The sequence below is a fragment of the Shewanella sp. 10N.286.52.C2 genome, from assembly GCF_002874545.1.
In the GTDB taxonomy this organism is placed as follows: Bacteria; Pseudomonadota; Gammaproteobacteria; order Enterobacterales; family Shewanellaceae; genus Shewanella.
Genome location: NZ_MCTV01000005.1, coordinates 1 through 57,671, shown reverse-complemented (window position 1 = coordinate 57,671; position 57,671 = coordinate 1). Strand labels below are relative to the sequence as shown.

The following is a 57,671-nucleotide window of genomic DNA, read 5'->3' as shown; positions in this document are numbered from 1 at the left end:
ACTTACTTATTAGTTGCCTCATTAACCACCAAGCGCGATTAAACCTAACTTGCAGTGCTTCAACTGCCCCTAAACCAATAAAGAAGTAAGCAACATAGGGGCTTAACTCGGTGATGGTCATTAAAAATCCAGCGACTAAAAATGCCACAGATTTTAAGTAACGCTTTGGACTGGTATTAATGACAACTGACTCATCGAAGGTTTCTTCAAAATGAGATCGATCTAAAATATATTCAACACTATAGCTATAAGCTGTTGTTTTTGTTTCGCTGGTAGACATGTATCGCTCATTGACAACATTAATTGAGATAATTATAAGGTTGAAGTGATCGATTTCACTAATTTTTCCTGTAAATCGGTTTGTTCTTCTTCTGAAAGCTGTGCACCGTATTGGTTGGAAAGGGTAAACACGTTATCAGCTCGCTCACCGACTGTGCTGATGGCTGCAGAATGAATTGTAAGCTCTAGTGCTCTGAATGCACTGGCTATTTGCCCCATAAACTCATGGGTTTCTAGCGCTAAAATATGCACTAAGGTGCGGTTAGCTTTTTTAGAGTGAATAAATTCAATGGTGGGTTTGTTATCAAAACTTTGGGTGTGTCTTAAAGGGCGCTTTTTCGGCGGCATTACATTATTGTCTATCACTTGACGTAGCTTGCTGGTGACTTGTTTGCGGCGCTGAGCACTGAAAATCGGTTTACCGTCAAAGTCGAGTACTTTAAAAGCTTCAACCACGTAACCGTCTTTAGTTTGTGAAATCTGTGCTTGCTTCACTGATATCTTCAAGGTTGATAGGGTATTAAACAGAGAAATAAACAAGCCTGCTCTGTCTTTGGTATACACAAAAACATCACTACAGCCTTTGACATTACTATCATCAACAATAATTAACGATTCAGAATCTGCTTGAGCTTGTTGCTGATGCGAAAGTATTCCTAGGGTGTATTTTGCTATTTCACTGGATTCTGCATTACCGAAAAAGGATAACGGCAGGTTTTTCCATAGTTTTTGAATAGCAGCAGATTGAGCCTGTATTTGGTGTTCATCTGTTAATTGTGAATCGGCATTGATGATATTAAGGGCTTCTTGTTTGTGCTCCCTAACCACGCTGCGCAGTTGCAATACATTTTCAAGACCATTCCTGAGGGCTTTACGGGTGGCAAAGTAGAGGTCGGTTAATAAACTGGCTTTCCAATCATTCCATAGATCATCATTGGTGGCTTGAATATCGGCCACCGTTAAACAATATAAAGCATCAAGTTTAGTGAGGCTGCCCACGGATTTTGCAAAAGCAGTAATGACATCAGGATCTTGAATATCCATACGCTGGGAGGTGATGGACATTAATAGATGTTGTTCCACTAACCAGCTAATTAATTGCTGCTGTGAGTTTTTTAAACCATGGAATTTGGCAAATAATTTGGCATCTACTGCGCCGAGTTCACTGTGATCACCACCACGTCCTTTAGCAAGATCATGAAATAGTGCGGCAAATAAAATGGTTTCTTTGGCTTGGAACCGAGCATAGATATCAGCGGCCAATTTGTGATCGTGACTAATGTCATCATGGGTTAGTGCATATAAGTTTTTTAGCAGTTTATGAGTGTGTTCATCCACAGTATAAGCATGAAATAAATCAAACTGCATCTGGCCAACCACTTCACGCCATTGGGGTAAATATGAGGTAAGGATGCCATGTTGATGCATTAAGGTAATTGCCAGCCCCATGCCTTGTGGGTGCTTGAATAGTTTGACAAACAGTTCACGGCAGACATGAAAGTCTTGTAAATCACCCATTAAACGACGACGTACTTGCCTGATCAACCTTAAGGTCTCAGGGGTAATGCCTTTTACTTGTTGATAGTATTCGGCAATATAATAAAACATCCACATGATCTGCGGTCTATCAATAAACACATCTTGATTTTTTGCATTTATTTGGCCATTTAAGATCTCAAAATTTTCATTGATATCGATACAATTATTGTGTTTCAGTGGCGATATCTCGCGTTGGAAATAAGCCATCAACATCAGGTTTAATTCACGAATACGCTTCATTGCTCTAAACAATTGGCGCATCATTTTTTCAATGGTGATATTACCGCTGTCACCAAATCCCAGTAGGCGAGCGACTTCAGCTTGATGTTGCAATAAAAGTCTATTTTCAGAGCGGTTTGACGCTTGATGCAATGAGAATCGCACTCGCCAAATAAAGTTTTGGCACTCCATTAGTTCTGCGTATTCATCAGCAGTTAAAAAATTAAGACGACGAAGATCTTTAAGATCGTCAATGGAGAAATGTTTGCGAGCTATCCAAGTAATCGTTTGAATATCACGCATGCCGCCAGGGCTATTTTTTAAATTGGGCTCAATATTAAAGGCGGTGCCTTGGGCTTTATGATGCCTGACTTGTTGCTCATTAAACTTGGCTTCAAAAAAGGCTGCGCTACTCCAAATACTTTCGCCATAGAGTTTGCTGATAACTTGGTGTTGATGGTTTTCATGGCCACAAATATTGCGAATTTCAAGTAAAGTGGTGGCGATGGTGACATCTTCTTTACAGGCGACAAAAGTATCATCTAGGCGCCTTACTGCATGGCCTAAATCTAAACCCAAGTCCCATAATTGAGTCAGAAAATCACTGAGTTCATTGGCATCATCGGTGGATAAGTTGTGGTCATGAATAATACAAATATCGATATCAGAAAAAGGGTGTAGAGTTTGCCTGCCGTAGCCACCGACAGCATTGAGAGAGATTTCTTTTGTATCAAAAGTAAACTTTTGCCAAATATGACTGAGAAGTTTATCAAAAAATTGAGCGCGAAATGTCAGGATCTCGGTAATTGGGCTACAACTAATCTGTTGCTCTAGCCAAATATCAAAATCAGTAATGGCTTGTTTTAGCTCTACAATACTCATATTTGGCTGTAAAATCGGATAGACTGGCTGCAAAAACATATCACTCCCTTTTAGATTCGCTCTCAAATAGGGTATGCGATTTAGTTTGCCAACTCAAACTATCCACTAAATTGATTAGTAATAAGTTAATTCTTTTAACTAGTTAAATAAGAATAAATCACTTAAATTGAGCTTATAAATGCAAAGTAAACGAAGTCGTTTAGATCAGTTTTTAGCTAAAAAATTACAGCTACCTAAAAAGGCGGTAAGGCTAATTTTACTGGCTGGGCGGGTCAATGTTGATGGTGAGACTTGTAAAGAGATGGACCATCAAATTAATGAGTTTACCGCTATTATGCTTGATGGTGACTTTATTCAGAACCAGCAAAAACAATACTATATGTTACACAAGCCTGTGGGTGTGGTGAGCGCGACAAAAGATGATATTCATCCCACGGCCTTGTCGCTATTAACTGGCGTCAATATTGAAATGATGCATATTGCTGGTAGGCTTGATTTAAATTCTACTGGCTTACTGTTAATTACCAATGACAGCCAATGGTCGCAAGCTTTGATGTCGCCTGAAACCAAAGTAAACAAACAGTATTTGGTGACGTTAGAAAATCCCATTGATGACTCATATATCAGCGCTTTTAATCAAGGGATGTATTTTGGTTTTGAAGATATCACCACTTTACCGGCGCAACTTGAAATCATCTCAGAGTATCAAGCACGGGTGACGTTACAAGAGGGTAAGTACCATCAAATTAAGCGTATGTTTGGCCGATTCAGGAATCCGGTGATTGGTTTACATCGTGAGTCGGTGGGCAATATTAACTTGGATAAGCAATTGTTAGTCGGGGAGTTTCGCTCGCTCACTCAAACTGAAATCAATCTTAAGTAAATCTTATAAAACCTTAAAAAAACTTAAATTAATTCTATAAGGTTGGGCTTGATCAAGTTTTGCTTGTTACAACTATGTTAGATTAAGCCTAATATTAACAAGGTTATTACTAGGTAATTGCATGGATTTCAAAGCGCTTAAGAAAATCAGCGAATTAGACGTGTTCTGTTTGTTGGTCTTTAAAACTATTTATGAAACAGGCTTTGCTAACCTTGCAGCGAAAGAATTAAACGTTTCAGCTCCTAAAATAAGCCGTTGTTTAACGGCGTTACGGTTAACCTTTGATGATGAGTTATTTTATCGACGTCAACAAGGGTTAAGACCTACCGCGCTAGCAGAGCACCTTTATCAGCCCATATGTAGTTTTTGCGAGTCAGCCTCAAATATTGAACGCATCGTACATGAAGGTAACTGTACTAATTCATCAACCGTGCTCAATATTGCGGTAACTCCCATCATTATGACTTCACTTTCAATGGCGCTTGGCAGCGACGACATAATGGATAAGTTAGGTAAAGTCAGAATGCATATATGGAATGAGCATTCTGAAGAGTTGATCCACCAAGGTGACATTGATTTAGGGATTAACCTTGGCCCAGCCAGCGCCAGCGATTTATTATCTGAAAGCCTCGGTCACAGTGATTCCACTTCGATTGTGGCTAGAAAGAATCATCCTATTTGGGGCTATGATGCTATAAGTTTAGATGACATAGCTAACTATCCTTTTTTGCTGCTCGATACCAAGGGGTTTAATGATAAATTAGATTTCTTCCAAATTTACTGCCGTCAATCAGGGATTGAGCCGCTTAATATTAGTCGAGTTAGTTCCATTGAAGAGTGGTTTTGTCACTTGTTGACCATGCGAAGTTTCAGCTTTATGGCCACATCAGAAGCTGCAGTGTTAAATCACTTTGATGAATTACGTATCGAAACTTTACCTGAGACAGAAAGAGAAAAATTACTTGGCCATGGCGCCGCGCCGCAATACCACCTTATTGAAAGAACCTCCTCATACCGCCGCTATTGTGATGACAGCAGAAAGATTATTATTAATTCAGTGCTTAAGTTAATCGCTGCCTAAATCGCTTATGTGCTATTTAGCCATTTCCCCATTTCCCTGTGCAGGGGGATCTGCCGCTGAATATCATTTTAATGGGCTAGAGAAGCGCTATGGCTGTCGAGTCATTCACCTTGAACTGTGCATTTTTTATGCTTATTTCCACCATTCTTTTAGCGCAAATCTGTTTCGTTAATAACAATCATTATCAGTATAAAACTCAATAACCTATACAAATTTCATATATCGAAATTGCCAACTTCGATTTGTAAAATTGCAAGATCTAAATCTTTAAATTTCAGTCACATATATGAAACCTTTTTGATACATCTAAAGGGGTATCTTTTATATTAAAGTTACTGCAAAGCAGAATTTAATACCTATAAAGGGGATCTGATAATGAGAACATATAAAAAATCGATTCTAGCGGCGGCGTTAATCGCTGCTATCGGACTAACAGGTTGTAGTGATGGAGATGATGGTAAAGATGGCGCCCCTGGAGAACCCGGCGCGCCAGGAGAACCAGGTGCACCAGCGGGAAATGTTGTTGATACAGTAGCATCTGCTGCTGATTTTGTGTTGAGCTTAGCCCCTGCAGATATCGTGGTAGTAGGAAGTGATGATTTTGCTATCAAATTTACGGTAACAGGCAAAACAGCTAAAGGCGAAGATGTGCCCTTTAGTGGCTTAGACAAAGTAGCGCTTTATGTGATGAATCAAGCGGCCAATACCACTGATACTGGCGCGCCACTATTGTGGGAAAGCCATACCCTAACCAATGAATTTGGTTCAAGTATGTATTGTACGCCAACAGGTATGGCAGAAGCCCGCGGCGGCGCAGAAGTTGAAGCTTGTACCTTAGTTGAAGATGAAGCAAACCCAGGCACTTACACAGGTACTTGGGAACATGAAGGCAATGCACCGGTTGTACTTGCAGATGGTGATGCCAATAACTTACATCGCGTTATGGTGCGTAGCTATGATGTTGTAGACAGCACAGGTGAAGGCATTGCAGATAAATTGCTTTCTACTCCGGTTGACTTTATTCCTGCAACGGGTGAGCTAGCGGTATCTGAAAAAGATTCAGTGTCTAACGCCTCTTGTATTAAGTGTCATACTCAAATGGATGGGTATGAAGCTACCGATATCCGCATAGCTAACATTGGTGCCCACCATAATTATCAAAAAGTTGAAAATTGTGTAGCCTGTCATAACCCAGCTTATGCTGGCGGTGAAGACGATCCAGAAAAAGGCTTTAACGCTAATTGGAATGCAATGATTCACACATTACACGCTGGTCATCATATTGACGATCTAGAAGGTGAAGCTGCAGATATGTTTGGCGAAATTGGCTTCCCATCAGAAATCAATCAATGTACCGCATGTCATGATAACGGTATGCAATGGAATGATAATGTCTACGCAGAAGCATGTGTGTCATGTCATACAGATGTAGATTTAGCCACTGGTGAAAACCACAGAGGTATCGTACCTGAAAGTGATGCAGCCTGTTCTGGTTGTCATGGCGCAGGTAGCTTAAGCCCAATGCAAGCACATAATGTTGCAGCGAGAGCGATTGCCACTGATTCAATTGAAATTGCTTTAAATAGTGTGAGTTACACTGAAAGCGCAACAGTTGACATGGATGAAATGGTGATTACATTTGATGTCACTATTGATGGTGTTGCCGTTGAAGATGGTTTCGAGTTCACTAACTTTACTAAATACGATGAAATGAAAACCGGCTGGATAGACACTGATGGTACTTACTACGGTAGTGCTTCGGTTAATCTAAATGGTGTTGTTGCATCCGCTGGTCAGTTAATGGTGACTCAATTAGGTGAGTTTAATCTAGACGGAAAGAGTATTTCTGTAACGCCACGCTTCTCAGTATGTGCCGATTCAGAAGGCATGCTTATTGAGTGTTTAGATTCAAGCGGCGAAGCGCAATATGATGTTGGTTATGTAGCAGTCACTATGGCGCCAGCTTACTGGAATCTCGCCAATGCTGATGGTAGCGGCGCAACGATATCTCGCTTTAGCGACCCTACACGGGTAACCGCTGATGAAGCTAAATGTAATACTTGTCATACTTCATTAGGTATCGCTAAGCATTACGGTAACGAACGTTTCGACCAATGTGTAGGTTGTCATAACGACACTTGGGGTGGCTCTTATCATGTGGCTGTTGAATATAAAACAGATGCAGTTGACGAAAATGGCGACCCAGTATTTGAAACAATTGAAGGCTTAACCTATAGCAACCGTGACTTATTCACTGTCGCTCACCGTTTCCATTCAGGTCTTTGGGATGATAACCGTGGCTTCCCTGCAATACACTTAAATTCTGATATGGAAACACAAGGTTACCCAGCAGTGGCTACCGAATGTGCAGCTTGTCATAAAGATGATGTGAGTTTATTCGCAGCAGATGGTGGTCTTACTTCAGGTAAACGCGCAATTGCAGTAGATGCTGGTGCAACAATGTTCATTAGCCCAACCGCTGAAGCATGTCGTACTTGTCACGCTCACTCAAGTGCCTCAGCAATGGCTCACTTCAAGAGTAATGGTGCGATAGTTGAGGGCGATCCAGCTTCAACTGCTAATCTGCCGGTTGAATCTTGTGCAACTTGTCATGCTGAAGGTAAGACTTACGGTATTGATATAATGCATGCTGGAGGGGCACACTAGTTAGCAATAATAGATGTTTCATCAGCTATGAGATCCCCTGCTTCTCATAGCAAATAAACCACTGGGAGCCTTCGGGCTCCCTTTTTTTATCCTCAGTGTTTGCATTAACCCTTTTATTGATCCCAATGGCGTTATTATTCATTTTTGTGAGTCAGTGCAATTTTTAAACGTTCTAGCGTGTTTTAGTTTACTTATAAGCAGGCTTTAATGCTGATTTATTGTGAGTTAGATCGGTAGTTGGCAATATTTGTGAGCTGGCAAGTCTTCAAGTGTTCACTTGAGAGGTTAATGCCACTTTTTTATTTAACAAGCTGAAAAGCAACACTAATTAATCGCATTGTTTAGTGTGCTTATTCCTCAGATCCCTTGGTTGCTAGTTTGATTGCCTCCTGCGGTTACATTATTATGCGCGGCGCTAAGATTAACCAAAGTTAATCTAGTGTGACGACACTATCGTCACTACTTACTTAATTGATTACTTCCTGTAGGGGAACTCAATGTCGACACCGCAGACAAATTCATACGCAAACCCAGCGCCACTTGGTTTAATGGGCTTCGGTATGACCACCATTTTGCTTAATATTCATAATGCTGGTTTTTTTCCAATTGATTCAATGATCCTTGCTATGGGTATTTTTTACGGCGGCATTGGCCAAGTGATTGTCGGCATCATGTGCTTTAAACGTGGCGATACCTTTGGCACTACAGCATTTACTTCTTATGGGCTATTTTGGTTAACCTTAGTTGGTCTACTTGTCATGCCTAAAATGGGTTTTGCGGCAAGTCCTGCAAGCTTTATGGGTTGGTACCTAGCGCTTTGGGGCATGTTTACTGGCTTTATGTTTATTGGCTCTATGCGTTACCCATTAGCCAAGCAAATTGTCTTTGGCTTGCTAACTATTTTATTCTTCCTATTAGCTGCGCGAGATTTTACCGGCAGCGAGCTAATTGGCACCATTGCTGGCTTTGAAGGTATTTTATGTGGCTTAAGCGCCATTTACTTTGCCATGGCGCAAGTGCTGAATGCTGAATATGGCCGGGTGATTTTGCCTGTTGGAAAAGTCAGATTTGCAGCAAGTAAAGCTGAAACCACTGCAGCACCAGCGTCGTTAAAAGCAGCGTAATACTAAATTAGCGCCATAAAAAAGCTGACAATGCTATGAATAGCCTTGTCAGCTTTTTTGTTTAAATTTACTTTAGCTCTGTTGCAGTTTAAACAACCACTTACCGTAAAGATAAACCCCTACTGCCGAAATCGTCCCACAGCGGCGATGATGTACCAAGCTTTGCCGATACTGTGGCTGTTATACGCCATATATATGCCATAGTTTTTTAGCATCGTTGTTAGCTACTGTGCTGGCAAGCCAGCGTAATTTATTTTAGCTCTGTTGCAGTTTAAACAACCACTTACCGTAAAGATAAATCCCTACTGCCGAAATCGTCCCACAGCGGCGATGATGTCCCCGGCTTTGCCGATACTGTGGCTGTTATACTCCATAGTTTTTTAGCATCGTTGTTAGCTACTGTGCTGGCAAGCCAGTGTAATTTATTTTAGCTCTGTTGCAGTTTAAACAACCACTTACCGTAAAGATAAATCCCTACTGGCGAAATCGTCCCACAGCGGCGATGATGTCCCCAGCTTTGCCGATACTGTGGCTGTTATACGCCATAGTTTTTTAGCATCGTTGTTAGCTACTGTGCTGGCAAGCCAGTGTAATTTACTTTAGCTCTGTTGCAGTTTAAACAACCACTTACCGTAAAGATAAATTCCTACTGCCGAAATTGTTCCCACCGCAGCGATAATATACCAAGCATTGCCGATACTGTGGGTGTTATACGCCATAGTTTTTTAGCATCGTTGTTAGCTACTGTGCTGGCAAGCCAGTGTAATTTACTTTAGCTCTGTTGCAGTTTAAACAACCACTTACCGTAAAGATAAATTCCTACTGCCGAAATTGTTCCCACCGCAGCGATAATATACCAAGCGTTGCCGATACTGTGGGTGTTATACAGCAGCGTTGTTAGCTGCTGTGCAGGCTCACCGGTATAAGTCACTAAGGTTGAAAATGCTTCGCCTTGGGGGATTGCATCAACATCTGTTTGACTCATGCCACGCTCTGCAAGAAGCTGCAGTGAGAAAATCTCTTTTGAGGCATACATCTCATACAGTTTAGGCCCAAAGTAGCCTTCCAGAGTCCAGCCTATCCCTTGAGGTAACATCACAAAGCCTAAGTACATGGCTTTTTTACCTTCAGGGGCAATATTGCCCATAAACTCATTTTTCTTCGGGCTAATCATCATTTCGCCGAATGAGAACATTGCAATAGCCAGTACAATCATCCATGCAGCATTGGTTGCGCCAATGAGCACGAATGCCAAAATACTCAGTAAACAACCACCTAACATGGCAGTGGTAATACGATACTTAGCGGTAAGTGCAGCAACCAAGAAACAACTGGTCATGATCATACCAGCATTGAGGTTGAGCATGCCTTCAGGCATCACCTTAGTACCAGTATTATCAAGGCCTAACCAAAACTGGAAAAAGCCGTTAGAGGTGCCTTCAGGGCCAAATAGAGAGGTGACAATCACGCTGGTATCAACCCATTCAGCAATATGAATAGGTAATACATCAAATAAGGCATTAAATAAGAACCAGAAACCAGCAAATACCAACATGTAATAGATAACAACGGGCTTTTTAAGCTCATGAAGCGCATCACGCCATAATGCTTCTTGTTTAATTTCGCCTGATTTGACTTTGCGGGCCCGCTCAAGTCGCTCTTCTTTACCTGGTTCTTTATAAGCTAGTAAAAATAGGAAGTTAAAAGAGATGATGGCAGCACAAGCGTAAAACACATTATCCCATGATAACTGACGCATATGTACAGCCACTAAAGGCCCAAGGAAGCCACCAATATTGACCACTTGATAGAATATGCCCCACGCCATTGAGGTGTTTTGCCGTCCGGTTGAAAGCACTAAGGTGCCTTGAATACCGGGTTTAAAGATCCCTGTCCCTGCGGCCAATAATATTGCACCAATCAAGAAGCCATAAAAGCTTGGAAACATAGCCATCACCAAGTAACCCATGATCTTGATTACTGTTGAGGCAAAGATGGTTTCTTTGTAGCCTACGCGATCAGATATGCCGCCAGTAAATACTGGAATGAAGGTTTGCATAAATGCCCAAATGGCAATAATGACACCGTAATCACTAAGGCTAATACCCAGCCCGCCTTCCGAGGTTGGTGTTTTAGCATATAAACCGGCACTGGCTTTTACCCCATAGTAGGCAATACGTTCCACCAGCTCCATGCCGCCGACAATCCAAAATATATAACTTAAGCTGGCAATAGATGCCCACATGCCCAGCTGTTTCACTTCTCTTAGGTCGTTGCCTGAGTGTGAACTTTCACTCATAAATCACCCTTATGATTATTATTATTAACAATAGGTCGGCAGACACTTTACCTAAATTAACCAAATTTACCAAAGTTACTGAGCAGGAATGTGATAATTGCGTTTCGGAGGGGGATTTTTTATACAAAAAAGCGAGCTAATCGCTCGCTTTAATTAATCTGATGTCACTTAAAGGACTTAGCCACAGCACTTTTTATATTTCTTACCGCTACCACAAGTACAAGGGTCATTACGGTTAATTTTGGCTTCTGCGGTGACTGCCGTTGGCTTGTTTAAAATACCCAGAAGTTCAAATATATCTTCAGCGACGTCACTGTTAACAGTAATAGTTGCGACTAGTTTGCTCTCTGCAACTAATGCTTCAACTTCAAGCTTACGCTTATCAGTTTGAACTGATAACTGTAAAGGAAGCGCTGCAGTGCCAGGTTTAGCTTGGCGTTTGGTGTTGTAACCACTTTCGCCATAGGCAGGTTTTGGCGTTTGACGGCCTTTGAAAAAGAATTTATCTGACATGTGTTGTGCCTGCCTATCGTTTTAAATGTAGAGTATTTGAACCAAGGTGGTAAACCAAGGCATTTGAAGCTAACTTAAGGTTGATAAGTGATTATAAGCTAAAGCTTCAAGACTCTTAAAATGGATGAAAAATATCTAGAGGCGAAGCTTATACAGTATCTAAGCCATTTTGACCATTTTTTTAGGTATTATTTGCCTGAATAAGCCGCCTGTGGCGTTGTAATTAACTTAATGGAGATAAGTTTTTACAATCTATTGTAACTGCTCAACAATCATACTTTTCATCGCTTGGGTTAATTTTAGCCATTAAAAAAGGCTATCAAATACCTTGATAGCCTTTTTAGTTTGGGTTTATTTAGCGAGATGGCAAATAAACCAAGCTTTGTTACTTAGCCTTCTAGCTTAGCAAGTTCTGCTTTTTGCTCTGCAAGCTTATCCATATCACGTTGATATTCAGCTTGCTTAGCGCGTTCTTTTTCAATCACGGCGGCAGGGGCTTTAGCCACAAAGCCTTGGTTAGATAACTTGCCTTCAATGCGCTTGAACTCGCCAGCTGCTTTTTCAAGTAGCTTGTCGATACGGGCTACTTCTTTAGCCACATCAATCAACCCTGCCATTGGGATTAATAGCTCCATGTCACCGACAAGTTGGGTAGTCGACATTGGGGCAGTTTCACCATCAGCAAGAATTGTCATAGACTCAAGCTTAGCTAGTGTCTTGAAGAAAGTTTGATTAGCCTCTAAACGTGCCTTATCTTGCTCACTCACGCCGCGAAGTAGGGCGTTAAGTGGCTTAGATGGGGCAATGTTTAGTTCAGCGCGAATGTTACGCACAGCAGTAATGACTTGCTTAACCCACTCAAGATCTTCCATTGCCTGCGCGTCTACCTTAGTTGCGTCATACTCAGGGAATTGCGCAATCATTAAGGTATCACCTTCAACACCTGCTAGCGGCTTAACGCGCTGCCAGATAGTTTCAGTGAGGTAAGGCATCATTGGGTGCATTAGGCGCTGCATTTGCTCAAGTACATTAACCAGCGTATGACGTGTGCCACGCAGTTGTGCATCGGTGCCGTTTTGCATTACCGGCTTAGTGAGCTCTAGGTACCAGTCACAGAATTGGTTCCAGGTGAACTCATAAATAGTATTAGCCGCTAAGTCGAAACGGTAATTGGCCATGTGCTCATCGTAGGTTTTAACGGTTTCGTTAAACAGACCGATAATCCAGCGATCAGCTAGCGACAATTCCATTGCTCCTGGCTTGCCATCAACCAAGATTTGGCCGCAATCTAATGCTTCGCCGATAGCATCGTCTGCTGCATCTTCAGTTTGCACTTCAGTGTTCATCAACACGTAACGTGATGCGTTCCAGATCTTGTTACAGAAGCTGCGGTAACCATCAAGGCGTTTCATGTCCCAGTTAATGTCACGACCGGTTGATGCCATTGAAGCTAAAGTAAAGCGCAGTGCATCGGTGCCATGTGCTTCAATACCTTCACTGAATTCTTTACGAGTGCTTTTTTCAATTTTAGCGGCCATTTTGGGCTGCATCATATTGCCGGTACGTTTTTCAACAAGTGATTCAAGATCGATACCGTCAATCATGTCTAAAGGATCTAATACGTTACCTTTAGATTTGGACATCTTATTACCGGCTTCATCACGGATAAGTCCAGTGACATATACCGTTTTGAAAGGCACTTGCGGCTTGCCGTTTTCATCTTTGATGAAATGCATGGTCATCATGATCATGCGCGCCACCCAGAAGAAGATAATATCAAAACCAGTGACCAACACGTCAGTTGGGTGGAAAGCTTTCAATTCTTCAGTATTTTTTGGCCAGCCAAGTGTTGAGAATGTCCATAACGCTGAGCTGAACCAGGTATCTAATACATCGTTATCTTGACGTAAAACAACCGAGTCATCTAGCTTATGTTTAGTGCGAACTTCAGTTTCGTCACGACCCACATAGACTTTGCCACTTTCGTCATACCAAGCTGGGATACGATGTCCCCACCAAAGTTGACGTGAGATACACCAATCTTGAATGTCGCGCATCCAAGAGTTGTACATGTTCTCGTATTGCTGTGGCACAAACTTGATGTCGCCGTTATCAACCGCTTCCATGGCTGTTTTAGCCATAGGCGCAACTGACACATACCATTGGTCGGTAAGTAGTGGCTCAATAACCACGCCAGAGCGGTCGCCGTATGGCACTTTTAATCCGTGAGGATCAATTTTGCCTAATAAACCTAAGGTGTCGAACTCTTCAACAATGGCTTTACGTGCAGCAAAGCGCTCAAGACCGGCATAACGCTCAGGTAAGCTGTTATCTAATTCGGTGTTTGCGGTGCCATCAGTATTTACCACTTCTGCAGCGCTACGAATGTCAGCATTGATGGTTAAGATGTTGAACATAGGTAGGGCGTGACGCTTACCGACTTCATAATCGTTAAAGTCATGAGCTGGAGTGATTTTCACACAGCCGGTACCAAACTCCATGTCAACATAGTCATCTGCCACAACAGGAATACGACGGTTAACGATTGGCAGAAGAATGAACTTACCAATAAGTGATTGATAACGCTCATCATCTGGATGAACCGCAACGGCGCTGTCACCTAACATGGTTTCAGGACGTGTGGTGGCAACTTCTAAGTAGTCTTTACCGTCGGCTGTCAATGCGCCATCAGCTAACGGGTAGCGGAAATGCCACATGCTACCTTGCTTTTCTTTGTTTTCTACTTCGAGATCTGAAATAGCAGTGTGCAGTTTTGGATCCCAGTTGACTAAGCGTTTACCACGATAAATCAACTCGTCATCATATAAGCGTACAAATACTTCTTGTACGGCTTCAGACATACCTTCGTCCATTGTGAAACGTTCACGATCCCAATCAACAGAAGCGCCTAAACGACGTAGCTGTTTGGTGATGGTGCCACCTGATTCATTTTTCCAATCCCAGATGCGCTCGATAAAGTTATCACGGCCTAGGTCGTGACGACCTAAACCTTCTTCTGCAAAGACTTTACGCTCAACCAGCATTTGGGTTGCAATGCCTGCGTGATCGGTACCCACTTGCCAAAGGGTGTTTTTGCCCTTCATGCGCTGGTAGCGAGTCAACGTATCCATGATGGTGTCTTGGAATGCATGACCCATGTGCAAACTACCCGTCACATTTGGTGGCGGGATCATGATGCAATAGTTACCTTTTGACTCATCGCCATGTGGTTTGAAGTAGCCTTGCTCTTCCCAATTTTGGTATAGAGATTGCTCAATTGACTGCGGATTATATGTTTTTTCCATGGGATTTTTGTTTTCTCAATCTAAATTAATAGTTGGTATTGTTAACGAATCAACTGACTTAAACGCCAGTGAACTCAGTGGTAGTAAGCTCAATGCCCAATTGCTTGTATTCACGGTAGCGAATACGGGCAATCTGTTTAAGCGCATCATCATTAGCAACAAAATCGATAATATGCGGAAAGTTAACCGCAAATGCTGGCACTTGGTCTGCAAGGTTTATCAGTAATTGGCGACTTTTATTGGCGCCTAATTTATCAAAACCAATCTCGACAGGTGAACCTGTTATCGGTCCTTCCCCTTTCAAATTGTGGGGAACAAATGCTGTTGGCTCAAATTGCCATAATAATTCATCAATGGCATAGGCTTGTTGCTTATTCTGACAGTGAATATAAACAAGCTGCTGCTGGCGATAATGCCGTTCTGCAATCTGACATGCTGCAAGGTATACGCTTTCAAGCGCACTGGCTTGGGTATTGATTGCTGGCATTAAGTAAAACAGAGTCTTTGACATTATTTTAAATTTTGATGAAGTAAAGGCGAATTTTACACTAAAAGCATCGATTGGGGCTAGGGTGCAGGAGAGTTAATTTTGCTTAATTGAATAGAAATCTGCTGAAATTTTAGCAATCCTTGTGTTCGCATTTATTTGTCAGGCTTATCGGTTTGCTTGCTACTCAAAGGGAGCTGTTTTTGCGGTTTTAAAATATGTAAACCTTCGAACAAGAGGGATAAAAAAGGCGAAGTAACTACTTCGCCTTTTATTAGGTTACTGCCTGTTATTTACAGTAAACTATTAGCAACAAACTAGTTGCAACAAAAGTCAATTACTCGCCTTGCTCAACTCCTGCGCGGTTCAATAAGAACTGGCTTAATATTGGTACTGGACGACCTGTAGAGCCTTTATTAGCGCCACTGTTCCAAGCTGTACCGGCAACATCAAGATGTGCCCAGTTATATTTTTTAGCAAAGCGCGCTAAGAAACAAGCTGCAGTGATTGACCCTGCTGGACGACCACCTAGGTTAGTCATATCAGCAAACGGGCTTTCAAGCATTTCTTGATACTCATCCCAAATCGGCATGCGCCATGCGCGATCACCTGATTGCTCACCGGCATTGAGTATTTCATGGGCAAGTGGATTATGAGATGAGAATAAACCTGAAGCATGTTTGCCCAGAGCAATGACACAAGCACCAGTTAATGTGGCAGTATCAATCACTAATTCTGGGTCAAAACGCTCAACATAAGTCAGCACGTCACATAATACTAAGCGGCCTTCGGCATCAGTATTAAGCACTTCAACAGTTTGACCTGACATAGTGGTTAAGATGTCACCAGGGCGATAAGCATTACCCGCAACCATGTTTTCACAACCTGCAAGAATACCGATAACGTTAATTGGCAGCTTCATTTCACATAAGGCTTTCATGGCGCCAATAACACCGGCAGCGCCACCCATGTCGTATTTCATCTCATCCATGGCCTCGCCCGGCTTTAATGAAATACCACCAGAATCGAAGGTAAGGCCTTTACCAACAAGGACGATTGGCTTTTGAGTCTCATCAACTGCGCCCTTATATTCCATTACTGTCATGATAGATTCATTGGCACTAGCACGCCCTACAGCAAGGTATGAATGCATACCGAGTTTTGCCATTTGCTCTTCGCCCACAGTTGAAACCGTAAGGCTGTCATGAACTTCAGCAATTTGACGTGCTTGAGAGGCTAAGTATGCAGGGTTACAAATGTTTGGCGGCATGTTGGCAACATCACGGCATAAGTGCATACCTGATGATACTGCCATTCCATGGTCGATAGCGCGTTCACCAAGAGTTAACTCGCGACGAGTCGGGACATTGAATACCATTTTACGTAACGGACGACGGGTTTCGCCTTTACGGGTTTTCAGAGCATCAAAGCTATATAAACTGTTATAAGTGGTTTCAACTGCTTGGCGTACTTTCCAATAAGTATCGCGGCCTTTAACGTGTAATTCAGTTAAGAAGCAAACTGCTTCCATTGAACCCGTTTCATTTAAGGTATTGATAGTCTTTGTGATAATTTGTTTGTATTGGCGCTCATCAAGTTCACGCTCTTTGCCACAACCGACTAACAAAACACGCTCACTGAGCACATTGGGAACATGATGCAATAATAACATCTGTCCAGGTTTGCCTTCTAAATCACCGCGTCGAAGCAAGTTACTGATGTAACCTTCACTGATTTTATCCAACTGCTCTGCGATACCTGACAAACGACGTGGTTCGTATACACCGACAACGATACAAGCTGAACGTTGTTTCTCGGGGCTGCCGCTCTTTACGCTAAACTCCATGAGCACTCCTAGATTATTAAAGACAAATTTTTATATTTATTAGATAATGTTTTAATTCGGCCTGTTAGGCCATATTTACAAACCTTTAAGGAAATAAATCCTTGGTAATTTTCTGCTATATCAGCTAAATGAATTACACTTAAAGAAGCTCACGCGCTGGTCAGAAAACTATCAATAACTGCTAAAAGCAGACATTTAATAGTGAAGTTACTCTGATACCAGCAAAAAGACAAGTTTTAGACTGTGGATCCTACCTGTGATTGTATTTAGATACTTGATCGTTGAAGTTTTAAAAGCCCAATTTGCGATACTTTTGGTGCTGTTAACTATTTTTATTAGCCAGCAATTTGTGCGAGTACTGGGAGATGCCTCTGATGGTGATTTCCCTGCGTCTTTAGTGCTGACGTTATTGGGGCTAAATTTACCGCAATTAACCGTTTTGGTGTTGCCGCTGAGCTTTTTCTTAGGGATATTGCTCGCCCATGGGCGAATGTATGCCGAAAATGAAATGGTGGTGCTTCATGGCGTCGGGATCAGTGAGTGGTATGTCACCCGTGTGACCTTGCTTTTGGCGGTAGCAAATTTAGTGTTTACTGGTATTTTATCGGTTTATGTAGGTCCATGGGCGGAAGAAAGACAAAATCAAGTGCTAGAACAGGCACAGTCAGAAGCCGGTTTAGCAGCAATTACCCAAGGCCGCTTTCAAGCTAGCCCTAATGGCCGAGCTGTGTTGTTTGTTGAAAAAATCACTAAATCTAACGAATTACAAAAAGTGTTTGTGGCTCAGTTACCTGATCCTGAAGACGAAAAAGGCTTAACTAATATTGTGGTTTCAGAAAATGGCCGCGTAGTGGAAGATAAGTTTGGTAGCCAGCAATTACAACTTGATAATGGTACCCGTTATCAAGGTAGCCCGAATAATCTTGACTATCAAATGATTGAGTTTGGTGGTTATAAGATGGAAATTAAAGAGCAAGAAGTGGATGAACGTCGTCGTAAGCTTTCAGCTTTACCGGTTGATCAGTTACTTGCTACGCCAGGCCCTGAAGCAGCAGCAGAATTCCATTGGCGTTTAGCGCTGCCTTTAGCGATTCCACTCATGACCTTAATTGCAGTGCCACTGGCTCGGGTGAATGTAAGGCAAGGTAAGTTTGCCAAAATGTTCCCAGCGATTTTACTTTATTTAGGCTATTTCGGCTTAATGGTTGCCGGCCGTAAAGCGCTTGAGGATGAAGTCATCCCACAAGTATTAGGCATGTGGTGGATCCATGGCTCAGCATTTATTATCGGTATACTCTTACTGGGTAAAGAGCGTCCAAGTGGTGCTAAGTTACTGCAATTACTTAAACGTAAGAAGGTGGCAGTATGAAGATACTCGATCTCTATATTGCCCGAGTGATTATTGGCACATCGGCGTTATGTTTACTTATTTTAACTGGCTTGTCGGGCATCATTAAGTGGGTTGATCAGCTACGTGTAGTTGGCCGCGGTGCTTACACTATGTTTGATGCGATTATCTATGTTATTTACTTAATCCCCCGTGATATTGAGTTGTTTTTCCCCATTGCAGTATTACTTGGGGCGCTGATTGGTATGGGAATGTTGGCATCGAACTCTGAATTAGTAGTAATGCAGGCGTCCGGTATGTCTCGGTTGCAAATTACGATTTCAGCGATGAAAACTGCCATTCCATTGATGATCATTGTAATGGCCTTAGGCGAGTGGGGTGCACCTGTTGCAGAAAGAACGGCCAAAGAGCTACAAGCAACCAAAGTTTCTGGTGGTAGCCTGATCAAATCTCATCGAGGCGTGTGGGCAAGAGACGGTGACTTATTTGTCAATATTGGTGAAGTTGAAACCATAAACACCTTAAATAAAGTGACCTTTTATAAGTTTAATGATCAGTTAGAGTTAACCACCATGACTCAGGCTCAAAGCGCTAAATTTTCTAATGATGTATGGCGCTTATTTGATGTTAAAAATACCATAGTTACTGATAACAAGATTAGCTTCGAATACCAAGAAGAGCGAATTTGGAACTCTACCTTAACCCCTGATAAATTAAGTGTGGTGTCAGTAAAACCTGAAGCGTTAAGCATTCAAGGTCTAGTGGGTTATTTAGATTACCTTGAAGCTAATCAGCAAGATCCGAGTCGTTATGAGCTGGCTTTGTGGCGTAAAATTATGCAGCCAATTACTGTAGCAGTGATGATTTTAGTGGCACTGTCATTTGTATTTGGCCCCTTAAGAACCGTGACAATGGGCGCAAGAGTCTTGCTTGGCGTGGTCGCTGGCTTTAGCTTTTATATTTGTAGTGAGATATTTGGCCCTATGAGTATTGTTTATGGCTTACCCGCCTATATAGGTGCAGGTATGCCACCACTACTCTTTAGTATTGGCGCGTTATATTTCATCAGAAAATAGCCTTTGCCTGATAGGGCGCTTGCTTCTGGCAAGTCTGGAATAATAAATATCCCAATGACGTTAGTTGTTGGGATTTTTTTATATTTACTTGACCACATCAACCAGGGTTTTATTGCTGTACTCTACCTCTACCTCTACCTCTACCTCTACCTCTACCTCTAGTTCTGCTTTTAGTTTGAGCCTTAGCCCAAATCGCTGCGCCATGTTAGCGGCTTGATGTTCTACAGCACCAATAAAAAACGCCGTAACCCATAGGATTACGGCGTGTTCTTTGATGGTACTAGTTTATGGCACTAGTTTATGGCACTAGTTTATGGCACTAGTTTATGGCACTAGTTTATGGCACTAGTTTATGGCATTAGTTTGTGCCGCTAGTTTAAGCGCCGCGCCAATTGCGCATTTGGTTCGCTTCAACCGACAGTACTACGACTTCTGATTGGGTCATTTTATCTTGTAGGGCCTGTTTATCAGGATTGATAAGAATAAATAAGTTACCAATACCAGCCAGTGACCACACCACGCGGGCAAGCGCAGTAACAAAACTTAAGTTTTGTCCATTAGGGTGCTGCACTTTTAAGCGCCATGCTCTCATCCCTAATGTTTGACCGCCGCGGCTCCAAAATAAGGCATAAAAAGCGACGACACAAAGTACGACCCATAACTGATAAATACCTTTATACAGTGGGGTTTGATGCAGTGCATCTGCAATGTGCTCGTAACCATCCATTGAAATAACGCCGCTGCTGGTAAGGCCGACAAACAGGCCAAAACCAATGGCACCGGCAACCATATATACGGCTACAGCCAATAATGAGTCATATATTATGGCGCCACAGCGGCGGATAAAGCTGGCTCTAGGGAAATTAGCGTGGTCTGAATTTATCATGTAAATCCTTTTATTGTTGTTGTCACTAATAATTGGTGATGCCACTAATACAAATGCGCTTAACTCTTAACTCTTAGCGGTTAGTTTTTGACTGTTAGCTTTGCTCGTCATCATCACGAACAAATTTGATGCTACTAAAACCGAAACGGGCAAACTCGGTTTTACGGTAATCTTTTTCTGCTTTAGCCCCTTTTTTAGAGGTCATTGCAATTTGCTGTTCCATAGCCAAGAAGTTGGTTAAATCAATACCTTCAGCTTCAGCCGCAGCTTCGTATAGGTCATGATGTATATCGTAACTGAATGCGATTGTTTTGGTTTTACCTTTAAAGGTATAAATGACTTGGCGAGCCATGGAAACTCCTGAGTTTGGCGGCTTAACATTAGCTTGCTAAGCAACACATACGACTAAGATAAGCTGGCGGTTAAGCATTGATACTTGATTACGCAGCTTTTGAGATTGATACCCCTGAGCAATTTATTTACAGGGGTAAAAATTTGAGGGCTATTATAGCTAAATGCAGCGTTTCAAGATAGCTTTGTCATAATGCAATCAATAAGGATAAAAGATGCACAAAATATCAAGTCTCAAATTGCTGATGGTTAGCTTACTATTGGTAACCTCTAGTGCTGCTATGGCAGGAAAAGAGGCCTTTAAAGCTGGAACTGTGATAAAAGGCTATGGCGAAATCGCGACAATTGACAGCCAACTGGCCTTGCCAAAAGGCATGCAATTTAATATCGCTTTTGATATGAGCAAAGCGGCTAAGGTTGGTGAGGTTAATCGCAGTTTAAATACCCTTGCTAGATTTATTAATATGCATGAGGCTGCAGGGGTTAAATCTAAAGATATTAATTTAGCTATGGTCGTACATGGCAGCGCCGTTGGGGACTTAGCTGATGATGGCTATTATCGCCAGCAACACGGCTTAGCTGCGCCCATCGAAAATGCCAATAAAGCTTTGGTACAGCAATTAACTGAATATGGGGTGAAGGTCTATATTTGTGGTCAAAGCGCAGCGTATTACAACCTTAGTAATCAAGCATTATTGCCTGGAGTTGAAATGGCATTATCAGCAATGACGGCCCATGCTATTTTGGCGGAGCAAGGCTATAGTCTTAACCCATTCTAAAGCCGTTTCTAAAACCTTTTCTAAAACCTTTTCTAAAACCTTTTCTAAAATGTTTGGCTAAACATCATCTTAAAATTCTTTAAGAAACCCAACCAGAAACAAAAAAAAGCGCCGACATTAAGTTAGCGCTTTTCGTTACAGCAGTTAATTAGCGAGTTAAGCCAGCGACTCTACTAATAAACATAACTCTGATAACTGGTTGTTTGGGTATACCAAATAGGTTTTATGATGTTTGATAAGACTGGTTTTTTTATTACCTTGGCTAACCAATAGCCCTTTATTGAGCGCTTGCTCGGCAAAATATTGCTCATCACCACGCACATAGATAGCTAAAGGCTTAATGAGTCTATCTACATCAAAATAGTGCGACAGCTGATGTTCACAAATCACCATACTCGATTGACCATTACCCGCCAGTTTGAGCTTTTTGGCACCTGAGTCTGAAAACGCAGTATCAGTAATAACAAACCATTCGTTGCTATCTAAATGCTCGATAAGCGCATCGATTGCGCCTTTTTCAGATAAGGTGGTGGTGAGCACTTGTTGGTATTGAGTTGCGATACGTTGCAGTAGCTGCGGTAACATGGCGCCAGCGCCTTGGCTGCGAGCCATACGGATCCAGCTATTGAGATCATCTGCAACCATTTTAGGAAAGCGCTTATCCCGTAATGACTCCACCATCCATGCACACAGAAAATGACTTTCTTGGGCTGGGGTTCGCTTGGCTTTTTGCTTTAATGCAGACTCTTGCAAGGCTTTAATCCCTGCTTCAGCTAGGGCCAAAATCGCTTGGTTGTATGTTGGTGCTTGTGTTGTATTTTGCATAAATAACTCCGCCGCAGAAAAATGGGAAGTGCGGCGAGGCTATTGTAGCAAAGGCGAGTTATTGCTGCTGCAAATTATTGCCCTTGCAGTAATTTAGCCGCGGTTAAGATAAGCTCAGGTGCGGGGCGCACTTTATAATTTGGATTTATGTATTGAAAGTGTACCAAGCCGGTTTTATCTGCCAGATAAACTGCAGGCACTGGTAAGACTAAGCGCTGCTCACCTGCAGGTGTGGTCCAAAGAGTATTTTCAACACTGAGCTTGGCGCGGTACATACTAGTGACTTTTTCACTGGTATAAAAGGCAATACCAAAGGCTTGGGATGCGGTCATATTTTCATCTGATAGCAATAGGTAATCCAGTTTATTGTCATTCATTGAGGCTTTAAGTTTAGCGGGTGAGTCAGGTGAAATCCCCACTAACTGAAAACCCATTTCAATTAATTTAGGCTCAATAGCTTTAAGTTGGCCCATTTGAACATTACAAAATGGGCACCAACCGCCACGATAGAAAAAGAAGATAGTGGGCTTAGCTGCGGTTAATGCTAGTAGGTTAACCTTATTGCCGGCAACATCTTTAAGGTCAAGGTTCGGGATTTGTTGTCCATTCATTAATGGCATGACGTGGTATTCATCGCTAGCAATAGGTTTAGCCATTGAAGGTAAGCTAAATAAGGCCATTGCGACGACTAATATAAGTTTTTTTAACATGCTGAAATCCATATTCAATTAAAGTGATGATCTTAGTGAGCGCCCTAATTGGCACTTCTTATCGCCGAGTTATACTGGTTATAATATTCGCTGTTACGGCGACAATGATTAGACCTGATCACCACAGTTTTTATTTCATCGAACTTACTTAAAGCGAATAATGAGTTACTTATTGGTTTTTAGGCATAAAAAAAGGCGCTAATAGCGCCTTAATATTGAAATAATAAAGGGATGATTACTTCAGTTTTTTGTACTTAACGGTACTGGTTGATTTACCTACCGTTACGCGGCGACCTTGCATGTTACGCTCACCGACAACTTGCTCACCCGCGCTATCAGCACGTTGTTGTTTCTTCGCAAAGCTACGACGCTTTTGAATTTGCTTTAACAGTAATTCACGGCTGCCAACTTCATAACCTGGCGCAGTAATTCGGCGAATTGGTTGACCGATTAATTTTTCAATATCATGTAAGGTGCGCTCTTCTTCGCGGCTCACAAATGAAATTGCGGTACCTGATTTACCTGCACGTCCGGTGCGGCCGATACGGTGCACATAATCTTCAGCAAGAAATGGTAAGTCATAGTTAACAACATAGCCTAAATCTTGAATATCCAATCCACGAGCGGCAACTTCGGTTGCAACTAGCACACGTACTTTACCTTCAACAAATTCACGTAATGCACGGCGTCGACTGCCCTGGGCTTTTTCGCCATGAACCACAGCTGACGGAATACCATCAAGGTTAAGTTCTTTCACTAGCTTATCTGCAGCATCACGGGTTGCAGTGAAGACTAACACCTGTTGCCAGTTTTTAGTGCCAATCAATTCAGATAGTAATTCACGCTTACGGCGCTGCTCAACGGGATAAACCACTTGGCTTACGGTATCTGCGGTGGTGTTTTGTTTGTCAGCAGTAATGACCACTGGCTTTTCAAGCATTTCGTTAGCAAGCTTCTTAACTGAGGTTGAGAAGGTGGCTGAGAATAATAAGTTTTGACGCTGCTTATTCACGGCTTGAAGAATTTTTTGAATGTCGGTGCTAAAGCCCATATCCAGCATACGGTCAGCTTCATCAAGGACTAAAAACTCAACATTTGAAAGGCTTAAGTTACATGCGTTTAAATGCTCAAGTAAACGCCCTGGGGTTGCTACAATAATGTCAGCACCACGTTTAAGCTTTTGCGCTTGGCTAGTCAGCTTTACGCCGCCATAAATGGTCAGTACTTCCATGTTGATGTTCTTGCTGTAATCAGCAATATTGTCAGCAACCTGAGCAGCTAGCTCGCGCGTCGGGGTTAAGATTAACGCGCGGGTATTTGAATGCTGTAACTCACGTGGGTTTTCAACCATTTTTTGCAGCATAGGTAATGCAAATGCGGCTGTTTTACCAGTACCGGTTTGGGCGCTGGCAAGTACATCTTGGCCACGACGAATTGCTGGAATAGCTTGTTGTTGAACGGGTGTCATAGTTTTATACCCGCAATCAGCGATCGCACTTAATATTTCTGGGGCGAAGCTAAAAGATTCAAATTTCATTGGTATCTTGTTCCTATCATTATCACGTCATTCAACAGTTCAGTGGCTAGTTAACTAAAAATATTAGTTTTCAACCTGCCTGAGTATAGTTCATCGTGCTAGTACCAAAACGACTTAGCATGTCATTTTAACATGGGTTTTAAAGTTCGCTAATGGATCAGCGGCGGCGGAGTATAACAAAGTTTTTTGATTAATTCTTAACTAAGTTTTGTGGTCAGTTTTTAGGGCATGATTATGGCGACGTTATGGCAATTAGAAACGGGCTCTGAAAACAAAAATGCCCAATTTAAATGGCTTAAAATTGGGCAAGTATGGGGATAATGACTGAGTTATATTAAAGCTCAGTCGTTACCTCAGTTAACCATGCAAGGTCATCACCTGTGAGCATAGTTGATAAGGTGGTAAACACTTTTTGATGGTAGCGATTTAACCAATCAATTTCAGCTTGAGTGAGTAAGGATTTATCAATTAAACGCTTATCAATAGGGATTAGTGTTAAGGCATCAAACTCCAGCATTTCACGCTCAGCATTAACTAGGCTTGGTGATGGGAGCACAGCCACTAGGTTTTCAATGCGAATACCAAATTCATTAGCGCGGTAATACCCCGGCTCATTGGATAACACCATACCTGGCAATAATGGCACGCCATTCACGTTTTTACCAATGCGCTGCGGGCCTTCATGAACACTTAAAAAATGTCCTACGCCATGGCCTGTGCCATGGTCATAATCAAAACCATGTTGCCACAAGTACTGACGAGCAAAGCCATCTAACTGCTGGCCTGATGTGCCTTTAGGGAATTTGGCTTGATCAAGGGCAATATGACCTTTTAATACTAAGGTGACCATTTTTTGTTGCTCAGCGCTGACGTCACCAATGGCTATAGTACGGGTGACATCTGTGGTGCCATCAAGGTATTGCGCCCCAGAATCTACCAAGTAAATGCTGTTCATGGTCATTTGACTTGGCGTGGCGTCATTATGATTGTAATGACACATAGCGGCGTTAGCACCGGTGGCTGAAATGGTATCAAAGCTTGGCTCACGATACAGTGGGTCAATTAATCTGAATGATTCCAGTTTATCGGCAAGCTGGGCTTCATCATAAAGACGGTTGGCGGCAACTTCCATATCAAGCCAAGCAAGAAAACGGCTTACTGCTGCACCATCACGGATATGACATGCTCGCATACCACTAAGCTCGGCGGCATTCTTTTGTGCTTTTGGCAGCGCGACAGGATCTGAGCCCGCAACTAATATGGCGCCCGCTTGCTCTGCGGTTAGCTGGGTCCAAGCATTGCTGGTATTAGGGTCTGCCAGCAGTTTTACACCGTTAAGTTGCTTAAGCGCTTCAGCTAATAATGATTCATCTTTAAATTCAACGCCAGCGCCCACATGCTCAGCAAAGCCTTGGGGCAGTTTGTTGCTATCAGCAAATAAGGTCATATCACCGTTGGCACTCAGTAACGCGCAGCCTAAGGTGACGGGTAATCTTGGCACATCGTTGCCACGAATATTAAGTAACCAACAGAATGAGTCTAAAGCGGCAATTAATGCCATATCGGCGCCTTGCTTGGCAATGATGTCACCAATTTGTTGACGTTTATCAAGGCTATTACGGCCTGCGCCCTCATGGCTAAATAAGGTAATGGGCTCTGTTGGTAGCATTGGGCGTTGCTGCCAATGGATATCAATTGGGTTTTCAGCAACTGACACTAAGCTAATATCAGCTTTTGTTAATTGATGCTGTGCTTGTTGATACCAAGCTAAGGTATGTAATCGGCTATCTATGCCAACACGTTTACCTTGAGCTAACTTATCAATCAGCCATTGAATTTGCGGCGTATCCGTTAGGCTTTCATAACTAAACAACTGCGCATCAACTTGCAGTGCCACTTGCACTGTGTAACGACCGTCAACAAAAATAGCGGCCGTGTCTTTTAAAATAATAGCCATGCCCGCCGAGCCGGTAAAACCAGTAGCCCAATGCAGCCTTTCATTGCGCTCAGGGACATATTCACCGAGGTATTCATCTGCTCGGGGAATAATAAAAGCATCGAGATTTTGTTGCGACATGGTTTGGCGAATGGCGTCAAGGCGCTGAGTGATCGTATCTGGCATGGTTGCTCCATTGGAGGTGGCTGATTGATTCAGTCTTATTAAGGTAAAGCGATTATCGCAACGGCGGTTTATTTTCAAACAAAGCGCTGACGATAGTCATCATCTGCAGGGTAACCGCAGCGAGTGTAATGTTGAAATACAATTGATAATTTATATTGTATACATTTTGTGGTTGAAGTTTACACTATGCGGATTATCGGATCACTAATAGAATAAAATTTGCTTATCTAGCATTAATTATCGGAGCGTACTATGACAGTCGGAGTCGGAACCCAAACCCCACAACAAGCATTAGCGAGTTTGTCAGATATGACCCATGATGTGGCTGCTATTGGGGTAGGAGAGTTTGAACAGCGAATTAGCCAAGCACAGCAATTAATGCAGCAACAAGGCATTGAAGCCATCTACATTAATGCTGGCACTAACCTGTACTATTTTACCGGTACTCGCTGGTATGCTAGCGAGCGTATGGTTGGGGCGATTATTCCTGCCTGCGGTGAGCTTGAATATATTGCCCCTGCATTTGAGCTTGATACCTTACAAGGTTATATGGCCGTCAAGGGCAAGGTGAATACCTGGCAAGAAGATGAAAGCCCTTTTCAGTTATTTGCCGACATGCTAGCAAATAAAGGCATTAATGCTGGCAAGGTGGGCATTGATGAAGCCAGCGCTTTCTTTATTTTTGATGGTATTCGCAGCGCCAATGATCAACTCAATTATGTGAATGCCAAAAGCATCACTGCCGGTTGTAGAATGATTAAATCGCCAGCGGAGCTGGCCTTGTTGCAACGAGCTAAGGACATGACCTTAGCGGTTCATATTGCTGCCGCCAGTATCTTACGTGAAGGCATTAGCACCAAAGAAGTGGAAGATTTTATCCATCAAGCCCACATCAAGGTTGGCGCGCCAGCAGGTTCATATTTTTGCATTGTATTGTTTGGCGAAGATACCGCTTACCCCCATGGGGTTAAGTCGCCTAAAACACTGGATTTAAACGACACGGTATTGATTGATACCGGTTGTCAGCTAGGCAGCTATAACTCAGATATTACCCGCACTTATGTATTTGGTGAGCCAAGTGAGCGCCAACGTGAATTATGGAATTTAGAGCAACAAGCGCAACTGGCGGCGTTTGCTGCTGCGACTATTGGCGCAACGTGTGCAAGTGTTGATAAAGCGGCTCGAGAAGTAATCGTTAATGCAGGTTTTGGCCCAGGTTATGATGTGCCAGGCTTACCCCATCGCACCGGACACGGAATTGGCTTAGATATTCATGAATGGCCCTATTTAGTGCTAAACGATCACACCCAGCTAGCAGCAGGAATGTGCTTTAGTAACGAGCCGATGTTATGTGTACCAGGTGAGTTTGGCGTTAGACACGAAGATCATTTTTATATGACTGAATCTGGCGCTGTGTGGTTCACCCAGCCGGCTAAATCAATTGATGATCCATTTGGGCTAAGCTAGATATCGACATCACTATTTAGTGAGTTGCGATAAACAATATAGATGAACCAATAAAAAATCCCTTGTAGCTTGGCTATAAGGGATTTTTATTTTCTGGCGCTTAAACCTTAAACCTAGAGGCTTAAACTTAGTCGCTAAAACTTAGTTGTCTAAACTTAGCCACTTAAATTGTGATCTTTAGTCAGAGTAGATTTTTAGCTGATTTCATTCTTAGTTTATTGCTAATAGCTCAACTTCAAAAATGAGTACTGAACCGCCTTGGATTTTACCTGCCGAGCGATTGCCATAAGCTAAGCTGCTAGGAACAAAAAAGCGGAACTTATCGCCCACTGACATTAATTGCACCCCTTCAGTCCAGCCAGGAATAACCCGATTTAGTGGGAAGTCGATACTTTCACCACGTTCAACCGAACTATCAAATACCGTACCGTCGATAAGTGTGCCGTGATAATGAACGGTCACTGTGTCAGTCGCTTTTGGATGCTCAGTTGCATCACCTTTATGCATTATTTCATATTGTAGCCCTGACAAGGTGGTAACGACATCTGGATTTTTTTCATTTTCTAATAAGAAAGCATTGCCTTTAATGATGTTCTCTTTCGAGGCTTTTTCATTGTTTGATTGCGTGTAAAAGTAAAAGATGATCCCTGCGATCACACAAACGGACAAAATGATTTTCATAACTTCTTCTTATGGTTGCTAGCAATAAATGAATGGTACTCACCCAAGTGCAGTGGGTAAAGTGCAGCGGCGTTTTTTTAACGGCTAAATCATGATTTTTAACCCAAAGAGCTTAGTTAGCGGTTTAGAAACATACCACATAAGTTTTAGCACAGTTAAAGCCCTTGATATTGCAGGTAAGCCAAGCCCGCCAAAGCCAATATATTGATAACTATGCTGCAGAGGTAAATCCACTTAAAAGGTGTTTTCTGGGTTTTGTGCCTAAATGTTTGTTGAGCCAAAAGCCCTGCAGGCCAGCCACTAAGTAACGCAAAAAGGTGTAAAGTGCGCTCTTGTGTTCGCCATGTTTGTTTTGCTGCTGCGCGTTTATCAAGCCATGTAATCAAAAAGCTTAACAGGTTTATCGCGGCAACATAAATTGCCAAAAATGGCCAAATGCTATAACTAAAGAGTGCCATCAAGCATAAGCTGATTAGTGCAAATATTTTCATCAGTGTCATGAATCCTTTTATTCCAAAGTATCAACTTTCATTTTAAATATCAGCTTAACAGCTAGTTTTTAACCCAGTCATTTTTTTGAAACCAGCTTACGCCAAAGTGACTCTAGCGGACCTTGGCTAAAATAGCGCAAATAAAGCGGCGCTAACAGCAATTGCAGCCCACTTAAGCCAAGTGCAATTAAGATATAGTCAACTCTATCAAGGCTGGCGTTAAGCTCAGGCATAAGATAACGAAATAGGCTGACACCTATGATGGATTGTAAAATATAACAACTAAAAGCCAGCTTTCCCACAGCTTGAAAAGGCGCGAGCACTTGAGTGGAATTTTGACAGACTATTACTATAAGGTGTAAGTAAATCAACGCCATAGGAATCGCGCTTAGCATCATCACTATTGCTGAAAATTCAACTGAAATAGCGCTTGAACTGAAGCTTAACAGGCTATCTAGGCTTGATAATATAATGGCCGCAATAGCGCACTTGATTAAGGTTGTCCGCTCTAATCCATGTTCAAATGCCCCTTGTTGATAAAGTGCCATTCCCCACATCATTAGCCCCCCTAAAAACCACATTAAGGTTAACGGTATAATCAGTAACATGTAACCGACTTGGTTAAGTTGTAATAACACTATGTCACTATAATTTGCAGACCATGCTTGCAGCTGCTGAAGGTGGAATTCAGAGCCGCGATAATAATACTCTGGCTCTACTAACAAGCTCAGCAAGGCCATAACGAGCAGCGAGCCAACAATAAATTGATTAGCCCGTTTTTTTAACTGGGTGATATCGCCGTTGAGGTAATTCAGGGCTAAAAATGCACTAAAGGCATAACTGAGTAATATATCGCCGCCCCAAATAAAAATGCCATGGAGTAAACCAAATACTGCAAGCCATATTATGCGCCGTTTTAATAATGGGTAGGCCACTAAACTAGCCGCCTCGTAGCGCTTATATTGAATATATAATCCAGCGCCAAATAGGATAGATAGCAGCGAAATAAAGCGCCCTTCAAGGAAGAAATTACTAAAGACTTCTAAAATGATGTCTGATTGAATTTGAGGGTAATGCTGCGCATAGCCATAAAAGCTATTGTTCATAAAAAAAATGTTCATGAACAAAATACCAATAATGGCGATGCCTCTGAGGGCATCCATATTGGCATTGCGATTACCGTGACTTTCATTAATGGTTAATGACGCTGGTGGTGGCTGTTGAAGTGTATCTGAGGTTAATGCATTAGGGCGATTAATATGAGTTGAAGGATCCATTTCGAGTTCATATCTTTGTTGATTAATTATTGTAATAAAAGACTAACAGCCTGCGGTTAAAATTGATACAGACTGTTAGCTGAGACTACTTAGCGGGTTTTTCTGAAATCCATAATTTGATACTGCCACGAACAACCACTTTGCCTTCAGTATCATAGGCATTAACCGGTACTAACATATCGCCCACTTGCCATTGCTCAGGGGTGACTTCGGCGACACATAAAATATCTGTGCCCGCTTTGGCGGTGTAATCAACCGACATGCCTTTTGGGATCCAGCGTAAATGCTTTGGAATAGACGCTTCTGCCATCACGCCCATGGCCATCTCTAAACCATTACAAATAGCAATAACGTGCACGGTTTTTATGTGGTTGTGTACCGCGCGACGTTTTTTAACTAAAACAGCACAGTGGTTCACTCTTAATGCGGTCACGAGAGGGCGCACGGTAGCAAAGTAGGGCGCTGTTCTTGATACCATCATTGAGAATATTTTATTACCGAAAGGGTATTTAGTGACTTTGTGATACAAGGCTAATACGTGATTGGGTTTATCGTGACTCATAGCAGTCCTTTAATGATTCTAAACGTAGGATTAATGTTGTTTTCAGCCATCTGGTTTTATTTTTATCTGGTCAGATGAGTTTTTGGGGCTTGAGTTTAACATCCTTGTAACGGCTTGCACATAAGCGAATGATATTGATAAAAGATATATTCCTTCACTGAGCTTAGTGCAGGTATAATTTGTTTTATATGCTGTTACTGCTAACCAAGTCACATGACTTTCAGTTTATAAACGTCCAACATAAGATGTTTATCGGCTGGCTTTAAGATAAGGTTTTATCAGGTATTTAAGCTTGTATTTCTCACCTCTAAGGTGTGTTCATTTTATTAATAAGGATTGGTTTTGCATCATTTATTAAATTACTTCAAAGGCATGGCGATGGGCGCAGCCGATGTTGTACCTGGCGTTTCTGGCGGCACAATTGCTTTTATTACGGGCATTTTAGACCCGTTATTAGATGCGATTCGTAAAATTAATCCTTCACTTTTTGGCATTATTAAGCAGCAAGGTTTTAAAGCGGCTTTCATGCACATTAATGGCCCTTTTTTGGTTTGTGTGTTTGGCGGGATCCTAACCAGTATCTTCACGCTGGCAAAACTCATTTCTTGGTTGTTAACTAATCATCCGATACCGGTATGGTCGTTCTTTTTCGGGCTGATTTTATTTTCTGTTGTTCATATGCTTAAGCAAGTGAAAGGAATTAACTTGCTCCAAGTGGCATTATTTATCTTAGGTGTCGCCTTTGCTTGGGCTATCACAGTGCTTAATCCCATTGAGCTTGAAGTGAGTTATTTTACCTTCTTTATATCTGGCTGCATTGCCATTTGCGCGATGATTTTACCGGGTATTTCAGGTAGTTTTATTCTGTTGCTATTAGGTATGTATCCAGCCGTATTAGCTGCAGCCAAAGGCTTTGATATTTTAATGCTGGCTTGTTTTGCCTGTGGTTGTGTTGTGGGCTTACTGAGCTTTAGTCATGTGCTTTCAGCCATGTTGCGTAAGTTTCATGACCATACATTGATGTTTTTAACCGGACTCATGCTTGGCACTTTAGGCAAAATTTGGCCATGGAAAGAAGTCCTCACTTGGCGTGAAAATTCCAGTGGTGAGCTGGTGGCACTCACTGAACAAAACTTATCGCCAATGCAATTTGAGCAAATGACGGGCGAGCCTGCTCAATTAGTGGCTGCGGTAATTTGTTTAATAGTGGGTATTAGCCTAGTTTGGGGCCTAGAGAAATTCGGTCAACAGCATTCGTCTTAAAGCGCGGTTTTTAATTTAACCGAAAATATGATGAGAAGGGCTAAGCAGCAATTGTTTAGCCTTTTTTATGGGATTGAACAATGGGTTGATGTTTGCTTTGACATTCTTGACCCTGATTTGAACCTACTGAAAATTAACTGCAAAAGAGTGATTGCTTATATCCAACTCAGGGCTACTATCAATAAAAAGATGATCTAACTAATTACATGGCACGTAAACAAATGTAAGCCACAAGGAGTTGTATAGTGAATAAAGAAATCTTTAAACCTGAGAGAATTCAGATAGGTATCAGTAGTTGCCTGTTAGGGCAAAAAGTAAGATTTGATGGCGGCCATAAAAACTCAAATTATTGCAATAAAGATCTCGCGCCATTTTTTGATTACATCAGCGTATGCCCTGAAATGGCCATAGGTATGGGCGCGCCACGCAAAAGTATTCGCCAAGAAATTGATGGTGATAAAATTTTTGTTAAAAGTGCAGATGGTAGTATCGATGTTACCGACAAACTTGCTGAGTTTAGTGAAAAGCGGGTTAAGGAACTCAACTTTATTGGTGGCTATATTCTCTGCGCTAAATCGCCAACCTGCGGTATGGAGCGGGTGATTGAGTATAAATACGGTACCAATAATGGCACTAAATCTGGTGTGGGAGTTTATGCCAGAAAATTAATGGAGACCTATCCCCATTTACCCGTGGAAGAAGAAGGTCGGCTACATGATCCTTTGATAAAAGAGAACTTTATTACCCGCGTCTATGCTTACCATGAGTGGCATTGCTTGCAAGCTGAAGGCTGGACTAAGCACAAACTCATGCAGTTTCATGCCCGTTATAAATACCTATTAATGGCTCACAGCCCACAATGGTATCGTGATTTAGGGCCAATCTTAGCGCAGATTGATGATCTTGAGGCCACAGCACAAACCTATTTTGAAGGCTTTATGACGGCGTTAAAGATCAAAGCGACGCGAAAAAACCATACCAGTACCTTGCAGCACATTCAGGGCTATTTCAAAAAACATCTGTCTAAAGATCAAAAAGAAGAGCTTACCGAATCGATAATGAAATACCGCGAAGGACTATTACCCTTATTGGTGCCAATAACCTTAATTAACCATTATTTACGCGAACACCCAACCCCTTATATTGAAGGGCAGGTGTATTTAAATCCGCATCCAGAAGAACTCAGGTTACGCTACGCTTACTAAGTTGTAATAAACGTGGTCGTATTAACCCTGCGGTTGGCGTAAACCAGATAAGACTTTAGCTAAGAGGTTGTATTAATGAATAGCTTAATTTGGTTTAGGCAAGACTTGCGTCTTGCTGATAACCATAGTGTTGTTGAAGCTTTTGAGCTGGCTCGTCAAACAAATGGTCAAGTTAAAGCGATTTTTATTGCCAGTACTGAGCAGTGGAAAAGTCATGATGTCGCGCCGATTCAAGTGGATTTTATTGAGCGCCATGTCAACCTTTTAGCCCAAAGTCTAGCTGCATTAGGGGTTGAGTTGGAGGTGATAACCTTACCTTGGTTCGACGATGTTATGGACTGGATGCCGCAATACCTAATCGATAATCAAATAGATCAGGTATTTGCCACCCAGGAACCCGAGTTTAATGAACGTAAACGCGATCAACAGCTTATTGATATTGGTGTACCTATCCAGTTTATCGCTCAAGATTGCATTGTTGCTGCAGGGGAGGTCACTAATCTTGCAGGCAAGATGTACAAGGTGTTTACCCCTTTTTCTAAAACCTGGCGTGAGATAGTGTCATCTAGGCGAATTGCCCCTGTGGCAGTGCCAGCGGCTATGGGGCCTGCGCTTAAGGCTCCAAAGACAATTGCATTTGATTACCTCAAAGTCTCTAGTCAGCATTGGCTTGCAGGCGAGGCTGCCGCTAAAGGCATTTTAGACCGTTTCTGCGCTAATAATTTACAGGATTATTTACCAGAAAGAGACTTTCCTGCCTTAGACAGTACCAGCCGTTTATCGCCTTATTTAGCCATCGGGGTGATTAGTGCTAACCAATGTCTCGCCTCAGTATTGAACCGTTTTCCAGATGCATTAGTGGATGATACTAGTCCTGCTAAAACCTGGGTGAATGAGTTGGCTTGGCGTGAGTTTTATCGGCACCTGTTAGTGGCATTTCCTGATTTGTCTAAAGGCAAAAACTTTAATGAAAATGGCAGCAAAGTAAATTGGCGTAATCATCCCCAAGAGTTCAAAGCTTGGTGTGACGGCGTAACCGGCTTTCCCATTGTTGATGCCGCAATGAGGCAGTTAAATCAAACCGGTTGGATGCATAATCGTTTGCGCATGGTGGTGGCGAGCTTTTTAACTAAGCATTTGTTGGTGGATTGGCGTTGGGGCGAGCGCTATTTTCGACAGCACCTTATCGATGGTGACTTGGCTGCCAACAATGGCGGTTGGCAATGGTCTGCTGGTACGGGCTGTGACGCCCAGCCTTATTTTCGGGTTTTTAATCCGATGAATCAAAGTAGTAAATTTGACCCCGATGCCAGTTTTATCAAGCATTATATTCCAGAGTTGGCCGCGACAAGTTTAAAGCAAATTCACCAACCTAGCTTCACAAACGGTGATGACTTGTTTGCAGTGCCGACAATGTCAGATTATCCGACTCCCATTGTCGAGCACAGTATGGCACGCAAAAGGGCGATTGAAGTGCTTAGTTCGCTAAAGCGATAACTCGCTCAATGAAGACCGCTGTTGGTTTTTATTTTGCAAACGAGTAAATTTAACCCCGTTAAACTTTTCAAGTTGGGTCCTGTTTCAAACAGGACTCGCTGAAATTTGTCATATCACTCCCAGATAATATCCCTTCATAAGTCACTGTTTTATAATATTCATTTACACCATCTCAATGCACTGATTAAATGTTAGAGCAATTTCGACTGTTAATCGTTTCTTAAGCTAAATTTAAATCAGGTAAGTTTGTTGGTCATCGAGAGCAATCTTTTTTGCGTGGGATCACAATTTTAAATCGGTTTTTAACATCGATGACTTTAAAGATTGCTGCTTGCTGCAGAACAACATATCATAAACATACATTTAAAATGCATGTTAAGTGCGTCCACAAAAAGGCTTGATTACTATGCTCAATATTGACGACCCAGCAGAAACGGAAAAAACCGCTGCTATTTGGCGTTTAGCTTTTAGGCCTTTTTTCTTGGGTGGCGCAGTGATTGCCATGCTGTATATTCCATTATGGTTAATGGGCTGGTTTACCCCGCAATATAGTCTGTTTAATAGTAACTTTTGGGCGAACGTATTACCTTTATGGTGGCACCCCCATGAAATGTTATTTGGTTTTATTTTAGCTATTGTCTGTGGTTTTTTACTCACGGCAGTGCAAACTTGGACCAATCAACCTAGCCTTAAAGGCATCCCTCTGGCGATTACTTTTATCAGTTGGCTACTTGCTAGGTTACTGCTGTTATTGCCGATGGATATCCCGTTAATTTTACCGGCATTTTTTGATAGTGTCTTTTTAGGCATTGCTGCATTTACCATGTGGCGATGCGTTTATCGGGTAAAGCAATGGCAGAACATTGGTTTTTCAATCATGCTCATGGTAGCGCTGATTGTTAATCTTGTGAGTTATTACGCATTAAACGAACGCAATTTTATTTTAGCTAATCAAATTTGGCAGGGAATGATATTTTGGCTGGCGCTACTGATTACCATAGTTGGTGGACGGGTTATTCCGTTTTTTACCGCCATGCGTTTAAAGGCTACTAAAGCTCAGCCAATTTTTGTTGTAGAAAAGGGCTTGCTGATATTAATGGTACTTTTGGCTGTTCAAGCTATATTTAAGTTATTCCCAGTTGCTGTTGAGCAAGTGTTGTTATTGCTAGCAGGTACGCTGCATTTAGTTCGATTTAGCCGTTGGTTACCCCACAAAACCCTGTCTGAGCCGATGTTGTGGTCATTACATGTGTCTTATTTGTCACTGCCACTATCGCTACTGGGGTTAGGTTGGTTTATCAATGATGACTATGCTTATCGAAGCATGTTGCACTTATTTGCTATTGGTTGTGTTGCATCTTTATGTTTAGCCATGATTTCAAGAGTGTCACTGGGCCACACCAGTAGAAATATTTATCAAGGGCCAAGTATGGCACTGGCGTTTGCCTGTTTACCCATAGCTGCAATATTTCGTGCCATTATGCCTTTGCTTTTACCCGCTCAAACCCAGATGTGGTTGTGGTTAGCTGGTGGTTTTTGGTTTATGGCATTTGGGTTATTTGTGCTGCATTACAGCCCAATACTTACTCGACCTCGTATTGATGGCAGGCCTGGCTAAGCTGGGTCAGCTAAAAGTGAAGTCACCGTTTTAAGCAATTTAAGTCGTTAAAACTATAGAATTTATACTAGTCAGTTATGTCAGTTTGTAATATTAAGGAAGCACAGTGAACAAACGTTTATCCCTAGTTGCCCGAGATTTAGTCGTTAAATCAAAGGCAGTAAAAGCAGTATCGGTATTATTAAGCCTGAGTTTTTTTGGCTGCGCGGTGGCGTCACAAGCCAAGGATATTTTTGAAACTAAATTTCCTGAACATTATGAGTCATGGGCGGCAACTGAAGAGCAGTCTGAACGTGAAGATATGTTAGCCCAGTATCCAGCTAACATCATCTTATGGGCTGGTTCATCATTTGCCAAAGAATATCACAGCCCAAGGGGGCATCAATTTGCTGTCGCTGATGTTACCCAAACATTACGTACTGGTGTGCCACCAAAAGAAGGCGAGAAAGGCACCTCTGCCAGTTGTTGGACCTGTAAAACCCCTGATGCACCAAGACTAATTAATGAGTTAGGCTTTGAAGGTTATTCAGCAAAAAACTTTACCGATTTAGGTACTGAAATTAAAAGCGTGGTTTATTGTAGTGATTGCCATGAAAACGGTTCTGAAAAATTAGCCCTACCAAGGCCTCATGCTCAGAATGCGATGAATAAAGTGGGTCTGCCATTTGCGGAACAATCAGTTTCTATGCAGGGTGCACAAGTTTGTGGCCAGTGCCACGTGACTTATTATTTCCAGCCTGAAAAAAGTAACGTAGTAAACATGCCTTGGATCTTCGGTAGTACAGCTGATGATATTGAGAAGTACTATGATACCCGCCGTTTTTTCGAGTGGATTCACCCTATTTCTAAAACGCCAATACTCAAAGCGCGTCATCCAGAATTTGAGCATTGGAGCCGAAGTAAGCATGCTGAACATAACGTAACCTGTATTACTTGTCATATGCCTGCGGAAGAAAATGAACAAGGTGAGACATTTACCAGCCATAAGGTTGATAAAGCATTACCGTATTTTGATCAAACCTGTAAAGGCTGTCATCAAAGTAAAGATGACATCACCGCAAAGCTTAACAGTGATAAACAAGAAATTGATGCCATGGCACGTAAGGTTGAGGGCCTATTGGTTAAGGCGCATTACGAAGCTAAAGCCGCTTGGGATGCTGGTGCAAATTGGCATCAAATGAATGAAGGCATCATGGGGATTCGTCACGGACAGTGGCGCTGGGATTTTGCCATGGCTTCACATGGTTTATATGCCCATAACCCAGATGAAGGTCGTGAGTTATTAACTAAAGCTATTGAGCAAGCAACCGCTGCGCGTGAGTCTATTGCGGGAGTCCTTAGATTGCTTAAGGTTACCGAGGTGCAATACCCTGACATTAGCAGTAAAGAATCTGCTCATGCTGCGGTTGGAATTGATGAAGTTAAGTTAAGCGAAGAGAAGCAAAAATTCATCAAAGAAGAAGTTGAGAAAAACTGGGACCCAATTGCTGCAAGAGGTTACCAGTGAGCTAAATTTATTAGCTTAAAATAGCGATAGAGACTGATATCGCCAAAGCTGATTATTGTGTTTATTAAAGGCGCTTAGTGAAAACTAAGCGCCTTTTTTATTGTGATCTGCAGCGACTATCGTTGCGTATTAATCATTAACAATCCGATTAAGTAGCATTATTTACTTATTGAAAATCAATGATTATTTAAGTTATTTATCGGTTAAACATAGGACAAAACGTGCAACTAAGCTTACTATTAATCTTGCAGTCGCAATATGACAGCTCGATTTGATTACCAAAGTTTGCAAGGTTTAGCTAAGCGTCACCTAGATTGCTATTAGTTAATCAGCTAATCGTTATTTGAGGTGGTAAAGGAGACATAATGCCAAGTACTGCCAATACCGTGAGTCATTTAACTGAGCCAGCCAGCAGTAATGATCTTGCCAGACCACAAATCATTGATGACTTTATTAGCATGTACCAGCAGCTAAATAAAGACAGCTTACACTTGCTTAATCAGGTGTATAGCGATGAGATTATCTTTCAAGATCCATTACACAAAGTTGAAGGTATTGAAAACCTTAGCCTGTACTTTGCTAACCTATATGCCAACGTTGACCATATTGAATTTGATATTAAAGAGGTGAGCTGTAGCCATCAGCAGGCCGCCGTTTTCTGGGCAATGCACTATCGTCACTCTAAATTAAACAACGGCCAACTCATCACTGTTGAAGGAATGAGCCAGCTTAAATTTAGCGATAAAATTACAGCCCATCGCGATTATTTTGATCTTGGCAGTATGCTGTATGAACAACTCCCGTTAGTAGGTCGGTTGATTAAGTTCATCAAAAACAAGGCGTCAGCATAATGGAACAAGCTAACTCTCATCAGGGAAACCTTCATCAATCAGTAGCAAGACCTGCAGTGTTAATCACCGGGGCCAGTTCTGGTATCGGTTTAGCACTAGCGATGCTTTATGTTGAAAAAGGCTACATGGTATTTGCTTGTGGCCGTAATGAGCAGCGTTTAAATGCCATAAGTGGCGTTGTGCCGCTTGCTTTTGATATTAACGATAAAGCGCAAATTCAAACCGCAGCGCAAACATTATCAGATAAATTAGCCGCATCTAACGCGAAATTACAGCTGGTTATTCTTAATGCGGGTAGTTGTGAATACATTGAAAATCCGCTGCGTTTTGATGGCGCTTTATTTGAGCGAGTGATTCAAACTAATGTCATCTCGATGGGTTATTGTTTAGAGCATTTTTTACCGCTAGTGGCCATTAACGGCAGAGTGGCATTAATGAGCTCAAGTGCGACATACCTGCCTTTCCCAAAAGCGGAAGCTTATGGCGCCTCAAAAGCGGCGGTAAATTACCTCGCTAGCAGTCTTCGCCTTGATTTAAAAGCATTTGGTATTGGAGTCAGTGTTATTTGCCCAGGCTTTGTTAAAACGCCTTTGACCGATAAAAATGACTTTGCTATGCCCATGCAAATTACTGCTGAAAAAGCGGCAATAACAATATTTACAGAATTAAAAAAAGCTAAGGATGAAATTCATTTTCCGAAGCGATTTACCTTATTGCTTAAGGGCTTATCATGTTTACCATCGGCACTGATTAATAAAATTTTAGCGCCGAAAATAAGTTAAGCCTGCTTGAAAAATTAACAATAATTGAAATGCCATTAACTGTAGTCATAGCAAAAATAATAATAATGAGTTGAAGGAATAATATGAAAAAAATAGCAATTGTGGGTTCGGGTATATCAGGGCTGACCTGTGGGCATTTGCTCAGTGAACTTCATCAAGTTAGCGTATTTGAAGCTAATGATTATATAGGCGGCCATACCGCGACCATTGATGTTGAAGTAGGCGGTAAGCCCTATGCTATCGACAGTGGCTTTATTGTATTTAATGATAGAACTTATCCACGATTTCAAAAGCTAATGGCAAAAATAGACGTTGAATCATTACCCACTGAAATGAGCTTTAGTGTACGTAATGTGCAAACGGGATTGGAATACAATGGCCACACCTTGTGGAGCATGTTTGCCCAAAGACGTAATTTATTAAAACCTGATTTTTATAAGTTTTTAGCAGAGATAGTACGGTTTAATAATCAATGTAAGGCCATTTTTGAAGCTAAGAATTACCCGAGTAATAGCTTAGGGGAATTTTTAGATGCTGAAGGTTTCTCTGACTTTTTCAGCGAACATTATATCTTGCCAATGGGCGCTGCAATTTGGTCTGCCAGTATCAATGATATGCGCAAATTCTCATTGCGATTTTTTATTCAATTTTTCCATAACCATGGCTTACTTAATATTAGTGACCGCCCACAATGGTACGTATTAAAAGGTGGCTCTCGAAGCTATATTCCTGCGCTTATTGCTCCTTTCAAACAGCGATTGTTTTTAAACTCTGCAGTGACCTCCATTGAACGCAGCGACGATGGGGTTAACTTACGTATTAATGATGGCGAAGTTCAACGCTTTGATGAAGTCATTCTAGCTTGCCATAGCGACCAAGCGTTGGCGATGCTTACCGATGCAACTGAGGATGAAAAACAAGTACTTGGGGCGATGGCATATCAAAATAATGAAGTAGTTTTGCATACAGATACTAATCTACTGCCAAAACGCAAAGCGGCATGGGCCAGTTGGAATTACCGCCTAGAAGGCAAGGATGCAGCTGAAATTGCTGACAGACCTGCCAGCGTGACTTATAACATGAACATTTTGCAGCGCTTACCCAAAGATGCGCCGACGTTTTGTGTGACTTTAAATCAAACAGATTTAATTGATGAGTCTAAAATTCTCAGAAAATTCAATTATGCCCATCCAGTGTTTAATGAGTCGAGTATGAAAGCCCAAGGCGAACGTAAACGTATTTGCGGCGTTAACCATACTCATTTTGCTGGCGCCTATTGGTATAACGGTTTTCATGAAGATGGTGTCCACAGTGCACTTGATGTGTGCAATGATTTTGGCATTAGCCTATGAGTGAATTCACCAGTGGAATATACAGTGGCGATATTATTCACCGGCGCTTTACGCCGAAGCTGCACAGCTTCAGTTATCAGATTGCCTTACTGGCAATAGACTTAGATGAAGTGGCGCAGCTATCTAAGGTTAGCCGTTTATTTAGCGCAGTTGAGCGCTCAGTACTACGATTTAATCCTGATGATTATTTAAATGCCCTTGAAAGCCAGTTTAATTGCTCCCCTGTTGATGCAGCATTGATAGATAAAATGAGCCCGCCGCAAGCGCTGAAACAGCGGGTGTTATGGACGATAGCAAAGCTTGGGGCTCAGACGCAGTGTGACAGAGTCGTGTTTGCTGGCCAAGTGAGGCATTTTGGTTTTTATTTTAGCCCGGTTAACTTCTATTTTTGCTATCAAGGTGACGAAGCGGTTTATATGCTGGCGGAGGTAAGTAATACGCCATGGGATCAGCGCCATTGTTACTTAGTCAATCTCACTAAAACCACCACCACAGATAAAGTGTTTCATGTTTCGCCATTTATGGATCTTGAGATGCATTATTTTTGGAAGGTCATCGCGCCAAGCAAGCGCTTAAATGTGACCATACAAAACAGGGATGATGCCGACAATAAGCTGTTCGATGCCAGTTTGTTGCTCAATAAAAAGGATTTTACCGCCAAAAATATTCGCAGTATGTTGCTCAGTTTTCCGCTAATGACATTGAAAATTATGTTTGGAATTTATTGGCAAGCGCTGAAGTTATTTATTAAACGGATCCCTTTTATCTCTCATCCACAAACTTAAATTAAACCAAATCATGAAATGATGCGTATTGGTTTAGTAATGTTCAACTCATAACAAATAATTTTTGCCTAGCGAGAGTTTTAGTGTATTGAAATCTAACCTGTTGTTTATGAGTAAAAATAAAATTTACAGCTAAAATACTAATAGCGCACAAAAAATTGCATATAAAAAGTAGTCAGCGGAGAGAGTTATGGAAAATGCGGCAACCAACACCAGCTTAGTGCAAGAGACTATTTCTGACAGCTTTGCGAAGAAGATTTTGCTTAAGGCATTAGCCCACTTGTCAGATGGCCATCTTACCATTGTTAGTTCTGATAACTCTGCAATTGGCAGCTCAGAGCAAAGCTTAAGCTTTGGTAATGTCGATTCTGACTTGCATGCCACTATGCAGGTGTCTCACCCCAGTTTTTACAAGCAGATCATTTGGGGTGGTTCAATTGGCGCTGGGGAAGCCTACATTCAAGGTCATTGGTCGAGCCCTGATTTAACTAAAGTGGTGCAGCTTTTTGCCCGAAACCTCTCATTACTGGATAAAATTGAGCGTTACTTTTCATGGTTTAGTGTTGGTATTAATCGTATCGGTCATTTGTTTAACCGCAATTCATCAACGGGTTCAAAGCGCAATATTCTGGCGCATTATGATTTAGGCAACCCGATGTATGAGCAGTTTCTAGATAAAGAAATGCTCTATTCAAGCGCGCTATACCCGCACCACGATGCCAGTTTAGAACAAGCCCAGCAGCATAAGCTGCAAACCATTTGTGAGCGTCTTGATTTACAAGCGGGGCAAACCGTTCTTGAGGTCGGTACTGGTTGGGGGGCGTTGGCGATATATGCGGCCAAGCACTTTGATGTCACCGTGACCACGACAACTATCTCTGATGCCCAATATGATTACGCACTAGAGCGGGTAGAGCAAGAAGGCTTAACTGACAAAATAACTTTGTTAAAAGACGATTACCGTATTTTGACCGGTGAGTATGACCGCGTGGTGTCCATTGAAATGATTGAAGCGGTAGGTCATGAATATTTACCGGGCTTCTTTAAGAAGTTAGAAAGTTTACTTAAGCCAAATGGGCGCATGTTAATTCAAGCCATTACCATCGCTGATCAGCGCTATGACAGTTACCGTAAAAGTGTCGACTTTATCCAGCGCTATATTTTCCCTGGTGGTTGTTTACCGTCTATCAGTGAAATGAATAAGCACATTGCCAATAAAACTGACATGGTGGTGTGGTCCATCAATGATATGGGTAAAGATTACGCTCAAACCTTAAACCATTGGCATGAAAAATTTGATAAAGCCCAAGACCGAATCAAAGAGATGGGCTATGGCGAAGACTTTATCAGAATGTGGAAGTTTTACCTGAGTTATTGTGAAGGTGGATTTTTAGAAAGAACTACCAGCACAGTTCATTTAGTGGCAGTAAGGCCGCAATATCGTACTGCATTAGCCAGTGGCGCATAACGTATATGCTCTGGGTTAATCATAATATCATCATCAATGTTATTGCCTTTCAGATTATCTGGTGGGCAGGGGTATTAGCTGGCAATCAGCTGCTATATATCCCAGGATTATTGTTGATTTGGCACTTTATCGTCAGCCGTCAACGGGTTTTAGATATCAAAGTGATGCTCAGTTGCACCATTATCGGGGTACTAGTTGACTTAACGCTTACCTTAACGGGGCTTTTTGATTTTACGGTTGTGCCTATATGGTTATTACTGCTGTGGTGTTATTTTGCGATTTCACTTAATTACAGTTTAAGCATTTTTAGCGGCTTACCCATTATTGTTCAAGTGTTAGTTGGTGGCGTATTTGGTAGTTTAAGTTACCTTGCTGGAGCCAACTTTGGCGCGGTCGATTTCCCTCACGGCGATTTGTTTACCACTGCAATTTTAGCCATTATTTGGGCCTTGTTGATGCCGTTATTTTTTCACATTGCCAAGTTCATTCGCCACAAACACGAAGTGAAACAAATTGCCCAGCTTATTTAATTAACCCAGCTTTGTGTACCTAACGGCGGTGCAATTATCTGGCTGTGGTTGGCTGATTATATTGGCTCAATAGAGGAACACAATATGATGAATAGTTATTCTCGGATAAGCTCGTTAGCAGTTCCTAATGCGCTTGGTGTAAATACACGTGCAATTTTTCACTTAGTTGTTTTGAGCTTAGTTAGGTTTTTTTTTAGTGCCTGTATCTTAGCTGTTATGAGTACAAACGTATTGGCTAACGCACAAGAGTTAAATACTGAGCCAACTCCCGCAGCAGAACTAATTTCATCAGTGCAATCTTCGTCAGTGCCAACGACACCAGCTTCGACAGCATTAGCCACGACAGATTTTAAACTGGTAGGCCAAGCCGATCTGGATTTATTGTGGTTTTCGGTTTACAGCGCCAAGCTAATGTCAGTAGATGGTGAATACAAAAATCAGCAATATCCACTGAAACTTGAAATCCAATACCATAGAGATATTGATGCAGAAGATTTAATTGAAGCTACCGTAGAGCAGTGGCAGCACATTGGTATCGAGCAAAGTCGCATCCCTCAACTGCAGGCTCATCTAGAAGGTATATGGCCTGATGTTAAGCAAGGTGACACTCTAAGCTTTATGATGCACGAGCAAAATAAAGGCCAGTTTTTTTATAACGAACAGCCTTTGGCGATGATCTTAGAACCGGGGTTTGCAGACGCATTTCTTGGCATTTGGTTATCAGAAAATACCAGTAGACCTAAATTACGTCAGCAGTTAATTGGAGTTAAGAAATGATTAAAGCAAGTTTAGCGTTAACGGCATTAAACAGGACGTGGCGACAGTTGCAATGCGCTTACGCTATGGCTAAGAAGTCATCTTTGCTGGTCATTTCGTTAGTGTTATTGACAGCGTGTTCATCAGCATCTATTGAAGATTATGATAAAACCACTCCGGAACTTAATTTACGTAGCTTTTTTGACGGCAAGTTAACTGCGGCGGGTATCGTACAAGACTTCTCTGGCACAGTGACCCGAAAATTTACCGTCACTATGGAAGCCAGTTGGCAAGGTAATAAAGGGGTTATTAACGAGTGGTTTATTTATGATGATGGCGAAAAGCAAACCCGAATTTGGCATATAACCGATTTAGGTAATGGCCAATATGAAGGTACGGCGAATGATATTTTAGGCACTGCGACCGGTGAAGCCAGAGGCAGTGCGCTGCGCTGGGCTTATGACATGATTTTAGAGGTTGATGACTCAGAATATGAGGTGCATTTTGATGACTGGATGTTTTTAGTGGATGAAAGCACCATTATAAACAAAAGCGATATCATCAAATTTGGGGTTACCGTTGCTCAGGTTACGTTAGTCATCAGCAAAGAGTAACTCAAATATCAATGGCTGAAGGCAGATTGAAGGCATTACAGTAGCGGTCAACTAATACAACTTATATTGACCGCTAAAGCCTCTGGCTTCCTTAACCCTTTAGCTTTGAATTGTCCTGTTGCTTCTTATCATAATACTCAAATGGAAAAACGTTTCTGATCCGTTGGGTGATTTTGTCACCGACATTGGCAGAGACATGTAATCTTACCCCGTTCAGTTTTTCAGCTCTGACAGTACAAGTGAGCTTTTCGTGTTTGGCTATATTTTTACATTCCCGCAGAAATGCTTCAGGGATTTTCCCCGAGTGCTTATCGAGTTTGCCGTTTTTAAAATGCATTTCAAAGACTTTCAATCCTCTGCTGCCTGAAAAAATGAGCTTGTAAGCGATAACCAGAAATAACAGCACAAATAATATTTTAAATAGTGTATCTACCATAACAATATCCTTGTATTTACAGCCTGAGTGCCTTGAATATTAATTGAAATGACTCAGTAGGTTAAATCAAAATTTTCAATGTCTTACTGATTAAAATACTCTGCTAGTTGAGGAATGCAATTATTTTTAACGCTTTGTAATCTAGCTCACATTTACAGGGCATTTAAGCGGCGATTATAAAGGGCGAAATGGGGGCACAGCTTGGTTGTCAGCCAGTTGCTAAATCGTTAGCTCGTTAACCTTCGCAAACTTAGCTAAGATAGTAGTGTCTGCTATTTTGCTGCTAAAGGATACGATTGTGCATTTACAAGACCCCAGTTTGTTACGTCATCAATGTTATATCAATGGGCAATGGCGTGATGCCATATCGACTCATTGCGACACGATTATTAATCCTGCCACCAATAAAGAGCTAGGTACAGTGCCAAGAATGGGCCAGACTGAAACCCAGCAAGCCATTGAAAGCGCCAATAGTGCCTTAGCAGCATGGCAAGCACTCACAGCTAAACAGCGCCAAATAATATTAATGACTTGGTTTGAGCTGATATTAGCCCATAGCGATGATTTAGCGCTGATTATGACCTTAGAGCAAGGTAAGCCATTAGCCGAAGCCAAAGCTGAAGTCGCTTATGCCGCCTCCTTTGTGCAATGGTTCGCTGAAGAGGCCAAACGGGTTTATGGTGAGACCATTCCAGCCCATCAAGCTGATAAACGTATTATGGTGATTAAGCAGGCAGTAGGCGTTACCGCTGCTATTACGCCGTGGAATTTCCCGCTTGCGATGATAACCCGTAAAGCTGCACCTGCATTAGCAGCGGGTTGCACTATGGTGCTTAAACCTGCGCCGCAAACCCCCTTTAGCGCCTTAGCCTTAGCTGAGCTTGCAAGTCGAGCCGGCGTTCCCGCTGGGGTATTTAACGTGATCAGCGGCGATGCCATCGCCATCGGTGCAGAGCTTTGTGCTAACCCCATAGTGAGAAAGTTGTCCTTTACTGGCTCAACCGCTGTAGGCGTAAAGCTGATGCAGCAATGCGCGCCAAGTATTAAAAAGCTATCCCTTGAGCTTGGTGGTAATGCACCGTTTATTGTCTTTGATGATGCTGATATTGACGCGGCAGTTGAAGGGGCTATTCAAGCCAAATATCGTAATGCCGGACAAACCTGTGTTTGCGCTAATCGTATCTATGTTCAAAAAGGCTTATATCAGCAATTTGTGGCAAAGTTTACCCAAGCAGCAGCGCAGCTCAAAGTGGGTAACGGCTTAGAAGATGGCGTCACTATTGGACCACTAATAAACCAAGGCGCAGTAGCAAAGGTGCAAGCTCATATTGATGATGCGCTACAACAAGGCGGTCAAATTGTATTGGGTGGTAAGGGCGATGCTTTAGGCGCTAACTTTTTTAAGCCGACAGTATTGGTTAATCTAAAGCAGTCGATGAAAGTGGCCAAAGAAGAAACCTTTGGGCCGTTAGCGGCGATTTTTGAATTTGATTCAGTTGAACAAGTGATCAAACAAGCCAACGATACCGAGTTTGGTTTAGCGGCTTACTTTTACGCCAAAGATATCTCTACCGTATATCAAGTATCAGAAGCCCTTGAGTACGGTATGGTCGGGGTTAATACCGGGTTAATTTCGAATGAAGTCGCCCCCTTTGGCGGAGTGAAGTCTTCAGGGCTTGGCCGCGAAGGCTCCCATCATGGTATCGATGAGTATCTTGAAATGAAATATATTTGCTTAGCGGTTTAAAGGCTGCCTTGGTCGTAAATATACGCTTCAATCAAGCTGATAACTGCCTAGCTGTTATTAAACTTGATTATTTAGCGGTTAATAACATGAAGGCTATTTAAGGCAAGAGTAATGTGTTGCATAATTAACCATTAATTCCATAATAGCTTGAGTCTTATGCTTTTCTCTTTTATCGATTTTATCGCTTTAGCGTGTTTCTTCTCATGCTGGGTGGGTTACACTTTTTTTGCCCGTAAAAAGGCCAAAACAACGAACTGTATCGCGCGCTGTTTGCATCAGCATCGTATCTATTGGATGGCCGAAGTGATGACCAAGGAGATCCGTGTGGGTGAGGCAGCATTGTTGGCAAACTTAGAACGTAATATCGCTTTTTTTGCCTCAACCACCTTACTGGTGTTGGCGGGTGTATTGACCTTATTTGCTCAAGTTGAGCGCCTTGAAGAAGTGATCAGCTCTATTCCCTTTGCCGCTGAACCTAATCATGCCTTAGTGCAGGTGAAGTTGGCTATGCTGGCAAGTATTTTTGTATTAGCCTTTTTTCAATTTACTTGGTCAATGCGTCAATATGGCTTTTTAAATGTGATGATTGGCGCAGCGCCCATTGATCGCACACGAAGCAATAAAAACTTGGCAAAGTATTCGCGCCAAATGGCCACGGTGGGCGATCAGGCCGCTCACTCTTACAATTATGGCTTACGAAGTTATTACTTTTCCATGGCAGCGCTTTGTTGGTTTTGGAACCCCATCTTACTGATAATAGCCAGCTTGCTGGTGGTTTATATTCTCTATCATCGAGAGTTTAACTCTCGGGCTGTTAAAGCCATTACTGCGGCGCAAAATTATTTGGAAATCGCTCAACAGGAACGTGAAAGTAAGAACTAAGTACCTGTTTAAGGGCCGTTAGAGCTATTTCAATGGCAAGGTAAGATGGAAAAACCAATGTAATCCGTGTGTTTATAAGAACGGTTTACATTGGTTTGTAATGCGGTGTATTACTCAGCAATTAAAGAGAGCTTATTGCGCTTGTTTTGTGTCTTTGGCGTATTCTAAATTGTAGAAATGAGCTTCGCTTTTACCGTTTTCGAACTGGTTATAAACCCCAGCTTTGAAGTAGCTTAGCATGTCTTTCCAGTAGCTAATGTCATGCTTCACTTTAGTGACACCATCAACTTTAATGACCAGCTTTTGATCGCCAACAATGATGTCAAAATGCGTTGGCACATCAGGGGTAAACTTCCCTAAATTCATTCTCACATACGAATTTTTACAAACAGGCGTATCGCGGTTTCCACTGTCTTTACCACAATTCACATTGTTATTTTTGATGATAGCCCAGTAATGATCTTTTATGCCTTTTCGGTCGGCTTCGTAAACGACACGCAGTAATGGGTGAGGGATATAACCCACACCATGCTTGCCATCGTCAAAAGTACCTTTGTTGTGTACCTGTAAGAAGGTCATCGCATCATTTTTCGAAGGGCTGTTTTCTACGGCTTCTCGTGGATTGATAGGCATTAAATCAGCAGATAGACGATAAAAAGTTTGGCTTTCATCAGATTTGAAGTTTTCTAAGACGCGTAGTTCGTTACGTAACTTATAACCTTCCATATTCATGACCAGGGCTTCAGAGCCTTTATCTACATAAAAGTGCTCATTAACGATACCGCTAAAATTGCTGTCTTGAGCTAATTCATATTTACTGCCGGGTTTTGCGTTTGGTGTTGATATTTGCAGTTTTGAGGCACTTAATATTGATGAAAATTTTACATAATCAGCAGGCGCTACTTGCTCACCTGTTGCTGGTTTCATCTCGATATTTGAAGGTGTTGGCGTTTCGGAGCTTGATGCACAACCACCCAGTAAACTACTAACAATAAGCGCTAAGGGTAACAGTTTTATTTTTTTCATTTTTATTCCTTTTAACGAAAACCTTGAGCCAAAATGTCATGGCAAACAGCGATGTAACAGTAGTAGGTTTAATTTAATATAATAATACAAATAAACTGTGTTTTAGATCAATTTTTTGTGAAGTTATCATTTGGGGTATGTGTTTTTGTTAAATTTCAGTAAGGCAGCCAAATATAAAAACGCTTTGAGTGTTATTTGCAATCAATGGAATGTTAGTTTGATGTCTTTAGGCTAGCAGTGGAATTAAAGTCATGATAAAGCTGCTAGAACTATTTAGTGACTTACATCATTTGTGAGTTTTCAGCCGCTATCTACGTGGAATGATGATGTTGATATTTGTTGGTATTTCGCTAAAGTTAAAATTTTAAACATGAAAAAGCCGCTTGAATAAATCCAAGCGGCTCATCATAATTTGGTGGCTCCTTCCATCCTCTAAAGGCCTGTTTTTAATAGCTTTATAGGCTTTGGGCCACACTCGAATCAGGTTTTTCGCTACTCCAGCCCACCCAGTTCCACCTTTTTATTTTTGTTGTTAGTGGAACAAAGGTGGAACATGCCAGAAATTACTAAGTTATTTACCGATATTAATATCGAACGTTTACCGATTAAAAACACCCTGCAAGTTTTTGTTGATAAGCGTGATACGCACTTGAAGCTTTTTGTTCGTCCAACAGGGAAAAAAAGCTTTTACTTCAGAACAAAACGAAGAGGTAAAGATGTAAAGAGGAAGTTAGGAGAGGCTGGAAGCATTAGTGTCAGTATGGCGCGGATTTTAGCTAATAATATGTTGTCTGAATTAAAAGAGCCTTTGACGGCATATGAAGTTGAAGTGCAAACAATGCCACAACAGTATGTAACTGTTGATGATGTATTCCTACTCTATAAAGAGAATGAACTGAGCTTTAGAAAAGCGATAGCTGGGCGAACTCATGCTTTGGACATTGCTTATCGAAAACATGTTCAACCGGAATTGGGTGCCTATTTCATCAATGATTTAAGCAAAAAGTTTGCTCGCTCATTTTTTAAAGGGCTAGAAGTTAAAGGCTACTGCACTCATAACAAGTCATTGAGCGTACTGAAAGCCGCGTTCAATTATGTCATCGATTATGAAGATAGATTAAATATCCAAATAAACCCATTTGATCGTATCAAGAAGATGCCTGGAGTCAGTCGAAATCGTTATTTAACCCATGAAGAGGCTGGCCGTTTATTTAGTGCTTTAAAAGTGGTTTCAAATCAAGATTTAGCTGATATCTATCGATTGGCACTTTTCACTGGCGCAAGGTTATCGAACGTGAAGCAAATGGAGTGGAGCGATTTAAATCTAAGCTCAGCAACCTGGCTGATCCCATCAACACGTACCAAAACGAATCAACATTATGAAATCCCGCTGCATCGGATGGCGATGGATATCTTACTTAATCGGCGTAAAGGAGGCTCTCAAAGTCGATTCGTATTCCCTGCTGGCGTTACATCAAAGTACGGGTACATTACTGGCGGAGACTTAGTGTGGAAGGAAGCGATTACATTAGCGGGTTTGTACCATGAAAACCCCAATATTCGACCTAGACCACATGATCTAAGACGTACATTTGCAACCTGGCAAATTCAATCGGGGGCAGATGTAAGCGTTGTTTCAAAAGCGCTTTGCCATACATCGTTAAAACATACCTTGGTTTATGCTCATACTAATGTGTCTCAGGTACGGCAAGCTATTGAGGGGGCATTTAAAAATTTATGTTAGTAGCCGTTATTCTTCATAGTCTATAAATTTTAATCTAGTGTGTTTTGAAAGTGAGTCAACAAAAGCCTGTTGATTCATTTTTAGTTAAATTTCTTTTTTGGTTAGGCTGTGTTTATGAACGCCAGATCTAAATCCTCCGACAGTAAATCCATTTATTCTGTATCTGATTAGCTCTAGCTTTGTAATTTTGAGTTTGGATAAATATTTTAAATAGCAAAGTTAAGATATTACGGATTAATGTTAAGTTATTGATTGATAGAGTGATTCACGTTGGCGCATACTTGTGTCACAACTTTTCAAGCTAATTCCCTAGGTTAAATACTTTAGCTAGGTTTGTATATAAGCCTGACTAAATTTAGGTCACGATAAATCTAAATAGCCAAGAACAATATTATTATTAATAAATAGGGATTTCATGAATACGTTAATTAAAGTTGTCGTAACCACTTTAGGTATAACTTTTTTAAGTGCCTGTGGTGGTGGAGGGGAATCTTCAGATGTTGAAGTTCCTTTAGATAATACGACACCAACACAACCCAAAAATAATGCACCAGTAGCCATTGCGGGAGATGATTTTTCTGTCGCTATAGCAACTAATATTACTCTAGATGCAAGCGCAAGTTCGGACCCAGATGGCGATACTCTTACATATCAATGGGCTTTAGTATCATCTCCTGAAAATACGATAATTGATTTGACGACTAATGTTAGTCAGTCTTTTGCTTTAAATGTAGCTGGTACATATGAATTTTCATTAATTGTGAATGATGGAACAGACAGCAGCAACTCAGATTTGCTAACAGTAACAGTTTATAAGCCAAATACACTACCTGTTGCAGTTATTACTGGAGATGAAACAGGGTATCAAGGTCAAGAATTACAGTTTTCAGCATCTAGTAGTTCAGATGATGATGGAGATTCTCTTACATATACTTGGTCATTTATATCAATGCCTGAAGGAAGTACTGTCGAAAGCTCAGTTCTTACGGCCACTACAGACACTGCTTTTGTTGCTGATGTCACTGGTGAGTACCATATACAGTTAGTTGTGAACGATGGCTTAGAAGCAAGTTTGCCTGTCACACTTATTATTGTGGTTGAATTAAATTTGCCACCTGAAGTCACTGCTGAAATTGATATTCCTTTTCCATTTGGCGGTGAAGCGCATATTTATAGCCAAGCAACTGACCCTGATACCGTTGAGCTGACTTATTTATGGGAGATAATGAATGTTCCTGATGGAAGTGAATTACTGGGGTTTAATTATGATAAACCCTATTTAACATTCATACCTGATGTACCTGGTGACTATAGTGCAAAAGTAATTGTAAATGATGGTTTTACTTCAACTGAATCTGAAATTGTATCGGTAATCGTTAATGAGCCTTTTGAGTATATACAATCATTAAGCGCCCAAACTATTTACTATGGAAAAATAAATACTCCAATATTATTAGATTTTTCTAAATCAGTATCACCAGAAGGTAAGGAGCTAGATTATAGCTGGCGTGTACTAAGGGGGCCTGGTGGAAGCCGTCCTTCTCTTACTCGCTCAATTGTAGATGAAGCTGAAACAGAGTTTAAGGCTGATGTTCAAGGCTCCTACTTACTAAGTGTTACAGCTTCAGATGAGAGTGGTGCTAGTGTGACTAAGGAGATGTATGTAACATTATTCTCGGAAAGTATAAACTTAGTACCTACCGCTATAACGGATAATATCCACTATGTTAAATTGGGTGACATGGTTGAACTGGATGCTAGAAAGTCCATTGATACTGAAAATGATCTTATTAATTATGAATGGATTATTGGATACCAACCTCCTGGTTCAGATTTAGTCGTAGAAAAACCTAATAGTGTTAATTTCTCCGTGACTCCAGAGTTGCCTGGCTTTTATCATATTCGTGTTGAGACAACAGACGAGATGAGTTCTGGCAATGGGTTTTCAGTAGGCTGGTTTTATGTTTATGAAAATAAAGCAATCTCCAAAGCTTTTACTGAAGAAGAAATTTATGCAAAAACTGGCGAAACAATTACTTTAAATGGTACTAAAAGCGTCGGTATCAGTGAAGATGTAACGGTAGCTTGGAGCTTGATTAACTCTCCATATAACTCAAGTTCGGTATTGGTGAATGCTGATACTTTATCTCCAACATTTGATGTAGATGCTGAAGGGAAATTTGTTTTTCAGCTGATGTTGAAAAATGGGGTTGATATTGTTTCAGTTGAGCATTTGATAGTCAGAGCTAGAAACAATGCCATACCAATCGCTCATGCAGGAGATGATATGAGCGTAGATTCAGCTCAAGTAATCCAATTGTCAGCGAGTGAAAGCATAGACTCTGAAGGCGATTCTCTTACATATAATTGGGCAGTTGTTGGAGTAGAGGGAACATTCAGTACATTACCAGTATTTGATAATAATGAAGTAGAAAAACCTGAACTAAACCTTCCTTCTGATTTTACTGGGCAAGTTGTCATTGGCCTTACTGTATCAGATAGCGAAAGTGTGAGCTTACGTGATGAAATGGTTATTACAGTTGATTAAGAGGTCATTACTGTTGATGATTCTGACGTGGTTTCCTATGTGAATATGACAATGTCAAATGTATTAGGTTGAGGTTCAACTGATTTAGAGCTGCCAATTGATGGTCAATGTTTAGTTGAACCGAGCCTAATTACTGATATGTGCTCGTAGATACTGGAAGTAATTAGCTCTAATTGAATTATCTTTTTCTATTCGAGAAACTGGTGAAAATTTTACTGCTACCTTTGAATACATTTCAGATTAATTCTTAGTCAAAATTATAATGCCTTACTGTACATCACCTACAGTAAGGCATTATAACAATGAACCACTATTAGATTTATCCCGAGAACTGCTCTGCAAGCTGCTAATCAAGCTCAACTTTAACTATAGAGGTGCGAACGTCATCCAGTCCAAGATAAAGAATATCGTCTTCGTATGATACTACTCTTTGGTATATCGCTCGGTGATTTGTTTTAGCAATAATCTGACCTGACTCTATATCAATAAAATGAGTTTGATCTCCAACTAAACTCCAATGAGTCAATTTCCCCTTATGCTCAAACAGAAACTTTTTTAAAATCGGTTTTGATATTTTTTCTCGTTTTTCATTAACAATATCATTTGATAAATTGTCTACAAATAAGCAACCATGTTTACTTGGAAATGGTCTATTAGCTTGCGTGGCTAAAATTTTAAATGAGCCACTATCAGCTACAAACTTGAAAATTCCATTATCAGTCCCAGCAATCATACAGTTACCATTAGAGACTAATTCAAGCGTCTTAATCTCGCTGATATTGATCAGATTATTATCAATCAATTTAAAAATTCCAGAGGAACCAGCCACATAAATCTCTCCTTGATGAAAAGCCAAATGTCTTAAACTTAAATCAGTATCAAAATAAACAGTATTAAAAACAGTTTCATCTTTTAATTGCTCAACAACATAACCAGTATTTGTGGCCGCTAGAACAGACAGTGTTTTGTTAGTATAGATAAAGTCACGTATGCCATTTTCTAAACTGTAAGTAAATTTACCCGACATACTTAATATGATTTCTTTTGAGCTGTTACCCAATGTAAAATATAGTTCGTTTTCTAAGATAAGCGGATCATCAATTTTTGCTGTTTGAGGTGCTAGCACGTAAGATGTATTTATTTCCTGGGAATAAACATCATCAGTTAAATTTATTCTAAATAACTCATTATTATTACCTACAGAGAAAAGATTGTTCTTTGACACTGCTATTGAAAAGGGCTTATTTCTATAGGTGTATAAAGTTCTTCGCTTATCACCTTCAAAGTACATAAGGGACATTTCATCTACAGAATTTTCTCTCAAGGAAAACATTCCATTACCATTAGCCTTTATAAAGGCATCAATAAATCTCTTGCCGTTTTCAGAATCAAAATTAGTGTCAGTAACTTCTTGTAGGTGTTGAGTTTCAAGATCATATATATAAGGTCTAATTGATGCTGAAGGGGTTAGATTAAAAGTGATATAAAATTTAGTTTTATCTATCCAGTCAAATGAAGGAAATGCATTTTGTCGATTGCAGGGGATTTCATCAATCTGATTTTCAATAGGTCTTTCAAACACTTTAATGATACATTTTGCGTCCTCAACAACATGTAATATGGTGCGTCCGCTACTGTGGATCTCTATTCCTCTATAGGCGCCAGGGTAATCGGCAGATAAAAGTACTGTGTTTTGGCGGTTTGAGGTTTGGTAAAGACTAGAAGATGTTGAGTCCCGAGTTGTTACGTATAAAGCATCATCATATGTTGCATAGTCTAAAATAGAATCGTGAGATTCAAATATGGTTTGTTGAGAAACTTTCGGTAGGGGCTTCGTTGCTGAAGGTCTGGAGAGGACATCGAATATGGCTAGTAGGCTTAAGACAACTAGTATTAAGGCTATAACAAAAAAAAGCGTTGAATATTTGGGAAGCATTGTTTCAATGGGCTCATCAACTACTTCATAAGTAATTTGATAACCTTTATTTCTCACACTTTTGAATGAGCTCTTGTCATCAAACTTCAGGCGTATGGCACTAATAAGTTTACGTAATGAATTTTGAGTAACGACTCGCTCGCCCCAAACGGTTGATTCCAATGTTTGAGTATCTACAAACCCATCATCTGCTGCGAAAAATTGCTTTAACGCTACAGTTTCCTGGAAAGTAAAACTAATTGTTTGCTCAGCCCTGGTAGCAGTAACGAAATCTGCAGACAGTAAAAATCCATTTATTTTGTATTTCATATTTATAGAATTTTGTTTTTATTTTATTTTGGCATTTTCGTTAGAGTAAATGCTTCAAAACCCAAATCAAGTTTTTTTTGAGGGTCGATATTCTAACTGATTATTTTACATACCGTTTCACGTTCATTCACTGTTTAATCACAATTATTCAACAGAATGTACTGGTCAAAAAAGGGGGGGTGAGCTTCTATATGTAACCAAGTTGAATTGAACAAAAGTCGACAGAGACCTTAGGCAGTTCTTTGCATGTATTTTGAATGAAGTTATTGCCCACTCGTTGAAAGTGGAGCTATCAGGTATTAAAAACTTGTCACTTGAAAATGCATATAAAACATAAGTTAAAAATCAAAAAGTAGTTAAAAGGATCTAATTTCTGTGAAAAATATATTTATTTGTACAATTTTAATTTTTTCTAGCTTTTCTGTATGCGCAGATGTTTTTACTCAATGGGAAAAGGTTATCGGAATGTACATAACTAGAGGGACTGCATTGAATGGATCTAATGAATTTGCAAGAGCTAGTTTACATCACGATAATTTAGGTGAAAAATCTTTTATTTATATAGCTTTCGCCCTGGATAAAGCCCAAGACTTAACAGAGTGCAAAAATGATTGGAACAAAAATGTGTTACGTAGTGAGAAAATAACAGTTGATGGAAAAATGATGGAGTTTTATGTTTCTTGCGGATGGCTAATGAAAGATAAGAATTATCCTGCATTAAATATATTATATTATACTATAGGAGAAGAAAATAATAATTTTCTTAAAGAAAGGTTTTTTAAATCAAATTATGTTGTTTTCAATGGTTATAAATTTTCAGCTAAAGGGTTTACGAAAATGGTTAGACAGTATCATTTAGATAAACAGTTAACTTTGTAAGGGTGGTTTTAACCATATGTGTTGGTCTAATTTAACAGGTGTTGTTGGTTTCTTGTTTGTTAACTTTGTCTTTTGAAGGTGCTGTTATATGTTTAGGTGTTTGTTAATCTCGTTAGTGCTTTTATTCTCCATTTCAAGACTATCCTACGCTAGTCAAGCCTTTGACGATGGTATGGCTGCTTATAACTCTCAAAAATATGAAAAGGCAATATTTTTATTTAAGTCAGCTGCAGAGCAAGGTTATGTTGATGCGCAATTCAACCTAGGGGTTATATATGGTAATGGCCAAGGTGTCACTAAGGACGATAAGCAGGCAGTCGCTTGGTACCGTAAAGCAGCAGACCAGGGTAATGCCAGCGCACAATCCAAGCTAGGGGTTATGTAAGAAATAAAGTGCCACCCATTGTTAATGGCACACACGCCAATCTTCTACTGGGCTTTGGTTAAGCATTAAACAAGGAGGTTATGATACCGCGGTAGAAGCCAAATTAGCCTATGTAACCCTCCCTTAAAATCAGAATGTTTTAAATAGAGTTTTCCATTTACACTAAACCAAATGGAGAATCACATGAAAAAGACACGTTTTACAGAAAGCCAAATCAAGATGTTTGCAGATGTCAGTTTGCAAAACATGGCACTTAAAGACATTGTTGAAAAAAAGCTATAAAGCCAGCATTGATGTGTATTAGTTTCGACTTGA

46 protein-coding genes (1 of these 46 running past the window's edge) are annotated in these 57,671 nt (G+C 41.1%); 27 read left to right on the top strand and 19 right to left on the bottom strand.

The window, feature by feature from the left end; all coding sequences use genetic code 11:
- Window positions 1–280 carry the 5' portion of a YcxB family protein gene (locus BCU94_RS02725; RefSeq protein ID WP_102475558.1) on the bottom strand. The gene continues 212 nt to the left of window position 1, outside the view, so only the first 280 of its 492 coding nucleotides appear in the window; it begins with the start codon at window positions 278–280; its stop codon lies off the left edge, out of view.
- A 32-nt stretch (window positions 281–312) separates the two neighbouring features.
- Window positions 313–2,958: a [protein-PII] uridylyltransferase gene (gene glnD, locus BCU94_RS02720; protein WP_102475557.1), complete on the bottom strand. Its 2,646-nt coding sequence runs from the start codon at window positions 2,956–2,958 to the stop codon at window positions 313–315.
- 139 nt (window positions 2,959–3,097) lie between these two features.
- Between glnD and BCU94_RS02715 the strand changes: the two genes are divergently transcribed.
- The 4 genes from BCU94_RS02715 to BCU94_RS02700 all read left to right on the top strand — a co-directional run bounded on the left by BCU94_RS02715 (window position 3,098) and on the right by BCU94_RS02700 (window position 8,674).
- Window positions 3,098–3,802: a 16S rRNA pseudouridine(516) synthase gene (locus tag BCU94_RS02715; RefSeq protein ID WP_102438817.1), complete on the top strand. Its 705-nt coding sequence runs from the start codon at window positions 3,098–3,100 to the stop codon at window positions 3,800–3,802.
- A 121-nt stretch (window positions 3,803–3,923) separates the two neighbouring features.
- A complete protein-coding gene (locus BCU94_RS02710; RefSeq protein ID WP_102475556.1) occupies window positions 3,924–4,883 on the top strand; it encodes a LysR family transcriptional regulator in 960 nt (319 codons plus the stop codon).
- 375 nt (window positions 4,884–5,258) lie between these two features.
- Window positions 5,259–7,550, top strand: a complete 2,292-nt coding sequence (locus tag BCU94_RS02705) for an OmcA/MtrC family decaheme c-type cytochrome (RefSeq protein WP_102475555.1) — start codon at window positions 5,259–5,261, stop codon at window positions 7,548–7,550.
- Between the two features lie 497 nt (window positions 7,551–8,047).
- The gene (locus BCU94_RS02700) at window positions 8,048–8,674 is read left to right on the top strand and encodes a GPR1/FUN34/YaaH family transporter (RefSeq protein ID WP_102438811.1); all 627 of its coding nucleotides are present in this window, start codon (window positions 8,048–8,050) and stop codon (window positions 8,672–8,674) included.
- A gap of 772 nt (window positions 8,675–9,446) precedes the next feature.
- Here the strand turns inward: BCU94_RS02700 and BCU94_RS02690 are convergent.
- The 5 genes from BCU94_RS02690 to pepA all read right to left on the bottom strand — a co-directional run bounded on the left by BCU94_RS02690 (window position 9,447) and on the right by pepA (window position 17,124).
- Complete coding sequence (locus tag BCU94_RS02690; protein ID WP_102438809.1) at window positions 9,447–10,973, bottom strand: MFS transporter; 1,527 nt, start codon at window positions 10,971–10,973, stop codon at window positions 9,447–9,449.
- Window positions 10,974–11,150: 177 nt separating this feature from the next.
- The gene (locus BCU94_RS02685) at window positions 11,151–11,486 is read right to left on the bottom strand and encodes a PBPRA1643 family SWIM/SEC-C metal-binding motif protein (RefSeq protein ID WP_102438807.1); all 336 of its coding nucleotides are present in this window, start codon (window positions 11,484–11,486) and stop codon (window positions 11,151–11,153) included.
- Window positions 11,487–11,875: 389 nt separating this feature from the next.
- The gene (locus tag BCU94_RS02680; protein WP_102475554.1) at window positions 11,876–14,791 is read right to left on the bottom strand and encodes a valine--tRNA ligase; all 2,916 of its coding nucleotides are present in this window, start codon (window positions 14,789–14,791) and stop codon (window positions 11,876–11,878) included.
- Between the two features lie 58 nt (window positions 14,792–14,849).
- A complete protein-coding gene (locus tag BCU94_RS02675) occupies window positions 14,850–15,302 on the bottom strand; it encodes a DNA polymerase III subunit chi (protein ID WP_102438803.1) in 453 nt (150 codons plus the stop codon).
- Between the two features lie 313 nt (window positions 15,303–15,615).
- Window positions 15,616–17,124 (bottom strand): leucyl aminopeptidase, encoded by a 1,509-nt coding sequence (gene pepA / locus BCU94_RS02670; RefSeq protein WP_102438801.1) that lies wholly within the window; start codon window positions 17,122–17,124, stop codon window positions 15,616–15,618.
- 256 nt (window positions 17,125–17,380) lie between these two features.
- On the opposite strand from pepA, the gene lptF reads away from it, so the two are divergent.
- Together lptF and lptG are read left to right on the top strand one after the other, a co-directional pair.
- Complete coding sequence (lptF, locus tag BCU94_RS02665; RefSeq protein ID WP_102438799.1) at window positions 17,381–18,493, top strand: LPS export ABC transporter permease LptF; 1,113 nt, start codon at window positions 17,381–17,383, stop codon at window positions 18,491–18,493.
- Complete coding sequence (lptG, locus tag BCU94_RS02660) at window positions 18,490–19,548, top strand: LPS export ABC transporter permease LptG (protein ID WP_102438797.1); 1,059 nt, start codon at window positions 18,490–18,492, stop codon at window positions 19,546–19,548. The genes lptF and lptG overlap by 4 nt, the downstream gene beginning before the upstream one ends.
- Before the next feature lie 376 nt (window positions 19,549–19,924).
- Here lptG and BCU94_RS02655 read toward each other — a convergent pair whose 3' ends face one another.
- Window positions 19,925–20,434 carry an RDD family protein gene (locus BCU94_RS02655; protein ID WP_102438796.1) on the bottom strand — a complete coding sequence of 170 codons (510 nt, stop codon included), beginning with the start codon at window positions 20,432–20,434 and terminating at the stop codon, window positions 19,925–19,927.
- 94 nt (window positions 20,435–20,528) lie between these two features.
- Window positions 20,529–20,786, bottom strand: a complete 258-nt coding sequence (locus BCU94_RS02650; protein ID WP_102438794.1) for a DUF2960 domain-containing protein — start codon at window positions 20,784–20,786, stop codon at window positions 20,529–20,531.
- Window positions 20,787–21,000: 214 nt separating this feature from the next.
- Between BCU94_RS02650 and BCU94_RS02645 the strand changes: the two genes are divergently transcribed.
- Complete coding sequence (locus tag BCU94_RS02645; RefSeq protein ID WP_102438792.1) at window positions 21,001–21,564, top strand: DsrE family protein; 564 nt, start codon at window positions 21,001–21,003, stop codon at window positions 21,562–21,564.
- 156 nt (window positions 21,565–21,720) lie between these two features.
- Here the strand turns inward: BCU94_RS02645 and BCU94_RS02640 are convergent, their stop codons facing one another.
- From BCU94_RS02640 to BCU94_RS02625, 4 genes are all read right to left on the bottom strand, one after another.
- Entirely contained in the window at window positions 21,721–22,389 is a 669-nt protein-coding gene (locus tag BCU94_RS02640; RefSeq protein WP_102438790.1) for a DUF2913 family protein, read from the bottom strand.
- Window positions 22,390–22,463: 74 nt separating this feature from the next.
- A complete protein-coding gene (locus tag BCU94_RS02635) occupies window positions 22,464–23,099 on the bottom strand; it encodes a peroxiredoxin-like family protein (RefSeq protein WP_102438788.1) in 636 nt (211 codons plus the stop codon).
- 235 nt (window positions 23,100–23,334) lie between these two features.
- Complete coding sequence (locus tag BCU94_RS02630; protein ID WP_076541129.1) at window positions 23,335–24,636, bottom strand: DEAD/DEAH box helicase; 1,302 nt, start codon at window positions 24,634–24,636, stop codon at window positions 23,335–23,337.
- 334 nt (window positions 24,637–24,970) lie between these two features.
- Entirely contained in the window at window positions 24,971–26,758 is a 1,788-nt protein-coding gene (locus BCU94_RS02625) for an aminopeptidase P family protein (protein ID WP_102475553.1), read from the bottom strand.
- A gap of 252 nt (window positions 26,759–27,010) precedes the next feature.
- Here BCU94_RS02625 and BCU94_RS02620 point away from each other — a divergent pair, with 252 nt between their 5' ends.
- Window positions 27,011–28,225: a Xaa-Pro peptidase family protein gene (locus BCU94_RS02620; RefSeq protein WP_102475552.1), complete on the top strand. Its 1,215-nt coding sequence runs from the start codon at window positions 27,011–27,013 to the stop codon at window positions 28,223–28,225.
- Between the two features lie 210 nt (window positions 28,226–28,435).
- Here BCU94_RS02620 and BCU94_RS02615 read toward each other — a convergent pair whose 3' ends face one another.
- The 3 genes from BCU94_RS02615 to BCU94_RS02600 all read right to left on the bottom strand — a co-directional run bounded on the left by BCU94_RS02615 (window position 28,436) and on the right by BCU94_RS02600 (window position 31,236).
- Window positions 28,436–28,906: an FKBP-type peptidyl-prolyl cis-trans isomerase gene (locus tag BCU94_RS02615; RefSeq protein ID WP_102475551.1), complete on the bottom strand. Its 471-nt coding sequence runs from the start codon at window positions 28,904–28,906 to the stop codon at window positions 28,436–28,438.
- A gap of 568 nt (window positions 28,907–29,474) precedes the next feature.
- Entirely contained in the window at window positions 29,475–30,674 is a 1,200-nt protein-coding gene (locus tag BCU94_RS02605) for a DUF418 domain-containing protein (protein ID WP_241904948.1), read from the bottom strand.
- An 85-nt stretch (window positions 30,675–30,759) separates the two neighbouring features.
- Window positions 30,760–31,236, bottom strand: a complete 477-nt coding sequence (locus tag BCU94_RS02600; protein WP_102475549.1) for a hotdog fold domain-containing protein — start codon at window positions 31,234–31,236, stop codon at window positions 30,760–30,762.
- Between the two features lie 342 nt (window positions 31,237–31,578).
- Between BCU94_RS02600 and BCU94_RS02595 the strand changes: the two genes are divergently transcribed.
- From BCU94_RS02595 to BCU94_RS02535, 13 genes are all read left to right on the top strand, one after another.
- Window positions 31,579–32,499 carry a DUF368 domain-containing protein gene (locus BCU94_RS02595; RefSeq protein ID WP_102475548.1) on the top strand — a complete coding sequence of 307 codons (921 nt, stop codon included), beginning with the start codon at window positions 31,579–31,581 and terminating at the stop codon, window positions 32,497–32,499.
- Between the two features lie 242 nt (window positions 32,500–32,741).
- Window positions 32,742–33,704, top strand: a complete 963-nt coding sequence (locus BCU94_RS02590; protein ID WP_102475547.1) for a DUF523 and DUF1722 domain-containing protein — start codon at window positions 32,742–32,744, stop codon at window positions 33,702–33,704.
- 75 nt (window positions 33,705–33,779) lie between these two features.
- Window positions 33,780–35,201, top strand: coding sequence for a deoxyribodipyrimidine photo-lyase (gene phrB, locus BCU94_RS02585; RefSeq protein ID WP_102475546.1), 1,422 nt, complete (start codon window positions 33,780–33,782; stop codon window positions 35,199–35,201).
- Between the two features lie 406 nt (window positions 35,202–35,607).
- Entirely contained in the window at window positions 35,608–36,819 is a 1,212-nt protein-coding gene (locus tag BCU94_RS02580; protein WP_102475545.1) for an NnrS family protein, read from the top strand.
- 187 nt (window positions 36,820–37,006) lie between these two features.
- Entirely contained in the window at window positions 37,007–38,326 is a 1,320-nt protein-coding gene (locus BCU94_RS02575) for an ammonia-forming cytochrome c nitrite reductase subunit c552 (RefSeq protein WP_241904951.1), read from the top strand.
- 365 nt (window positions 38,327–38,691) lie between these two features.
- A complete protein-coding gene (locus BCU94_RS02570) occupies window positions 38,692–39,177 on the top strand; it encodes a nuclear transport factor 2 family protein (RefSeq protein WP_102475543.1) in 486 nt (161 codons plus the stop codon).
- Window positions 39,177–39,959, top strand: coding sequence for an SDR family NAD(P)-dependent oxidoreductase (locus tag BCU94_RS02565; RefSeq protein WP_102475542.1), 783 nt, complete (start codon window positions 39,177–39,179; stop codon window positions 39,957–39,959). The genes BCU94_RS02570 and BCU94_RS02565 overlap by 1 nt, the downstream gene beginning before the upstream one ends.
- An 83-nt stretch (window positions 39,960–40,042) precedes the next feature.
- A complete protein-coding gene (locus tag BCU94_RS02560; protein WP_102475541.1) occupies window positions 40,043–41,311 on the top strand; it encodes an FAD-dependent oxidoreductase in 1,269 nt (422 codons plus the stop codon).
- On the top strand, window positions 41,308–42,096 hold the full coding sequence (locus BCU94_RS02555; protein WP_102475540.1) for a DUF1365 domain-containing protein: 789 nt from the start codon (window positions 41,308–41,310) through the stop codon (window positions 42,094–42,096). Before BCU94_RS02560 ends, BCU94_RS02555 begins: the two co-directional genes overlap by 4 nt.
- A 190-nt stretch (window positions 42,097–42,286) precedes the next feature.
- Window positions 42,287–43,564, top strand: coding sequence for a cyclopropane-fatty-acyl-phospholipid synthase family protein (locus BCU94_RS02550; RefSeq protein WP_102438761.1), 1,278 nt, complete (start codon window positions 42,287–42,289; stop codon window positions 43,562–43,564).
- 5 nt (window positions 43,565–43,569) lie between these two features.
- The gene (locus BCU94_RS02545; RefSeq protein ID WP_102475539.1) at window positions 43,570–44,094 is read left to right on the top strand and encodes a DUF2878 domain-containing protein; all 525 of its coding nucleotides are present in this window, start codon (window positions 43,570–43,572) and stop codon (window positions 44,092–44,094) included.
- Between the two features lie 216 nt (window positions 44,095–44,310).
- On the top strand, window positions 44,311–44,871 hold the full coding sequence (locus BCU94_RS02540) for a chalcone isomerase family protein (protein ID WP_157936284.1): 561 nt from the start codon (window positions 44,311–44,313) through the stop codon (window positions 44,869–44,871).
- A gap of 65 nt (window positions 44,872–44,936) precedes the next feature.
- A complete protein-coding gene (locus tag BCU94_RS02535; RefSeq protein ID WP_102439149.1) occupies window positions 44,937–45,464 on the top strand; it encodes a DUF3833 domain-containing protein in 528 nt (175 codons plus the stop codon).
- Window positions 45,465–45,555: 91 nt separating this feature from the next.
- Here the strand turns inward: BCU94_RS02535 and BCU94_RS02530 are convergent, their stop codons facing one another.
- The gene (locus BCU94_RS02530; protein ID WP_102438755.1) at window positions 45,556–45,900 is read right to left on the bottom strand and encodes a DUF3634 family protein; all 345 of its coding nucleotides are present in this window, start codon (window positions 45,898–45,900) and stop codon (window positions 45,556–45,558) included.
- 298 nt (window positions 45,901–46,198) lie between these two features.
- On the opposite strand from BCU94_RS02530, the gene BCU94_RS02525 reads away from it, so the two are divergent.
- Both BCU94_RS02525 and BCU94_RS02520 read left to right on the top strand, forming a co-directional pair.
- Window positions 46,199–47,647: an NAD-dependent succinate-semialdehyde dehydrogenase gene (locus BCU94_RS02525; RefSeq protein ID WP_102475537.1), complete on the top strand. Its 1,449-nt coding sequence runs from the start codon at window positions 46,199–46,201 to the stop codon at window positions 47,645–47,647.
- Between the two features lie 156 nt (window positions 47,648–47,803).
- Entirely contained in the window at window positions 47,804–48,529 is a 726-nt protein-coding gene (locus tag BCU94_RS02520; protein ID WP_102438751.1) for a DUF599 domain-containing protein, read from the top strand.
- A gap of 132 nt (window positions 48,530–48,661) precedes the next feature.
- On the opposite strand, the gene BCU94_RS02515 is transcribed toward BCU94_RS02520, so the two are convergent.
- Window positions 48,662–49,555, bottom strand: coding sequence for a polysaccharide lyase family 7 protein (locus BCU94_RS02515; protein WP_241904947.1), 894 nt, complete (start codon window positions 49,553–49,555; stop codon window positions 48,662–48,664).
- A 553-nt stretch (window positions 49,556–50,108) separates the two neighbouring features.
- Here BCU94_RS02515 and BCU94_RS02510 point away from each other — a divergent pair.
- Together BCU94_RS02510 and BCU94_RS02505 are read left to right on the top strand one after the other, a co-directional pair.
- Window positions 50,109–51,299 (top strand): site-specific integrase, encoded by a 1,191-nt coding sequence (locus tag BCU94_RS02510; protein ID WP_102475536.1) that lies wholly within the window; start codon window positions 50,109–50,111, stop codon window positions 51,297–51,299.
- 415 nt (window positions 51,300–51,714) lie between these two features.
- Window positions 51,715–53,847, top strand: a complete 2,133-nt coding sequence (locus tag BCU94_RS02505; RefSeq protein WP_102475535.1) for a PKD domain-containing protein — start codon at window positions 51,715–51,717, stop codon at window positions 53,845–53,847.
- A gap of 346 nt (window positions 53,848–54,193) precedes the next feature.
- On the opposite strand, the gene BCU94_RS02500 is transcribed toward BCU94_RS02505, so the two are convergent.
- Window positions 54,194–56,092: a winged helix-turn-helix domain-containing protein gene (locus tag BCU94_RS02500; protein WP_102475534.1), complete on the bottom strand. Its 1,899-nt coding sequence runs from the start codon at window positions 56,090–56,092 to the stop codon at window positions 54,194–54,196.
- A gap of 375 nt (window positions 56,093–56,467) precedes the next feature.
- On the opposite strand from BCU94_RS02500, the gene BCU94_RS02495 reads away from it, so the two are divergent.
- Window positions 56,468–56,971 carry a hypothetical protein gene (locus tag BCU94_RS02495; RefSeq protein WP_102475533.1) on the top strand — a complete coding sequence of 168 codons (504 nt, stop codon included), beginning with the start codon at window positions 56,468–56,470 and terminating at the stop codon, window positions 56,969–56,971.
- Window positions 56,972–57,059: 88 nt separating this feature from the next.
- On the top strand, window positions 57,060–57,356 hold the full coding sequence (locus BCU94_RS19865) for a tetratricopeptide repeat protein (protein ID WP_102475532.1): 297 nt from the start codon (window positions 57,060–57,062) through the stop codon (window positions 57,354–57,356).
- The last annotated feature ends 315 nt before the right edge of the window (window positions 57,357–57,671 follow it).

Excerpts from the sequence above, each read along its gene's own strand:
- glnD (WP_102475557.1), bottom strand. The coding sequence starts at position 2,958 with ATGTTTTTGCAGCCAGTCTATCCGATTTTACAGCCAAATATGAGTATT.
- BCU94_RS02715 (WP_102438817.1), top strand. The coding sequence starts at position 3,098 with ATGCAAAGTAAACGAAGTCGTTTAGATCAGTTTTTAGCTAAAAAATTA.
- BCU94_RS02710 (WP_102475556.1), top strand. The coding sequence starts at position 3,924 with ATGGATTTCAAAGCGCTTAAGAAAATCAGCGAATTAGACGTGTTCTGT.
- BCU94_RS02705 (WP_102475555.1), top strand. The coding sequence starts at position 5,259 with ATGAGAACATATAAAAAATCGATTCTAGCGGCGGCGTTAATCGCTGCT.
- BCU94_RS02700 (WP_102438811.1), top strand. The coding sequence starts at position 8,048 with ATGTCGACACCGCAGACAAATTCATACGCAAACCCAGCGCCACTTGGT.
- BCU94_RS02690 (WP_102438809.1), bottom strand. The coding sequence starts at position 10,973 with ATGAGTGAAAGTTCACACTCAGGCAACGACCTAAGAGAAGTGAAACAG.
- BCU94_RS02685 (WP_102438807.1), bottom strand. The coding sequence starts at position 11,486 with ATGTCAGATAAATTCTTTTTCAAAGGCCGTCAAACGCCAAAACCTGCC.
- BCU94_RS02680 (WP_102475554.1), bottom strand. The coding sequence starts at position 14,791 with ATGGAAAAAACATATAATCCGCAGTCAATTGAGCAATCTCTATACCAA.
- BCU94_RS02675 (WP_102438803.1), bottom strand. The coding sequence starts at position 15,302 with ATGTCAAAGACTCTGTTTTACTTAATGCCAGCAATCAATACCCAAGCC.
- pepA (WP_102438801.1), bottom strand. The coding sequence starts at position 17,124 with ATGGAGTTTAGCGTAAAGAGCGGCAGCCCCGAGAAACAACGTTCAGCT.
- lptG (WP_102438797.1), top strand. The coding sequence starts at position 18,490 with ATGAAGATACTCGATCTCTATATTGCCCGAGTGATTATTGGCACATCG.
- BCU94_RS02655 (WP_102438796.1), bottom strand. The coding sequence starts at position 20,434 with ATGATAAATTCAGACCACGCTAATTTCCCTAGAGCCAGCTTTATCCGC.
- BCU94_RS02650 (WP_102438794.1), bottom strand. The coding sequence starts at position 20,786 with ATGGCTCGCCAAGTCATTTATACCTTTAAAGGTAAAACCAAAACAATC.
- BCU94_RS02645 (WP_102438792.1), top strand. The coding sequence starts at position 21,001 with ATGCACAAAATATCAAGTCTCAAATTGCTGATGGTTAGCTTACTATTG.
- BCU94_RS02640 (WP_102438790.1), bottom strand. The coding sequence starts at position 22,389 with ATGCAAAATACAACACAAGCACCAACATACAACCAAGCGATTTTGGCC.
- BCU94_RS02635 (WP_102438788.1), bottom strand. The coding sequence starts at position 23,099 with ATGTTAAAAAAACTTATATTAGTCGTCGCAATGGCCTTATTTAGCTTA.
- BCU94_RS02630 (WP_076541129.1), bottom strand. The coding sequence starts at position 24,636 with ATGAAATTTGAATCTTTTAGCTTCGCCCCAGAAATATTAAGTGCGATC.
- BCU94_RS02625 (WP_102475553.1), bottom strand. The coding sequence starts at position 26,758 with ATGCCAGATACGATCACTCAGCGCCTTGACGCCATTCGCCAAACCATG.
- BCU94_RS02620 (WP_102475552.1), top strand. The coding sequence starts at position 27,011 with ATGACAGTCGGAGTCGGAACCCAAACCCCACAACAAGCATTAGCGAGT.
- BCU94_RS02615 (WP_102475551.1), bottom strand. The coding sequence starts at position 28,906 with ATGAAAATCATTTTGTCCGTTTGTGTGATCGCAGGGATCATCTTTTAC.
- BCU94_RS02605 (WP_241904948.1), bottom strand. The coding sequence starts at position 30,674 with ATGGATCCTTCAACTCATATTAATCGCCCTAATGCATTAACCTCAGAT.
- BCU94_RS02600 (WP_102475549.1), bottom strand. The coding sequence starts at position 31,236 with ATGAGTCACGATAAACCCAATCACGTATTAGCCTTGTATCACAAAGTC.
- phrB (WP_102475546.1), top strand. The coding sequence starts at position 33,780 with ATGAATAGCTTAATTTGGTTTAGGCAAGACTTGCGTCTTGCTGATAAC.
- BCU94_RS02580 (WP_102475545.1), top strand. The coding sequence starts at position 35,608 with ATGCTCAATATTGACGACCCAGCAGAAACGGAAAAAACCGCTGCTATT.
- BCU94_RS02570 (WP_102475543.1), top strand. The coding sequence starts at position 38,692 with ATGCCAAGTACTGCCAATACCGTGAGTCATTTAACTGAGCCAGCCAGC.
- BCU94_RS02565 (WP_102475542.1), top strand. The coding sequence starts at position 39,177 with ATGGAACAAGCTAACTCTCATCAGGGAAACCTTCATCAATCAGTAGCA.
- BCU94_RS02560 (WP_102475541.1), top strand. The coding sequence starts at position 40,043 with ATGAAAAAAATAGCAATTGTGGGTTCGGGTATATCAGGGCTGACCTGT.
- BCU94_RS02555 (WP_102475540.1), top strand. The coding sequence starts at position 41,308 with ATGAGTGAATTCACCAGTGGAATATACAGTGGCGATATTATTCACCGG.
- BCU94_RS02550 (WP_102438761.1), top strand. The coding sequence starts at position 42,287 with ATGGAAAATGCGGCAACCAACACCAGCTTAGTGCAAGAGACTATTTCT.
- BCU94_RS02545 (WP_102475539.1), top strand. The coding sequence starts at position 43,570 with ATGCTCTGGGTTAATCATAATATCATCATCAATGTTATTGCCTTTCAG.
- BCU94_RS02540 (WP_157936284.1), top strand. The coding sequence starts at position 44,311 with ATGAGTACAAACGTATTGGCTAACGCACAAGAGTTAAATACTGAGCCA.
- BCU94_RS02535 (WP_102439149.1), top strand. The coding sequence starts at position 44,937 with ATGGCTAAGAAGTCATCTTTGCTGGTCATTTCGTTAGTGTTATTGACA.
- BCU94_RS02530 (WP_102438755.1), bottom strand. The coding sequence starts at position 45,900 with ATGGTAGATACACTATTTAAAATATTATTTGTGCTGTTATTTCTGGTT.
- BCU94_RS02520 (WP_102438751.1), top strand. The coding sequence starts at position 47,804 with ATGCTTTTCTCTTTTATCGATTTTATCGCTTTAGCGTGTTTCTTCTCA.
- BCU94_RS02515 (WP_241904947.1), bottom strand. The coding sequence starts at position 49,555 with ATGAAAAAAATAAAACTGTTACCCTTAGCGCTTATTGTTAGTAGTTTA.
- BCU94_RS02510 (WP_102475536.1), top strand. The coding sequence starts at position 50,109 with ATGCCAGAAATTACTAAGTTATTTACCGATATTAATATCGAACGTTTA.
- BCU94_RS02505 (WP_102475535.1), top strand. The coding sequence starts at position 51,715 with ATGAATACGTTAATTAAAGTTGTCGTAACCACTTTAGGTATAACTTTT.
- BCU94_RS02500 (WP_102475534.1), bottom strand. The coding sequence starts at position 56,092 with ATGAAATACAAAATAAATGGATTTTTACTGTCTGCAGATTTCGTTACT.
- BCU94_RS19865 (WP_102475532.1), top strand. The coding sequence starts at position 57,060 with ATGTTTAGGTGTTTGTTAATCTCGTTAGTGCTTTTATTCTCCATTTCA.